Raw genomic sequence first — 56,445 nt, forward strand, 5'->3', positions numbered from 1 at the left:
AGCCGCTGACCGGCGCAGAGATAGCTGTGTGCCGTGATCCATGCGCCGTCTTCCTCGGCTTTCGACCGCAGTTCATCGAGCGTGAAGGTTCCGACATAGGAACCGCTGGCGTCGAATGCGGCCCAGAGTTTGAGCCAGCGGCCATCGGCCCGCGACAGCCTGTCAAAACGGCACAGCATTGTAGTGTCCTTTCCTGCGACGGGCGGCGGGGTCTTTGCCCCTTTCCGCCGATGGGCGGGCCTTCCCGCTTCTGTTTTCTGAAAGGCCCATGCCTTTCGGAAAGCAGAGCGGGAAGGGCGCAGCCCTGCCCGCGGCCCTGGGGCTGACTGTCATGGCTCGGGAAGGCGGGGTGGTGCGGCCCGCAGCCGCAGGCGAGGACACGGCCCGCCTGGACGACGCTGCGCGGCACGCGCGGCGCTCGGCCATTGACCGGCAGACGCAGGGATGCGTGGCGGACAAGACAAACAGGAAAAGTCGTCGGGGCAGGGGTGAGCCGGGCTGGCCCGGTCGAGCGCCGGGCCCGGCCACAGATCATCCTGGGCCGCGCGACAGCGCGGGCCGCGCCGGGATCTTCTTTAGGGGCTGACATCCGGGCAGGGGGTTGCCCACAGGCTGACGCTCGATCCGTGTCATCTCGCTGTCAGCCTGCCGTGGCCCTCGGCGCAGCGCCCTCGATGTGGGCTTTGCGAGGACCAGTATGCCTGGCGGCGTGTATTAGCTTCTAGGTGCGAAAACCTCGGACCTGAAAGCATGGGCTGCCGCTCTTTGCTCGATCAGCCACGCCCGTCGTGCTCGAAATCGCCAGATCAGGTATGAGGCGCTGGCGATGCCGCAGAACCAGACAGGTACACCAGTGGCAAGTGCCAGGACAGAGAGAACAAGCGCGACGAAACCGTGAAGGAAGACGGCGCGGATGCCGGCATAGACATTCACCCCCAGATCATTCAGGTCTTCATAGGGCAGCCGACGAGACTCAGCATAGATGCGAGCGAGTCGCCGCAGCTCCGATTGAAAATCGAAGCCAGGCCCTAAGACGGCTTCCCCTTCTTTTAGCCAAAGGAGACCCGCCTCTTCCCAGGCAGCGATCGCCAGCGCTATTTCAGTTTGTTTTGCCTCATCATCGGCCTTAGCCTTGGCCTGCTCCTTCTCTTATGCACGTTGCCGTTCTGAACGCTGCTTTTCGGCCGCCTCTTCCATGAGGGCAGCATCCAGTGCCTGGGCTTGCATCTTGGTCATGTTCCACATGGCTCATCTCCGGCGAACAATATGAGTATAACCCAAGCCGACATCCCTGGGTGAACAAACCATTTCAAGGATGTGATACGGCATCAGGTCGGTTTGTTGCTGCGCGTTCGGTAACGCCCAGCTCGTCGGACCGCTGCCAGAATGCCTGGTGCGCCTTTGAGACATCCCTCGCTCGTTCGAACACGGCTTGGCGCGTTTCGTCCATGCAGATGAAGTAATCCGTTATCTCCCTGAAATATCGGTTAAAATCGTCTGACACCATATCAGCATAGGCCCTAAACTCGTCATCACTTGATGGGACATAAGGTTCCACCGGCGGCAGGCAGACGCGGTTCGATCCGGCAGATTGTGCTTGGGCGGCGGTCGGGACGAGCGCAAGGGCCGCCATCAGCGCCAGAATTGCTCTGCTCATCTGAATCTTCTCCTCACCTCTATCTGGGTCTTCGGCGGCAGCGCGAAACAGGCATACCCATTCCCTTATTTTCACTATTTATTGAATATTTTCCACTGCTTGAGCCGGATCAGGCTGCCGTGAAGGTTCAATCCGCCTCGTTCGGCGATCCGCGTCATCGCACAGAGCATTGCACCGGGTTTTCGCACGGGCTGGACAGCGCGATATTGGTTGGCATCGATCACCAGGACCGTCAGCGCCGCGGCCAGGTTCCCCATCAACTTGGCTGCATCCTCCCAGGCTGAGGGTCTGATCCCGAGATCGGGCAGGATCAAGATCGCAGCCTTCACAAAATGACGGTCATCCAGCGCATGGCCGGGTGGGCAGGCCATATCGAGATAGAGCCGCATGTCGTCACTGGCCATGCGGTAGAGCTCGTCGGGGGTGAAGGTTTCTGTCAGTTCGGGCTTGCGACCATCGCCCGGACGACGATCATCTTGTTCTCTGCAATCGCCGGTGCCGTCAGGCATTGGCGCTGAAAAATCGTCGTCGGCCCGCTTGCGGGCCGCCCGCATATCCTTGGCGGAGGAACCGCTACAAGATTCAAGATTCTTTAGGTTTGTATTTAGTATCGCCGGAATCCTAGATTCCGGCACGCCGGAAGATTCTGCTCGACATGAGAGGATATCCCGCAGGGCATCGAGGGTGTCTGTGATCTCCCGAAGATGGGCTTCGAGGCTGTCGATCGTCCGGAAGGTGGCGTAGCGACGCGGCCAGCTGCCGAAGGCCCGCAGGGCCTCTGGAAGAGCCGGATGCTTCGGATCGATCTCGATCAGATGCTCAATGGCAAGGCGCACATCGCGCTTGGCGGCGGAGCATTCGAGCCGCAGGGCCTGAGAGCGTCTCTGTTCAGCCTGCCGCGCAGCGTCGATGATGATCAGATCCTGGACGTGGCGGATGAGCGGCGCGAAATTGATGCCGAGGCGACGGCCGCCGGCAAGCTCGACGCCTGAGCGGTGGCCATCGGCCGCCGTGTCGATCTCGATGAGACCACGCGCTTGCAGCTGTCGCTCGTGCCCCCGCAAGGCCCTGTCGGTGATGCCAAGCTCGGCCGCAAGATCCTGCTGTGCGCGCCAGCAGACCGGATCGCGGTCAGGATCGGTCCAGTCACTGACCGAGGTGGCGCGCATCATGCGCAAGAGCGCATCGCGTCGGGCCAGGCCAAGACCGAAGGCCCGCCTTGCGTGCCGCTCGATCAGCTCGACCAGGTGGTTGAATGTGATCCCGTCCGGCAGCACTGGCCGGGTGGGTTGTGGGGCGGCGTGTGCCGCATGGCTCATTGTCATGTCACTGCTCCTGTAATGGTCAGGCGCAGGAAATCCGGGCAAATTTTCTTCGTTCGCGCTGGCGCGTTTTTGCTTGATCTGCTTGTCGAGGGGGATTACAAATGAGCCTAACTGTTGTGGCTATTCAGGTTTGGCGACCTGTTTGCATGATCCCCCCCGCCGGGTTCCCCGCGCGGGGGTTTGCTTTTTTCGGGGTCTGACTGTCCTCACTCGATGAATTCTGATTGGTTCTTGTCGCGACAGGCTGCGTCTTCAGGTAGCAATGGCAAAAACCTGGATGACGGCGCGCTTCCCTCGCAATATCTAGTAGCGCACCAGCTCAAAGCCGTGCTGCCCGAAATAATCCGTCCACTCGACGCCAACCCCGCGGAACCGACCGGCAGCCTCGCATGGCCCGTCGGGATAGAGGTTCATGTTCAGCCATTCCGGCGCCGCTGTGATGTCCATCACGGCCCAGTCAAAATCGCCCTGAACGCCATAGCTGCCCAAGCGCTTGCGTGCTTTCGGCCTGTGGCAGACCTCACGTTCCCCATTGCTTGTCTCCCCGGCCCAAGCATACCAGTCAATGTCATAGACCTTGATGGATCGCACGAAATCATAGGTCGGACCGGAGATATCGACATTGGCCCGGCGTCCACCGGCAAGCTGGAGGGCCATGTCACGCATAACCGCAGCCTGCGGCGTATAGGTCTGAGCCGGCAGCACCGTTGCGCTGATGGACCAGATGCGCTCTCCAGGCGTTTCGGCGTGAAACGATGCGTTCATCGGGCACCGCCAGATCTGAAGTGGCGGTTCGATCGGCCAGGGTGTGATGCGGCGGATGAACTCCGCCCGCGCGGCCGTGCATTCCGCGGATGCCGGCCATCCGCCAGATAGGCATAGCAGGATAGCGCAGTCGATCGGGTGAGCGCTTACAGTGCTAGCTGGAGCGATCGCCAAGGAGAACGCCACCGGTATTATGGGTTTAGCAAAGCTCATATCCACCACCTTACAAGTTCAGTAACGTTCTTACAAGATCGTATAGCGCCATATCAGCGTGTGGTGCAAGAAAATGCGCCTCTTTCCTCGAAGTACCGCCCTAAAATTGTCTGGCGGGATGCTGTCGACCCTTCTGGATCGGACGGGCGCATCAGCCAAACGATACCTCTCCCACCTGAAGCCGTTTCATACAGGAGGCCGATACCATCCCTTTCGCGAACTTCACCAAGGAAGCGGTTGGCCAAACGGCTCATCGTGGGCATTTGCATGATTCTACTCCGTGAGAACTGATATGTGCAGCATGGCGCGCGCTCGCGCATTGATTGCGCAGCGCAAGAGAACACCACCATTGAGGGTGAGGTCACGATAGGATATGAAGAGAGACGAAACGCAACGAAAAACAAGCGTGTAAATGATTGATAATACACGGTAAATATTATCTCGCTCCACCCAACGATGGAAGTGACTTCAAGGAGTTGTTCAAGCGCGCAGCGGCAGCTGGCGCTGGACGGCCTGTTACGAAGGACGGGTTTCCCGCCGGTCCTTGGACGCCTGAACTGCTTGCAGAGGCGATTTCGGAGATAGACGCAAACCGGGTCGGGGTAGATCTCAGAACTGTGCAGCTTTGGTTCCAGGAGAATGAACGGGGAATTAGTCCTGCCAACATTCGCTGGCTGGCCAGAGTGATGGGATGCGACGATCCGGTGGCTACCAGTGAATGGCAGATAGAGCTCATGGCGGCGCAATCTCGGCTGACAGCGCAGAGACGACAGAAGCGCAGAAACGGAAGGGGCAACGAGTCAACCGGGGGCCACGACACAGTGAATACAGCGCCAGTCGATCACGAGGCAGAAACCTTCCCCACACCTGTTTTGGATAGTGGCGCCTCCGAACAACGGCGGTGGCTTAGCTTGGCGACCAGATCAGAAGAAATATTCAGCCGCGGCTCGCCACTTGACTTCCCCTCATCAGTGTTTGCAGGTGCCGTAGTTCTTGGGTTTTTGTCGTACCTATTGAACATTCACAACATATATTACGCTAGCGACAGCGAGGTCATTAAGCAAGTCGGATTTCTGTGGGCACCAAACTGGACGCTATTATTTATGATCTTTATGCCACTGTTCTTTGCATTCGTGAGTGACTTGCTTAACTATTGGAAAAATGATGCCAGGCCCCAGCTTATCGATACTCTCGGAAAAGATTTAAGTATTATTTCATGGCCTCGAAAAGTAAACGCTTCTTCCCATACTTACTGGATCGTTTTAATTGTGTGCATTGTTTTCGCCGGCGTTTTTCAATGGGTTGGCGTACGGCTAATTCCGCTGCTGAGCGGAGTGAAAGAATACGCACCAGACTGGGGATCGTTAGCCATCTACCGACCAGATGAAATTTCGGTCATGGGAGAAATAATATTTACAGGATTAGCCTACCTGTATATGTGCATTTGCTTCTATCTCTTCTTCGCTGGACTGATATTACTTTATACCCTGGCACACGACTTCTGGGAAATTGGCGAGGCCATCATGCGCATTTTAAATATTGAGAATATAAGAGTGGTGCATGAAGCTGGTCTACAGGTGATGCGCGGTATATTCCGATGCACAATGCTCGGCGTCCTTATCGCTATTTGCATGAAACTGCAAAGCGCTTATCTAACGTCTAGCGATAAGAACATAATTATTTGGTTGATTGAAGACATGTCTTCAACGGTATATGGGCGCGGTGAGACGCGGGGCGGGTCAGATTATAGCATGCCAACCCATTACAGCAGCCTCCTCGTTGCTCTGTCATCTGGTGTTGTATTTCTCTATGCATCAGTCCGTTTGGGGTCGGCCCGTTGGCTTTCGGTAGCCCTTGGCCCAATGATGGGGGGATTGGCATTCCTCGGTGCCGGCTACCTGTTAATCGGTGTGCTTCCCGGTTTCTCGATCGTTTTGGGCTTGGGTGCTCTCTTGGCGATATACGGGCTTTTTGATCCGAGCTTTGGACGAAGGCGATCGATCGACCTGGGGGGCAGTCAGGGTGTATCATAGTTGCCTGGATCGGTGGGATGAACAGCGCGCCCGACGTGGTGAACTAGGGAAAACGGTGACGTCTTTTGACCTCGATGCGCAGCTAGCGTTTCCAGGGGCGAAGAATGTTGAGACTATCACCGAGTTCTGTGAGTGCGCTGACCGGGCTGTGGCTGATCCCCACTTTTTTGATCCGAGCGAGTGCAATACGAACCATCAAAACGAGGGAGGATGGATCAGGTTTCCGTCTGGCCTCTCGACAGAGATTAACGAAAACAATGTTGTCTGGGCAAAATTGACTGCGAGCGGGTCTTTCGATCAGGCGCTCGTCGTCTTTCACCATTGGAATGCAAGCTCGCGGCACCGGCTGCTTGCCCGCTTTTTGTCGCGACGCGGCATCACAGTTGTCGAGATTGCTCTGCCATATCATTTCGAGCGCAGCCGTCCTGACGCTGCACACGCTGACTATATGCTCAGCCCCAACCTCGGTCGAACGATACAATCCGTCAGGCAGGCCGTGTGGGATGGACGAAAACTCATTCGCTGTCTGAAGAGCCAGGGCTATGCAGAGGTTTCTGTGCTCGGCATGAGCTTGGGATCTTGGGTAGCCGGCCTGGTTGCTGCTCACGACACGAATGTGGCGAAGGCCTCCCTGTTTCTGACGGCAGGAAGTCTGGCGGATATGGTCTGGACGGGACGGGCCACACGCTTGATACGCGCTAGCTTGGAGCCGGAAATTGGATTGCTCGATCTTAATAGGGCCTGGGGTCCACTTAACCTGGAGAATTACTCGTGCCGGCTCGCGAGGCGCGAACTCGATCTTCAGGTAGTGCTGGCCAAGCGCGACAAGGTGGTGCTCCCGGAGCTGTCGGAGAGGTTCATCGGACGGCTGAATGGTTCCGGGGTCACGCCGGACACCTTGAGATTGAACTGTGGTCATTACTCGCTGGCGCTTCCGCCCTATAGCCTGATTGCCGGCTCACGTTTGATGGGTTTCTTGAACGGCGTCGGATAGTCCCATGTGATACCTTGGACAGGCCGCCTGGTCGTTCGGGCAACATGGCCGACATATCCCACGTTGACGAGGCGGCCTGAGAGGATAGGCGAGTACTCTGATGTTGGGCAGGCAGGCAATTCGACGTGATTGATCCTCATCCACCGCCCAGCTCGCCTCATTGTCAAAATTACAGTGGCAAGCTGTTGGCCCGTTTGAGGAAACGGACTAATGATGTTCTGTCCATCAGTGTGAGGATGGTCAACATTGCAATGCTGTACCAAACTTTTCACGTTTGGATAAAATTGCAAGGTTGATGCCGATATTATAATGTCGTATGCCTGGGTCATCAACAACCGCAGGCTAAGCGACCGTCAATGGAGACGGACCGTGTCAACGCCTGCCTTTATGAAGTCACCCTACTTTGTTCTGGATCAGGCAGAAGAATTCATGGATTACCTGCGCGATGGCTGGCACTTCGATGTGCTGTGCCGCTCCGAGGCCTACCTGCGCAACTCCTACTGGTATGGGGAGTGGGTTGTGGTCCTCGTCTCGCCTGACGGAAAGCAAGAAATCCCGCTGCTCAAAGCGAGGCGCGGCGGGACTGCCGATGACATGCGCCTCTTCAAGACGGTCAACGGGATCTATAGCTTCTGCAAACAATATTGCGTGCGATCTCCGATCATCCCGTCTGTGGCAGGAGATCGAGAACGGCAGAAAGTCAAACTCTCGGATTGGTCAGAAGCGAAGGTCAAAAGCGACTAACCGCCAGCACCCTTTGTCCGCTGGCGGCATTTTTCACACGCTGGCGCGACTAAATCGCCACGGAAAATCTATGGGCTCGGCGGCAACGCTGACCTTCCTGCTCTTGGCCAGCTCGTTCAGCCTGGCCGACGTGATCCGCTTCGGCGCTGACGGCACCCAGATCAAACCCGGCCCTCATGCGGTCCAGCGCTTTGACGCCCAGGGCCGCCGCCGCGAGGCGCACAAGCCGGCGAATAGCCAGGAAGCGGTCGCCGGGCAAATGGCCCTGCGCGACGAGCTGGCCGCGCTTGGCGGCGAACAGGTCATCATGGGCAGCACGCCCGCCGATCGGTATGCGGGTGCGCGGCTGAGTGTCAGGCAGACCGCGCTCCGGTATCAAAACCATCCAGCGATCAAGGCTGCGGGACTGTCCCGCAGCCAATGGATTGCGACCTTCGAGGCGCTGGTCTGGCAGGAGTCGCGCTTCAATGCCCGCGCCCTCAGCCCGAAAGGCGCGATCGGGCTGGCGCAGCTGATGCCGGGCACGGCGAGGATCCTCGGCGTCGATCCCCACGATCCCATGCAGAACCTCGATGGCGGAGCGCGGTATCTGCTGACGCAGATGCAGCGCTTCGGCAGCCCGACCCTGGCGCTCGCCGCCTATAACGCCGGGCCGGGCGCGGTCCGGAAGCATGGTGGCGTTCCCCCCTATCGAGAAACCCGGAACTACGTCCTCCGCATCATGGCGGAGCGTGATCGCCTCATGGCGCAGGCGTCAACTCAGGAGAAAGACAGATGAAACGGTATCATGTTCAGGCTGCGGTTGCCGTTCTGGCGGTGGCTCTGGTCACCCTCCACGCAAGCGAGGTGCTGGCCCAGGCCAAAGGCTCGGTTGATTTTTCCAAGGTCGACAAGGTGGGGACGGGGTTCATCACCTGGCTCAAGGGCAATATCGCCATCGCCATCTTCACCGGCGCCTTCATCATCTGCGGCTTCATGGCCGCGATGAACCGGATCAGCTGGTGGTGGGTGGTGATGATCTTCGTCGGCGGTTTCTTCGTCTTTGGCGGTTCCACCCTGGTCACGCAGATGAAATCGGCGCTGAGCTGATGGAACCGAGCGTCGTCGTCATCGGATTGTCGCGGCAGGCCCGGCTGGCCGGGTTGCCGATGCCCTACATGCTCGGCGTCGGCGCTCTGACCGCCCTGCCCTTCTTCTGGACCCAGTTCATCCCCTGGGTGCTGACGGGGCCGCTCTGGTATGTCGCGGCGCGGATCGCGGTCGCGATGAACCCCAACGGCCACAAGGCCCTGGCGGTGGTCCTGCGCCGGACCCCGCCCTCGCTCTCCCGCAAGAACAGGAAAGAGGGCCGTCGCTATGTTTGATGCCAAGCAGGATCGCAAGCGCGCGGCGCGGGCCGAGGCCGTCAGGCCGAAGGTGCCGCAGCTCTACCCGCATATGCCCTATGTGCTGGAGATCGACGATGTCACGGTCCGCACCCGTGAAAACGCCCTGATGATGTCGCTGGAGATCAGCGGCAAGGATGGCTTCACCGCGGCTGACCGGGATCTCGAGGACCTGCGCCGGGGCTTTGCAGGGGTCCTCGACGGTCTCGACGAACGGTTCAGCTTCTACATCCACCGGATGATGAAGCCGGCCGCGCTCGGGCTGGTGCCGATCTATGGCGACAGCTTCGCCGCCGACCTGGATGCGCGCTGGACTGAGCATTTGGCCGAGGCCGCGCTGCGCGATTTCGTGGTGGTGCTGACGGTGGTGCGCAACCTGCAAGCGCCGCTCAAACTGCCCTTCTTCAGCCGCAAGGCGAAACAGATCTTCGACGGCGATACCAGTGAGCGCCATGCCGAACTGCGCGAGCTCGTGTCCATCCTGGAAACCAGCCTGCCGGTCGGCACCCGTCGCCTGAAAGTCAGCGATGGCTCGCTTCTGGGGTTTTACAGCTCGATCAATTCCGGCGTCCTGCGCCCGGAATATCGCGGCGACATCACTCTCATCGCCGAGGATGTCAGCACGGTCGGCCTGCGCTTCAAGGGGAACGTGATCGCGCTCGATGAGGGCCTGGACCGACCGCGTTTTGCGGCTGTCCTGGCGATCAGGAATTACCCGACCATGACCGAACCGGGCATGCTCGACGCGCTCGATACCGGCATGGATACGCTGATCACCCATTCCTACACCCCGATTGCGCGCCAGAAGATCTCCGATCTCGCCAAGCGGCGCATCGACCAGATGCGCGCGGCAGATGATGCTGCGGGTTCGATCCAGGGCCAGTTGCAGGACACCTATGACGATGTGGAAAGCGGGCGGCTCGGCTTTGGTGAACACCAGTTCACCATCACGGTCTTTGCCGACAGCCCGGAGGCGCTGGAGGCGCGGGTATCGCAGGTGCGCGGCGTCGCCGAACAGGCCAGGATCAGGCTGACGCGGCTGGCCTCGACCATGGAGGCCACGTTCTTTGCCAATCATCCGGGGAACCAGGATTACCAGGCCTGGGAAACCATCGTCAGTTCGATCACTTTCGCGGACCTGTGCAGTCTGCATATGACCGACAGCGGTACGCCTGCCGATCGGCTGCCGTGGAAAACCCCGATCACCGTCTTCCAGAGCGTGACGGGGGCAGCGCATCGCTTTTCCTTTCATGAGGCCGGCGATCCGAAAGCGGAGCCGACCATCGGTCACACGCTCATCCTCGGCCCCTCGAACAGCGGCAAGACCGCGACACTGGCCTTCCTTGCGGCTCAGGCGCGGCGCACCGGCGCGCGCATGGTGTTCTTCGACAAGGATCAGGGTCTGCGGATGGCGGTTGCCGCCCTGGGCGGTCGCTATGCCGAGATCAAGGCGGGCGAGCCCACCGGGCTCAATCCGCTCGCAACCGAGGCCGGGCCGCGCGGCGAAGCCTGGCTGATGGACTGGCTGGCCACGCTGGTAGAGCGCGGCCATGACATCCTGACCCCGCACCAGGCCGACAGCCTCAAACATGCTGTCCGGCAGAACGGACAGGCCGCCCCGGCGCTCAGAACCTTCGAGCATTTTGCCACGCTGATCGGCGATGCGCGCGATGATCGCGCCCTGGCAACCCGGATCGCGGAATGGGGACCGGAGGGCCGCTATAACTGGGTCTTCGGCCTGGCTGACAAGCCCGTGGTGGATTTCGACGGGCTCGATGTCCTCGGCATCGACCTGACGGAGATCCTGAACATGCCGACGGAGCGTTCGGCACTGCTGTCCTATATCTTCCGCCGTCTGGAGCTGCTGTTCGAGGCGCGCCAGCCGATGCTGCTGGTGATCGACGAGGCCTCGACGGTCTTTGACGACGCGTTCTTTGCGCGGTGGCTGCCGAAATGGCTGGTCACGGTCCGCAAGATGAACGTGGTCGTGGTCCTGCTGACGCAGTTCCCCTCGCAGATCCGGAACAGCAAATCACGCTCGATCCTCGAAGGGCTGCCGACACAGATCCTGTTTCCGAACCGCCGTGCCCAGCCATCCGATTACGAGGGGTTCGCGCTGACGGATAACGAGCTCGATTTCCTGCTGGCCGGCCGGAATGGTCCGCGCCAGGCGCTGCTGCGCGGCCATAACGGCCAGACCCTGCTTGATGTCGATCTCTCGGCACTCGGACCGCTTCTGACCGCACTCGGCGGCGGTGAAGCCGGACGGCAGGCCTTTGGCCCCGATTTTGAAACCAAACCGAATTTCTGGAGGACATGATGATGCGCAAGTCACTTTTTCTGTTGGCCCTTCTGCCGGCGCTTGCCGCCTGCGGCGAAACCCCGATCAAGAAGGCCAATTGCTGGAACAGCATGGCCTTTGTCCCGCGCGACTGCGCTTCGGCGCCGTGAGGCTGGCGATGAAGCCGCAGCCAGCCCGCCTTCTCGGAACCGCCCTCGCGCTTGGTATCTTGCCCGGCGCGCTCTGGTCGCAGGGTGTGCCGACCGTCGATGGCAAGAAGGTTGCCATTGAGGTGATGACCGTCGATGCCGAACGGCAAAAGACGGCGGCCGAGGCCGCAGAAAACGCCACACGGGCCGAGATCGCTCACTATCAGGACGAACAGCTTGCGGCGCTGGACGAGACGCTGAAGCTTCTGACCGGCACCAGCGCCTTTATACCGGGGCTGGAAGCCGGGGACGGATCGGGCGATCTCTCTGCCGCCGCGGCTGTCTATCCGATCGATGACGACAATCCTTATGTCGATCGGATCATGGGCGATGCCCCGGTGAGCATCGAGCAGATGATTGCCGAAACCGCGATCAGGTTTGGCGGGCATCCGGCACTTAGCCGTGCCGGCATCAATGCGGTCGAGTTCCGCTGCTGGTTCCAAGCGCTGGTGAAGCAGGAAAGCAATTTCTCCATCGGGGCGAAGAGCCCGAAGGCGGCGTTCGGGCTGACCCAGATCATTCCGGGCACGGCAGAATATCTGGGCATCTACCCGGCCTATTACGACGATCCACGCCTGCAACTGGATGGCGGCGCCAGGTATCTGTTGGAACAGCTGGGCAAGTTCGGCTCGATGGAGCTGGCGCTGGCGGCCTATAATGCGGGCCCGGGCGCGGTCCAGAAATACAATGGCATCCCGCCCTACCGCGAGACCCAGGACTATGTGCGCAAGATCAGCGGCTATTACAGCCGCTATGCCGCGCGCATGGGCGGTGCCGCCGATGCCGTGGGCACGCTCGATCCGAAGGACATGGCGATTGCCGAGGCCTCGAACCTGTCGGATGCCGGGCTGCATTATGCCAGCTGGAGCATGGACGGGATGCAGGCGGCCGCCGTGCGGTTGCGCCAGGTGGTGACACAGATCGAGGCGACGGGCTCGGCCAAGGAGGCCCTGGATCTGAACAGCTATGCGCGCGCCGAAGTGACGCGGATGGCGATCATCAAGGCCCGTCTCAAGGCGGTCAGGCAGAAGATCGACACCGCGCGCTACGCGCTGCTTCTGCAAGCCTATGCTGAAGACGAAGAGTTTTTGCGCGTTTCCCTGGAGGATTGAGGATGAAGACCTATCTCGCAGCTGCCGCCCTCGCACTGATGATCGCGCCCCAGGCCATGGCGCAGGGGGTTCCGACCATCGATGTGTCCAGCCTCGCCAAGCTGACCGATCAGCTGGCCGAGGCCAAGCTGCAGCTGAAAGAGCAGATCGCCGCGAACCTCAAGCTGGACGACCAGGTGTTGAAGATGCTGGAACAGATCCAGCTTCTGCAAAGCCAGCTTGCTGCGCTGAAGGACGGGTTGTCGCTGGCCGATCTCGGCTTTGATCCGGATAGCTTCCTGCAGGATATCCTGCCGCAATTTGCCGATCTCACCAAATCGCTCGATGCAGCCAAATCGGGCAATTGGGCGCAGGCGCTGGCCGGAGGGACGCTCGGCGGTGGTTCGGTCGCGGCGCATGTCGACCGGACCTTTGCCTCGGCCGGCATGGACCGGGACCAGGTCGAGGGGCTTGCGCAGAGCGAGACGGCCGCGACCGCGCGGATCGGCACCTCGGCAAATGTCAACGCCTTCCTGTCGGCGGCGGCCGAAAGCTCGTCGGCACAGGCCAAGGAAAGCCTGATCCGGATCGACGGGCTGGTGGGCAAGATCGAGGCTACGGAAAACCTCAAGCAGGCCATCGACCTCAATACGCGGGTCACGACCGAACTCGGCATTGCGCTGGCCAATCTCTGGGCGATGGAGGCGGTGCAGACCGTGGGCATGGGCGAGGCTGGTGTCATGGATGCCGCGACGGCAGCTGACGAAGAGAAGTTCCTGCAGATCAGGATGGAGGATTGAGGGATGGACAAGCTGGTTTATGGCGGGATTGGCGCCGTTCTGGGGGCCGTGGCCACAACCGCCGTCTTCCTGGCGCTGCCGGACAATCCTGCCCCGGCCGAGGTCGATGAGTTCGTGGCGATGCAGCCGCTCACCGAGGTCGAGCAAGCGGAGGAAGATCGGTTTCTCGATCTCAATCTCGGTGCGGAAGACACCCCGGCGGTCGAACCGCTGGAGAATGCGCAAAACGTCCCTTACGCGTCGTGCGAAAAACCGCCGGAACTGATCGCGTATCTCGGAAAACCGGGCAACGCGACCTTTGCCCGCCGTCGCGATCTGCATTCCTACCTCACGGCAACGAACGTGCTCGCGACCAAGGATTGCACCTGCACCGGAAAGGTGCTGCCGGTCTCGACCCTCATGGCTTTTGAGAAGCGGATGATGGAGACGGCCGGGGTCACGAAGCTGGAAGACCTTGTGACCCAAAACTATTACGACGAGGCCCACACCATGCGCTGGCAGATCGAAGATCTCTGCGGGGGACGGATCTGATGGGCCTCGTCACGGATATTCTCGACAGCATCGATGCCTCGATTGCCGAGGCCGGGGCGCGCTATTTCGAGACAACGGCCACGGCGCTCGGCCCGATCGTCACGATCATGATGACAATCTTCGTCATCACGCTCGGGATCAACATCGCCATTGGGGCCTCCGATCTCTCACTGCGCGATGCCAAGCAACTCTTCTGGCGGGTCATCCTCGTCTATACTTTCGGGCTGAGCTGGGCGAATTTCGGCGTGCTCTATCACGCCCTCTCGGACAGTTCGGGCAACCTCGCAATGGGCTTCTTTAACGCCTCAAGTGCCAGCAACCCCGATCCCAATGCCGCCATGGACCAATTCGCCAAGAAAATGGGGGATACGGTCGATGAGGTGTCGCGGTCACGCGGCTCGATTCAACGGGGGGTGATCGGCGGGATCGCCTATGTCTTTCTCGGCGCTCTGATGGCCGCCTATGTCCTGGTCGTCGGCTTTGCCAAGATCATGATTGCCTTCCTGCTCGGGGTCGCACCGCTGGCGATGATCGCCACGATCTTCGACAAGACCCGCAATCTCTTTGAAGCCTGGCTGGAATCGTTTGTTGGCTACCTGATGTACCCGATTGCGGCGGCGGCGGTCATCGCCAGCGTGGTGAAGGTCGGAGAAGAGCAGGCTCGGGGTGCCTTTTCCGGCGAGACCACGCTTGGATCCATCCTCGGGTTCTTCGTCGTGGTCTTCGTTGGCATCTTCGCCTTGAGAGCCATCCCTTCGGCTGCCAGCCATCTGACCGGTCAGTTCCATCTTGCCGCGATCTCTCCGCAACCCATCCGCGCGGTCACGCGCCAGATCACCGGCCCTGCAGCGCGCTGGACAGGTTCCAGGTTGTCGGCGATGGGATCCGGGATGATGAGCGGAGGCCTGTCACCCTATCTCGCCCGTCAACAGCGTGATCGGGCCTATGCCGAACGTGGCGGCAAGCTCGCCGAAAAAATCCGTCTTTCAAGGGTGTTGGGCACGACGCCAAAAGGCTGACCGCTTCACCTGACATAGTTCAACTCTGAGGTAAGGCCATGACAGACCGCGTGTCTGAACAGAGAACGATTCTCGAAAGCGAACTCTTTCTCGAAGGAAAACGCCGCGAACGCAGGGGTTTCATTGCCCTGGGTTTCGGCCTGATCATCGCAACCGGAAGCGTTGCGGCGCTGCTGACAATCCTGCCGCTGAAGGAGACGGAAGCCTTCGTGGTGATGGTCGACACCGATACCGGCATGGCCAGCCGGATTGTCGAGGTGGCGCCGGCGACCATGACCGAGGCTGAAGCCGTCCGGCAGGGGCTGATTTTCAACTACGTCATGGATCGCGAGACCTATGACGAGAATGACAACGAAAACCGCCTGCTGAAGGTGTTCCGCATGTCCAGCCTCCTGGAACAGGACAAGCTGCGCAGCCTCTGGAACCCGAGCAATCCCTACTATCCGCCGACGCTCTACGGGGCCTCGGGCAAGGTCGCCATCAAGGTGCTGAGCATCAGCGAGGTCGGTGAGAACACGGCAACCGTGCGCTTCACCAAGACCTTCTCCCAGGCTGGCGCGGATGATCGGATCGGCAAGTTCTATGCCACCGTCACCTACCAGTTCCAGCCCTCGACCGAAAGCGCGGTCGAGCTGGTCTGGGAAAACCCGCTCGGTTTCGTCGTCACCGATTACCGCATCACCGCAGAATCCCTGGAGGAACAGGAATGAAGAAGACGCTGATCGCAGCGGCTCTTGCCGCCATGACCCTTCCAGCCCTTGCCCATGCCGAGGCAAGCCCGCGATCTGGCTCCCGCGATGGCCGGATCACCTATGCCACCTGGCAGGACGGGCAGGTCTATACCGTGCCGACGCGGGTGCGCAACATCACCATGATCGAGCTTGGCGCGGGGGAAACCATCCGCTCGATCGCCGCCGGTGACACCGAAAGCTTCCAGGTCGAGAAGCTGGAGGGCAACAATGTCTTCACCATCAAGCCGGTCATCGACGGTGCGTCAACCAACGTGACGGTCGAAACCACCCGTCGCTTTTATTTCCTGAACGTGGTCGAGGGCGGGAAACCGTCCTGGTCGGTCAAGTTCACGGTGCCGGGCAGCGGACGCGTGGCATCCGCCGGGCCTGCCATCAGGCCCCTGGCCGAGGCGCCGCTGGTGCCGATGCGCTACCGGATTGTCAGCAAGACCCGTGGGGCGGGTTTCGCCCCGATCGGGATCTCCGACGATGGCGCGAAGACCTATTTCCAGATCCCGGCCGGTGCGGCCACCCCGACCGTCTTCCGCGTGGACGAGAAGGGCCTCGAATACGCGGTCAACAGCACCATGAAGGGCTCGGTGATCGTGGTCGCGGGCCGGTCCGCGCGGTGGGTCCTGCGCTACGGCGACAATCACGCCTGCATTGAAGGAAAATGAGGACATCATGACCGAGACGTCTGAACAGAAGGTGCAGGACCGTCTGACCGGCCTGCGCAAACCACCCCCGAAGCCCTCGCTCCTGAAATCCTATGGCCCCTATGCCGCCGCTTTGGCGGCGGGCCTCGGGATCGGGGGCTATGTCGCCCGGATCCCGGCGGCCGAGGAGGAAAAGCCGGCCGTCAGGACCTCCGATGCGGCGGAGTTCCAGCAGGATGTGGGCCTCGCAGCCTTCACGACGCGGGTGCCACGGGCGCAGCCCGCCGTGGACATGCCGCAGGCCGAGCCGGAACCGCCGGCGCCGGCCAGCGATCCGGAAGCCGAACGGCTCCGGGCAGAGCTCGCCAACCTTCAGGCGCAGATGGAAGCCCTGAGGAACGAGGCCGCCGGCACGCCGGCGGAACTGGCCGCCCTTCAGGCCGAAATGGACGGCCTTAAGGCCGAGGCCGCTGATCGGGAGACTGCCTATGCCGAACTGGAACGGGAAAACCTCCGGCTGCAAACGCAGCTCGAAACGAGCTCACTTCTCGGTCTGCCAACCGACACGGCGGGCGATGAAGAGGCGCGGCGGCTGGCCGAATTCGAGGCCCGTCGCGCGGCGGCCGAGGCGCTGCGCGCCGCCCAGAATGCGTCGCCCATGGTGGCCTATCGCGCCGGCGGCGGCGGAGACGGCGGTGCGGACGAAGGCCCGGGCCAGCGATATGAAGGTGATGAAGCGTTCGTTCGGGCGGGCGCGACCCGCGCGCCTGTGACCCAGGCCGAAATCATCGCCAATCCGTCAAGGACCGTTGTCCAGGGCACGCTGATCGAGGCCACGCTTCAGACCGCCATCCAGTCGAGCCTTGAGGGCAATGTCATTGCCACGGTCAGCTATGACGTCTTCTCGATGGACATGGCCAATATCGTCATCCCACGCGGATCGAAGCTCTTCGGCCGATACAGCTCGGACATTGATCGCGGTCAGCGGCGTGTGCTGGTGGCCTGGGACCGGGTTGTCACACCAGACGGGCAATCGGCGGAACTGGCCGCCTATGGTACGGACCGGATCGGGCGCTCGGGGCTGACGGGAAAAGTGCGCAACCACACCTTCGCGCGCTTTGCCGGCGCGGCGGCCGTCTCGGTGATCGGCGGCATTCCGGCCATCGTCACCGCAGCGCTGGAACGCGAAACGGACAGTGCCGGCAACCGGAATGATGCCCTGAGCGATGCAGCCTCGGATGTGGCCCAGAACACCGCCTCGGCGCTCGGGGATGTGATCCAGGGCTATCTCGATATCCCGACCACGATCAGCATCGATCAGGGCGCAGTCGTCATGGTGCAGGTCAATGCCGATGTGGAGATGCTATGACCGGCTATCTGCACAGCAAATTGGACAAGATCGGGGATCTGTTGCGCGATCCTGCCATGATCGAGGTGTCGTTCAACAGCGACGGACGCATCTGGACCGAACGGGCGGGCGAGGCCGTCATGACGGAAGCCAGGGTACCGGGCCTTGATCCGCTCTTCGCCCGCGATCTTGCCATGCAGATCGCGAATGATCAAAGCCTTGCCCTCTCGGATATGTCGCCGATGATCTCGGCCTCAGTCGCCTTCGAGGGGGTCAATCTTCGCTGCCAGGCCATCGTCCCGCCCGCCTCGGCCAGTGGGACGGTGATTTCCATGCGGGTGTTTCGCGCCCGCGCGTCGGGGTCCGAGCCGCATCGCTTCGGCCTGTTGCGCGATGTGGGCCACTCGCTTGAGGAAGAGCGGGCCGATATCCTCGGCCGTCTGAAAACGGGGCTCCGGTTAGGGTCGGAAGACGAACTCGATGCCTTCTGCCGCGAAGTGGTCAGCCAGCGCCTGAATGTGCTGATTTCCGGGATCACGTCGGGCGGCAAGACCGAATTGTCGCGCCGGCTCTTGTGGATGGTCGAACCGGATCAGCGGCTCGCGCTGATACAGGATGCCAACGAGCTTCTGCCCGACCTGCCGAATGTCGTGAACCTGATTGCCGACCGCAAGGAGACCTCGCCCCGCTCGGCCGACAAGCTGTTGGAGGCCACGCTTCGGCTGCGCCCGGACCGGATCATCGTGGGTGAGCTGCGCGGCATCGAGGCGATCACCTTCCTGGAGGCGATCAATACCGGGCATGAAGGCTCGTTCACCACGATCCATGCCCATTCGGCCCGCAAGGCGCTCGACCGGCTGGCCTTCATGGTCTCGAAAGGCGGGCTCGGCATGACCTATGCCGAGATCCACCGCTATGTCCGCAGCGCCATCGATGTGGTGATCCAGGTGGGCCGCTCGGGCGAGAGGCGCGGCGTCATGGAAATCTGGATGCCCGCGCTCGATGACCTCGGCGCGGCAGCATGACCCGCCTCGGAAAGACCACGGCCCCGAAACATTCACGATGCCAGCCTACCTCATCGGCTGGCCCGGCCACTGACCCATGGAGGACTGACAATGGCCGAAGAACGCCCGAACATGTTCCTGCGCGCGATGGATGCGGTTCAGAGCATCATTCGTCCCGATTATACCCGGAACCGCGAGGTTCAGTGTGCCGCCACGCTGGCCGAGGCAACCGCGCGCCGCGAAACCATCGACGCGGCACGTGCCGAGGCGATGGACAGCCTGTGCAGGCTGGGGGACCTGCCCCTCGCCGAGCGTGAACAGGAAATGCGGCTCGAAGGCGTAGCGCCGACCATGACCTCGGATTGGAGCAGTACCGACTGGACCGACAGGGCGAAGCTCGAAGCAAAGGTCGAGGCCGATGTGCTGGCCTGGGCCGAGGGCAACAAGCTTGATCTCAATGTCCACCAGGACCGGCTTGCCGCCTATGAGGGTGTGGCGACGGCCTATGCAGAGGCCCATCTGGCGGTCAACTTCGCGGATTGGGAAGAAGAATACTGGAAAACGCACCCCAGGATGACGGCCGTCGGCGCCTGGAAGACAGACGAACCCAATCGGGAATATCGCACGTCGGTCGCCGAGATCGACGGCGGGTTTCACCCCGCTTATGAAACCTCGCACATGGGCGGGGATGGACCCTATCATCACTCGGATATTGCCTTTCCGACCGTGAAGGCCGCGGAGGCAGTCGCCGAAAGCTTCTATCGTCACGCCGAATATGGCGATGGCGAGGCAGGGTTCCGGCGCGAGCTGGCGGACCTTGGACAATTGCCCGAGGGCTATGGCATCGACATCGACGCATCTGCGCCTCTCACGCCAATCGCGCTATCAGAACACCCGATCTTCGGGGACCTGGACGAGGCCGGGCCGGAGCGTGACCCCGAAATGGATCTTCTCCGCCGCCAGCAAGAGGCCGTGGCAGCGGGCCGCGAGGCAGAGGCGCGGGGCGAGCCCGTCATCCATATCCATGGCAGACCTTATGTCGATCCTGGCAACGATACCGAACCGTCACAGGGCGAGGATCGCGAGGCAACAAGTGCTGATGCCCGTGCATCACGGATCACCACGGCCTTCGCCGACATGGCCGATGCCGTTTCAGCGGGCGAGCGTCCGGAATTTCGCACCGATGAACAGGCAGCCGCGTTCCGTCAGGATCTCGAAGCCCGGTATGGCGAAGGCGTCATGCAGCGCCTGCGCGCCGGTGACAGTTCCGACCTCGCCCAGGATGTGACCGATCGCAACCGGCTTCAATTGGTGGGCGCGGCCGTCCGGATGGTGGCAGACAGCCATGCCGTGCTGCGCGATCAGGTCCAGGAACCCATCACGGCCCGGACCAATGCCATCGACCGCGATAGCGGTCCCGATCTCGATCTGTGAGGAGGACGCCATGACAGATGTATCCGCCGTGAGCCCAATGGGTTCGGTGCCGATGGTGACCCTGGCCGGAATGACGCACCATGACGCCCCGCCACATGCCTGTGCGACGGTGTTTCACCTTGCCTCGGAAGAGGGCGAACGGCTTGACCTGTCCCTGGCACAGCTTGCGACGGTTCTTGCCGTCCTGGAGGCGGAAGCTGCCATCCCGCACCTCCCGGAAAACTGGCGCTACCAGATGGAGAATTTCTATGGTGTTACGTTTTAAATTGCGGACAGAGGACCGGGTTTCCTACGACATCAGCAAAGATCAGGTCGAAGCGCGGATCGCAAGGAACCGGCCGTGGTTTGTCGCAGGAACGGAACGACGCGATGACCGGCACTACGCGGTCTGTCCATGGTGTGATAATCCGATCCAGCTGAAAGCGCTCTACCGGCGCGACACGATCAAGCGTCCGCATGGTTCTCATACCGGAAAACCACAGGCAGGCGTGGGGCGCTTCGATCTGTCGAGACAACTGAACTGCCCTTACCGGTTGACCCGCCAGCCGGGGGCCAAGGACGACCGCAGGCCGAGGAGTGAGGATGACAGGGCGCTGATCGCCTTCGTGCGCGACGAATTCGACCGGATCGTGCTGACTCTGCGCCGCGACCTGGGCGTTTCCTTCTCCAACGATGCGGCCCGCAGGATGCTGCAAAGCTGGTTTGAGAACTCGGGATTTCTCTATCGGCACATCAATTTCCGCAACCTGCCCTGGATGATCGTCTATCTCGCGGTGCCTCTGAACCTCTACCGTCAGAAGGGCTTTGCCGAGGAGATAAAGGCCAGCATTCAGCAGAAGGTGTCATCGGCGGAATTCGACCAGGCCGGTCGCCTGCAATCCACCGCCCCCTGGCTCGCCCTGACCCTCCAGCCACTGCATCACCGGATCCGCCGCGATCCCGATGACCGGATCGAGGAAAGCATGAAGCTCTGGATCAAGGACTATTCCCGCACCAACGATCCGTCTCGCGCGCCTTTGATCCATCAAGCGGTCGTGACCTTTGACCACGACCGCTTCGAACGGTTGGTGGCAACGCCGCCGGACCGTGCCCGGCGCGATGATGACCTTCTTGAAATCGCCAGGCAAATCCTGGGGGAGCCATGACACGAACCATTAAGCTCGAAGCCGATCTGACCGCAATGCTTGAACTTGAGAGCAAGCATGGCCCCGCCTGCGTTTCCGTCGCCACGCTGCTCCAATGCCTGCACATGGCTGCGGCCTACGGCGCCGTTCCGCCGATCCCGGAAGCGTGGTGGGACCGGGTCCTGCCTGCTGACTACCGCCCATCCGCTGCGCCGGAGGCAATCAAACCGGAAGGTGCATTGCCATGAACCGCACCCTGATCGCCGTTCCCTTTGGTCTCATCTGTGGCGCCGTGCTCGGCGCCATGATGGGCGGCATCTGGCTCGCCTGGCACCTGGGGCTGGACGTGAACAGTGCCAATCCCTTCATCCTCTTGACCGACTATCCCGGCTTCCAGGCGGCGCAGGGCAATCCCTGGCGCTTTGGCTATGGCATCATGCTTGCCGTCTCCCTGGCCTTCGGTCTCGCGGCGCTGGTCATCAGCTTCGGACACCAGCTGACCCAATATGGCCAGGCGCATTTCCAGGGCCGGGGCGAGATGCGCCGCAACGATCTTCTGAAGCCCGTGGGCAGTGGCCTTGTCTATGGCAAGATCTACCGCTTCGGTGCGATCGGCCGACGCTTGCTCTCCGGTCGTTTCATCTCTGCGGTCTATGACAAGTTCCCGCATTGTCTCGTGGTGGCGCCCACCCGCGCCGGTAAAGGCGTGGGCTATGTCAACCCAAACGTCCTCCTGTTCCCCGGCTCCGTCGTGATCCTCGATGTGAAAGGCGAGATTTTCGAGGCGACATCCCGTCATCGCGTTTCGATGGGCGACGAGGTGTTCCGCTTCGCCCCCTTCGATTTCGAGCATTCCAGCCACCGTTACAATCCGCTGGAACGGGTCGCAAAGATCATGCACCCTGCTGAACGCTATACAGAGCTTGCGAAGATCGCGGACTATTTCCTGACCGTATCGGAAAAGGGCAATGCCGGCGACTTCCTCTCGGAAGGCCGGCAGCTCTTTGTCGCGGCGGGCCTGCTGGCGATCGAACGGGGTCGCCCGACCATCGGTGAAATCAACCGAATCCTCTTCGGCCAGGGCGCATCACAGGCCGCTTATGCCGATCACGCGGTAGAGGTCAAACACCCCAATGCGGCAGAGACCTTCCGCAAATTCGCGGCCTATGACGGCAAGATCCTGTCCTCCCATGCCTCTGTTCTGGGCGGCGCCGGCATGGCGCTCTGGAACAACCCGGCGGTGGATTTCGCGACCGGCGGCAATGACTTTTCCTTTGCCGACCTGCGCCGGCGACCGATCTCCGTCTATCTCGTCGTCAATTCGGATTCGATCCAGACACTGGCCCCGCTGATCCGGCTGTTCTTCGGCGAGCTGATCGCCACCCTGCGGGCGACGATGCCCGATCCTGAACGCGAGCCCTGGCCCGTCAAGATGGTGCTCGACGAGTTCGACCAGCTGGGCCACATGAAAATCGTGGTGCAGGCGCTGAAACAGCTTGCCGGCCATGGCGCGCGGGTCTCGATCATCACGCAATCGATCCCCGGCCTCGAAAAGATCTACGGCAAGGAAGACCGGCTCTCGATCGAGGCGGCCTGCGGGATGAAGCTCTATCTCGCGGCCAACGACAAGATGACGGCCCAGGAGGTCTCAGAGTCGCTCGGCAAAACGACCAGGCTCTCGCTCAGCGACAGCTATGCGCCGGACAAGTCGGGGCTTCTGCGGCGCACGATCTCGCGGCGCAACGAAGAACGCCCGCTGCTCTCCCCTGACGAGATCACCAGGCTGGATCGCAATCAGGTCATCCTGATCCCCGAGCGTCAGCAACCCATTCTGGCGCAGCGCATCGTCTATTACGACGATCCGTACTTCCAGAAGATCATGGCGGCACAGTCAGGCCCCCTGCCCTATCCGTCCCAGGCCCATCGCGAAATCGGGGTGCTGAGCGAACAGGTCCGGACCCTGATGGGCCAGGTGACGGAACTCTCGAAAGTCCGCAAGGTCGACTATGAGCAGCGCAAAGGCGATGATGCGGACGGCTCCGACCCTGCCGCGCCGGCGCCAGCGCAACCAAAACCGAAAGGGCCTGGTCCGTCATCGGCGGCAGCAGGCACGCCCGACGCCGGTGACGCGGCGAGCGAACCGGGCCCCACAGAACAGCAGCAGGCAATCGCTGAAGCATCTGAGGAATTGGTGGACGGTGCCGCGGTGCAACAGTTGGACGTTGATCAGCGAACAAGCGACGAGGGCGCGTCCTCCGCCGCAATCAACTCCGTTCCTAAGAGCAACCAGGCTGCTGATATCAAAGGCAGTATTGTCGTCGAAGTTGAGGACGATGATTTCAGGGCAATCATCGCTGCGATTGGTCCATCACAGGAAGAGATCCAGGCGCAAGTAAGGGAGTTTGAAGCGGCCCTGAAATTGGCCTGACATCCGACCATTAATACGCAAAGGCGCGGGGATTTCCCCGCGCTTTCAATTTGCTTGCGTCAAACGCATCAGATGCTCCAGCCATCATCGCGCTCGTGTTTCTGCTCTTGGGTCGGGGCATCGCGTTCCTTCAGCCGCTCAAAACCCAGCTCGGCATCGCGCAGCGTGATCCCCAGGCTTTGATGGCTGCGGGCGGCCGACATGATCGACAGGGCAACATCCCTGCGCTTGTCGGCTTCAGGGAAATCCACGGCCAGCGCGCGATCATCGCCCTGCGCGATGCGGCGCACAACATCATCGCCATAGCGGTCCTTCAGGTCACTGGTAAAGCGTGCGGCCTGATCTTCATGACCGAATTGCAGATCCTGCCCCTGGGCAACGCCATCCGCCATGTTGGCAAGCGTGCGGATCAGACGGTCGTTGCTGTGGTGCTGCGTTCGCTCCAGGGCCCGATCCAGCACCTTTGCCGCGCTGGAATAGAAGCCGTCAACCAGCTCGGCGGCGAGGCTGCGGTCCTTCTCACGAGTCAGATCGAGCCGACGCGCATCGGCAACGGCCAGAAGATCGGACTTCATCCATTCGCGTTCCTGCCAGGCATTCCCTGCCCCGGTTTCCAGCCGCGTGGCGATGACTTCGGGCCGAATGCCGATCTTCGCGCCCTCGGCCTGAACGTCGCGCCGCATGTCGTCAGATGCAATCGGGCTGAGTGCAACGGTCTTGCCGTCGCGCTCGATCTGACCGACTTCCAGCCGGGTCTGGTAGACAGCAGCGCGCGCGCCACGTCGCATGAGCTCCGCGCCCTTTTCGTCACCAAGGGACTGCAGAATATTTCCACTGATCTCATAAAGTTGTCGGCGTAGATCTTCCCGATGATGGGGTCCTTTTGCAGCAATCTTCGTCTCTGCGTCGTCGAACCAGCCAGCAAAGGCCTGGCGCAGATCTGATCGGCTCTGGACACTGTCTTGTTGCATGGTGATCTCCATATCCTTTGGAAGAATGATCCCGCCGCGCTCAAGGATCGACGCAGCCTTGCTGAGATTGGCCGCGATCCCGGCCAAGGAAACCTGATCGGCAATGCCGGCGAGATTCCGGGCGATTGCTGCATTGATTGCAATGTCCGCCAGGGCATCCTGCAATGCCCTGCCCTCCCGCATCCGCTCGCGCACCGACCGATGCTCGCGCTTCGCGCCCTCGATCTCGGCGCGTGACGGGCCATAGCTGAGGATGCCGCGCTCAAGCCGCGAGCTCGCGTCCAGATGCACGCCATCCTCGGCCGCCAGCTCCACAACCCGCTCCTTCATCATCGCGAGATTGAACACGTGGCTCTTTGACATGAAGAACCACGTCCCGTTCTCGATGCCGCGATTGTTCACCACGATATGCACATGCGGATTGGCGCGATCGGTGTGCAGTGCCGCGACATAGGCCCATTCGTCCTCGGCATGAATGCCGGACTGGAACATTTCCACCGCCCAGGCTTCCGCGATCATCCGGGCCTTCTTCGGGGCCAGATCGGCCGGGAACGACAGCAGCAAATGCGTGGTCTGTCCGTTCCTGGGGCTGCCGGACCAACCGTCGCTCCACATCTCGGCGATCTCGCCCCGCTCTGCCTTCGTCAGAGATCGGCCATCCGGATCATGCTCGACCATGTTGCCAAAGAGCGCCGTCGATTTGCCGAAGAGGTAATCAAGCTGATTGCCGAGCTGCTTCGCCGAATGCGTTCCGCCCCGCGAAATCTTCTTCAGCACCACCGCATTCGAGCCCTGCGCCACGCGCCAGAGGTTGCGCGCCTTCGCCCCGAAACCGAAACGAGTGAAGGACTGCCTGGCCGTGTCTGTCAGCGACCGGGCAGCCCCTGCGAGGTTGCGGCGGAACTCGATCTCACCGATCAGGTCACGGGCGATCGAACTAGACATCGCCGGCCCCGCCGAACTTCTCGTAGAGCCGGATGCCCTTGCGGCGCTGTTCGTCAACCACCGCCTTCAGGTAGGTGCGGACCTCCGGCAGTGACCGACGCAGCTCGTTGATGGCCTGCCATTGATGCTGAACAAGGTCCAAACGACCCCGGTTCGCTGCCAGGGCGATCTGGTTCACGTTCACCCCGATCTTGTGAAGCTCGGTCTGGATCTCCGCCAACCGCGCTTCCTCCTGCCGGTCGAACTCCAGCATCCCGACAGCCATGCGCAACAGGGAACGCAGGGCGGCGGAATTGGTGCTGTAACCAGCGCGCTGCTTGAGCCTGTTCAAGGCCGCGATCTCCGCCGGAGAGAGGCGAACGGCGACGCCGGAGCCGGCCGCTGTAGCGGCACGCGAGCCATCCGACCGGCGGAACTTCATATGACTGACGGCTGATCGAGACACCCCGAACTCCCGGGCAAGGTCTGTCGCTCTCTCGCCTGCCATCAGGCGGCGAAAGAGCTCGTCGCGCTGTTGCGGCGTGAGGTGCTTACGTCTCGGCTTCTTCATCGTTTGTTGAGTAAACATATTGCATTTCCTGCCATGTACCTTTTGTGCCAGATACCGCCTCACCCGTCAACGCTTGCGCAGGGTGAGAGGCTGGAATTGCCAGCGCCAGCGCAGCACGGGCCGTGCGGGATCGCAGCGCCACAAAGAGACACTTTCAGTTTTGTGGGGATGGAATGGGGTCGCAAACCCCTCATATTTGGCCGCTCACGGAGACCTCTAGGATTTAGGAGGCCGCCCACCGGGTTCGCCTCTCAAGGGCTACTGAACGGCCTCCGTATGCGTTGTAGCCCGTTTTTTGTTGTTCGTAATATGGTTTCCGTAGACCGCTTATTGTGTTGCGGATCGTTTGCATCGGCCATTGCATGTTGCAGCACGGTCAGTGCATTTGGTTGTCCGGGTTCCGCAATCCGGTTATTGTGTTGCGTCTATTGTGTCGCGTTTTGGTAATTTCGGTTATTGTATGTTGTATTCCGGCTTATGAAGGTTGCTACACGGCTTCCGGTGCCCGTGTAATGGGCTTTGCATTACAGATGTTGGCGTGTGTATGATGCAAAGCGGGGCGTGGTTGTTGCGCCAGAAGATGTCAGAAGCAAAGGTGCCGACATGGTGGCAACCGAGAAGACTGCTCAGGACCAGATCGAGTTGAACGGCGTTCGGGTCGTCATGGTCATGAACCGCAAAGGCGGTTGTGGAAAATCGACGCTGGTTAAAGGACTCGCGAGCGCAGCCGCCGACTTAGGCGAAAATGTCACGATCATCGACACCGACAACAACAAGGGCTGTCTGGAGTGGATGTTGAACGCCAAGGATCAAGGCAACTGGAATAGCTCGATATCAGTCATCCACTCCCTGGACACCGAGGAAATCAAAGACATCATCGCGCAAATTCACGGCCAACCGGATCAGGAACATTTGATCCTCATCGACACGAAAGGCGGAGGTGATGTCGGTCTTGATGAACTTGCGGGCAAGGCGCATCTGGTTGTCGTCCCGACATTCCTATCCCGATCGGATGTTCTCGACACCATGCAAACAGTCGCGTGGCACGAACGCCTCCGAAAGCGTGTTGCGAACCCGGACGAAATTCCACCCGTTCGGGTATTGATTGGCCGGAACCCGACCACGCGGTCCGAAGCGGAAGAGGTCGCCTATCAAGAAATCATGAACACCATGAAGGTCATCCCACATCCGGTGAATAATCGGATGTCCTATGTCCGCATGGATCTGGACGGCCCACTCGGGCCTTTGCGGGACAGAGCAATCAATCCAGGGGCAGCGCTTCATATATCGAAATGCCTCGCCGAGATGGTCGGAACGCTCCGCGCCATCAACAAGATCACTCGCAGCAATGGAGATTACTGATGGCAGAGCCGAAGAAGGGTCTGAACATCCTCGCAAGAGATACGGCCTTCTCAAAATCGCTGCGAACACCCCCGACACGCCGTTCTCCCTTCAAGATCAGAGACGAAGATGGGAACACGTTGGAAAATGAGGCGACACTTGCAACGGATACCGCCCGTGGCGGGATAGCGGAAGATCAGGCCGCACCACAACAATCAGTTCCCGATGTGCAAAATGCCACACCCGCAACACAACAACCAGAACCCGCGCCTCGGTCAATGGCCAGAGATAAACCAGAGAAAAAACCGGAAAGCCCATCCACGGCCTCAAAGATCCGCAGCAAAGATGCAGCAATGGTCGTTTGTCGCATTTCTTTCCGCGTTGGTGATGACTTGATGACGCGCGCTGAAAAGCTTGCCAAAGTAGCGAAATGTCCACGGCAGAGAGTAGTGACCGTAGCATTCAACGAACTTCGTCCGAAACTGGTTAAATCCGCCGCTGGCATTCAGGAAAGCGACATTCCGGATGATAGGACCATCGACACGACGGGCCGTCTGGATACCACGCTGCGAATCCCGGAGAACACAGCCAAAACACTTGAGCAGCGACTTGACCCCGCTGGTTTCAATGGACTTAACCGCTTGCTGAGCCGATGGGCGCGAAGTGAGTTCGCCAGCTTTTTTGACGATTATCTGAGGACCAAGGGCTATTAATCGCGTCGGTGGCAGGCTGCCTGGCGCCGAGCGGCGCAGGGCAGTCAATCATAAAAAGTCAATATGGTGAAAGTGTGTTGACTGGGAATGCGGGCCTTCATCAGGAGGGCCGCGCCTGAGAGCTAAGGGGCTTTGCCCCTCGCGCCACCAAGGAAAATAGACAGGGCCGTGTCCTCGCCTGCGGCTGCGGGCCGCACCACCCCCGTCGATTTTCCTTGGCTCTGCTACCCCCAATCTCGGCGATGGCCAGGCTCCGAAAACGAATGTTTTCGGGGCTGCCTCCATTTGGGCGCCCCAATGGCGAAAGGGGTGCACCATGATAGATGTAGAGAGCCGGGAGTTTGAAGAATGGACGGATGCCGCGCGCCTGAACCGCGTGGCCGAGTTGGTCGAGGCGATCCGCGCTTGCCATCCGGAGGACCTGGAACAGGTGCTCTCGGTCTACCTGGAAGAGCTGCGCGCGGATGGGCCGCGGCCGGCCCTGATGGACCTGCAAAGCGATGCCGATTTCTGGGCCAGCCTCGCGAGCTTCGATCAGCTGCGCGCCTTTTATATCGCTTGCGGCGTTCGACTGGTCCAATATCCACTTGGCCGGAAAGGCCGGATGCGGCTGGCAACGCGGATGCTGACGGGAATGCCGGTCGAAGAACGCGCCTCAGCCCTGGCTGAGCTGGCGGCACAGTTGGAGGCGGCGGATGCAGGTTGATTACGATCCAGATACGAAGCTGATCACATTATCGGGCCAGCGCTGGTCCGAAACCTTCCCGCCCGAGCAACTGCGCGCCAAACTGATGTTTTATCGCAGCTTGCGGGATCGCGAGGGGGGCCGTTACGCGGAGTATCATCAACCGACCGTGAGCGGCCTCGAAACCTTGCGGGACCGGCTGAACCGTGACGATGGATAGGGGTGATAGGTGAGGCCGATATGCGGCAGTGACGCCGTGACGGACCGCGTCATTTTCAACTTCCAGTTGACTGCGGCACGCAGTTGGCCGAAGCTTGATTGAGCCTGTCTCCTTTTCCTCAACACGAATGGCTCAGGCAAGGTCGACATCCGGTGAAGGGGGGGCCTTATCCCGGATGCCGACCGCACAACGCAGTTCGGCACCGCCGCGTTCCACGACACGCCCGGGGTGGCCGCTGGCTGGTTTCAGACCGCGCTGAACCGCAGCGCGCTCCGCTGGCGTCATATCCTCCATGAGCCGTTGCACCAGCCGGATCTTGCCGCGCGTGCCAAGCCCGCCCTTGGAGAGACGGTCACCACAGGCGAAGAAATAGCCCCGCAACTCATCATAGCTTGCCAGCGCCGCCCACATTTCCGCCTCCTGGTCGACGCCGTAAAAACCAGGTGCCGGTTCACCGGCGCAGATGTCTTCCAGCACCGACGACAGGATGAACCGCAGGTCATCTTCCCGGCAATCGGCGATGGCGGCGAAGAGCCGCTCGATCGCCGCCGCGCGCCTGGGGCGCGCGGCGGGCTGAACGGGGTGATCAAACGTGGTCATCCCGGGCCTCTTCGTGGCGGACCTGGTGACGCGCCAGCGTCATCTGCCGGCCGCGCACGGAGTTCCAGGGCCGGCCCAGCCTGTGGGCGATCCCGGCGGTGGTTGCGCCGTCCAGATCCATTCTGGTGATGGTGGCGTCCTCGCTGGCCGAGAACCGGCGGACTTTATGGCCGCTGCGGGTGACGGTCATCGGGCCGGTCACGGCGGGAAGTTTGCCGCGCGTGTTCGGGCTGTCTGCGCCGAGGCGCAGGCAATGCCAGGACACCGCCCCGGGGGACATTCTCAGGCGGCGGGCAATGGCCTCGAAGGACATGCCGGTTTCACGCAAAGCGGCGGCCTCGTCCAGCAGGGCATCGGGATATTTGCAGGCTGGCATCAGCTGACCTCCTCGATGATCCTTTCGCCGGCGAAAGGATCCAGTTCATAGATCAGAACCGGAAAGCCGAACCGCTCGACCCGCTGGCGGGCGCGCTGGCGCGCCTCGGCCAAGGTGGCGCAGATGATCGGCAGGTCGTCGGGGTGATCGCGCAATTCATAGGTCATGGCGGGGCCTCACAACCGATGGTGGCGCGCGAGATCGCGGGCGTCCTGGTGATGATCGAGCATGGCGCGGAAATAGTCGTGCCGGTCGCCGCGACGATCCGGGTCATGCCGGGCCTGCGGATTGATCTTCAGGGCCGCCGCCCGGATCACCGCCAGCGGGCTGGCGGTGATCGGCACATTAAGGCGGCAATAGGCGGCAAAGCGGTGCATGGGCGGCCTCCTTACAGGGTGATGCCGGGTTTGAGGTTGCCGGTCGGGTCCAGCCAGCCACGGGCGTCGGCGCAGTCCAGGCAGATGCAGCTGCCGCTCGGATCGCCGGGTAGGATGACCGGGGCGAGATAGACGATCGGATTGACGCTGCCGCATTTGCGGCAGGTCAGGCGGGGCAGGAGGATGGGGCCGCTCATGCGGCCCGCTCGGTGATCAGCCCGGCAGGGGCGGTTTTCATCAGCCAGTCGGCGGCTTTCTGGGCCTCGGACGCGGCCTTGAAGATCAGCCGCTTCTCGTCCTTCAGGGCTTTGAGCCAGCTTTCAACATAGGCGGCGGATTGGCCAAAATCCGGCGTCAGCCCAAGGCTGGCGCAGATCATGGCGCTGCCGATTTCGGCAACCAGCTCCTCGAAGGCATAGGCTTTGCGGTCGTTGAAGCGGCCGAAACGGTCCAGCCGGTGATGCGCGCCGGTCGCGTGGCAGCTCTCATGGGCGAGGGTGGCATAATATCCGCCCGCATCGTGAAAGGTGCCGATCGGCGGCATGTGGATGACATCGCCCGCCAGATCGTAATAGGCGCGGGGCTCGTCGCTGCTGCGGCGCTCAAGCCTGGTCGCGTCAAAGAACGCCTCAAGCGCGGGATCGGCTTCGGTGCCAAGATCACGCGGGGCCTCGGCGGGCGTGCCTTGGTAGTCTTCAGGCAAGCCCTCGACCTGATCGGCGTTAAACACCCGATAGGCTTTCAGATAGGGGATGCGCTTGTCCTCGCCGGTCGCCTCGTCCTCTCGCTCAAGAGTGCCGTATTTGACAACCGTTGCAGATCTCTCGCCCTTGCGCACCTGTCCGCCGGCCTCCTGCGCCTGGCGATAGGTGAACCAGTAGGGGCTGCGATAGCCCTTGTCCTCGGCGGTCAGCCACAGCATCAGGACATTGATGCCGCGATAGGGCTCGCCGTTGCTGCGGCGGGGGAAGGGCGCACCGCCCTTGTCGCCGGTCCAGGGCTTGCGCCATGCCGGGGTGCCGGCCTCGATGCTGGCAATGATCTGGTCGGTGACATGCTGATAGAGATCAAACGTCGGCATGGTCATCCTCCACGCTGAACATGACGGTTTCGCCCTCGACGCGGTAATCGGCCTTGCGCAGCAGAACCTGTTCCAGCGCCGCGCGCGGCACGGTCGGGAAGGTCCCGGCGATGACCGCCAGCAGCTGCGGGCGATCCTCCTCGAAGTGATAGCCATTGATCGCCCATGCGATCAGGCCGGGGGTGTGGACGAGGGATGACGATCCCAAACGATAGTCAGCCATCTGTGGCCTCCTTTCTTGCGACGGTCCCGCCGTGGTCAGAGCCGGCGGTCGGGGTGCCCATCATCGGGGCGGGGTTTCAGAGAAGGACGCGGGAACCGCGCGCCTCTCCTGAAAGCCTGCCTCCCGGCGAGGGCAGGAGGGGGACCCGTGCAGGGGTCAGCCGCAGGGGCGAGGGGAGGGGGATCACCCGGCCTGCACGGAGCGCCGCGCGCGACGGAAGGCTGGGGACACCCCTCGCCCCGTGAAGCGGCTGCGCCCTTGCACGGGGGAACCGGCGGTTCCCGGATCGGACCGGCGCGCGACCCGCGCGACGTGGCCCAGGATCCGCAGGGGCGTTCGGAGCCGCAGGCGACGAATCCCCCTGCCTGGCGCAGCCCGCGCCCTTGCGCGGGCTTCCGCTGGCCTTTCCTGCGATGGCGGGCACCTCGCGGCACCCGCCCGCCTGTCTCACGCATCGCCGATCATCAGGCGGCTGATCCGGCTTTGATGGTCCCAGCTTTCCACCCCGAAAATCTCGGCGGCAATCTGCGCCAGGGGATGCGCGCGGGCGTCCTCCCGGCTCATGGTCTTCGGCTCCAGCCGGAACACCCGGCAGGGCAGGAAGCAATCGACACCGCGCCCTGCGCCGGCCTTGCCATGCGAGAAGAACCAGAACCTGCCGGGGCGGGTCTCGCCGGTCGGCTTGAAGCCCTCCCAGAGCCGGGGCTTGTTCAGACCGCCGGAATAGCTGGCGGTCCCGCCGCGCATGACGTTGAAGCTGCCGCCTTCGGTGGTCTGCATCCCGTATTCGGTGGCATGGCAGCAGCGCTCAAGGCTGCCATCCGGCATGATCACGAAATCCCCGACCACCGGGCGCGGACCGGGATGGGCGCGGGCGTCATGGATCGCGGCCAGTTCGATCCTGTTGCGGTCGTCCAGATGGCCATTATCCTCGGGGATCTCGATCAGCCCGGCATTGATGAGATGCCGGATGATGGCGATCTTGCAGCCCTGTTCGGTCGGGTGCGGCCATGTCTCGGCAGGGCCGTTGATCGCGGCCAGTTCATAGCGCCACGGGTCCGAACGGCCCGGATTGGCCACCCGCCAATAGCGGCAGATCACATCCGCGCCCCAGCCCTGCATGTCAAAGATGACATGGGTGCTGCCATCGGCCTGCGGGGCGATGGTGATGCGGGAATGCTTCATCAGGTCGTTGGTGCTGGTCACTTGCCGGCGCTCCTTCCTTGCGACGGGCGGCGGGGTCTTTGCCCCTTCCGCCGATGGGCGGGCCTTCCTGTTCTGTTTTCTGAAAGGCCCATGCCTTTCGGAAAGCAGAGCGGGGAGGGCGCAGCCCTGCCCGTGGCCCTGGGGCTGACTGTCATGGCTCGGGAGGGCGGGCTGGTGCGGCCCGCAGCCGCAGGCGAGGACACGGGCCCCGCTGGACCGACGACGCGCGGCCCGCGCGGCGCCCGGCCATTGACCGGCAGACGCAGGGATGCGTGGCGGATCCATCAAACAGCAAAAAGCGTCGGGTCGGGGGTGAGCCGGGCTGGCCCGGTCGATCCCCTGGCCCGGCCGCAGATCATCCTGGGTCGCGCGCCAGGGGCGCGGGCTGCCGCCGATCCTTCCGGGCCGCCAGGCCGTCGCGCAAGCGAGCGGAGGAAAACGGCGAAGGGGCGGCTTGCGCCGCCCCCCTGCCGGTTCACTCCGGGTCGTCGTCCCGTTTCGGGAAGGCGACCATATCGACGCCGGGGAACATGTTGTGGCGGACCTGGATCGAGGTGATCTCGCCGGCGGCGTTGCGGTTGATGAAGAGGACACCGCAGCTGTCCCAGAAGTTCTTGCCGTCCTTCTCGCCGGTTTTGACGCGGAGCTTCATGCTTTCGTTGGCCATTGGATGTTCCTTTCCTGCTTGGCGTTTCGATGAAACCCCTGCGGACAGGGCAGTCCAGGCGGCTGTCAAAGGCGAATTTGCCTCGCGAGGAATGGCCGCAGGCCAGGGGAAATTCGCCGTTGAAGGCCGTAGGCCGTCAGCTGCGCTGCCCTGTCATGGTTCATCGGGAAGAAACGCCCCTTGCAGGAAAGGACCAACTGGCCAGAGCAGCAAAGCGATCCGCGGACCGGCAGCGAGAGGGACGGCAAGAACCGGGACCGCGCGAGAGGTGACCGGATCAACCGCCATGCCGCTGGCAGGGCCCGCACCCACTGCCGTCTTCGATGTTCTCGGCGGGATGGTCGCCCCCGGAAAAAGGGGTCGGCCGGGACTGGCGCGGGGCGGCGCAAGCCTGCCCGATGATCCGGTTGTTTGCGCGATGGTTACAGGCCCGCCCGCGCAATGTGACCGTTACCCGGATGGGCCGAGACCGGCGGGGCAGGGCGGTCAGGACCGGCGCGCGAGGACCTGGCTCGGGACGAGACAGACCGCAGGCGCCGCAGCCGACCGCATCGCCCGGACTGGCTCGGGTCCGGCCCGAGGCCGGACGAGGGCACGGTCGCCGGCCTGCCGGCGATGCGCCCAAACAGATGAAAGGATCGTCCTGACTCTATCTCGCTGCAACGCCGCATGACCGCTTCGAGCCCTTATTGACCACGACTCGGCAGGTGGCGTTCGCAGATGCAGCGAGGCGCTCCTCGTCGCGACCCGGCCCAAGGACGAAGCCGCTCCCGCGGCAATGGCGCGTGTGGTGGAGGTTGCGCGCTGATCTAACCGTCGTGCATTTGGGAATGAACGATCCTGCCTGACGATTGGGGCCTTCTCAATCATCAGACAGGAGGCTTCCATAACAGAGGAGAGAGTAAGCCCGTTGCGGCAGCGGATGATCGAAGACATGCGCATCCGCGGGATGGGCGAAAAGGCACAGAAGTCGCACATCCGGGCGATCAGGGATTTCGCGGGTTTTCTCGGGCGGTCACCCGATACGGCGACGCCGGAGGATCTGCGCGCCTATCAGCTCCACATGACCGACACCGGGGTCACGCCATCGACGTTCAACGTGCGGATCGTGGCGCTTCGGTTCTTCTTCGGCATGACCTGCGGGCGGGAGGAGATGAAGCGCTACATGCAATTCCGCACCGAACCGCGGAAGTTGCCCGTGGTGTTCAGCGTCGAGGAAGTGTCCGACATCCTGATGGCGGCGCCGGGGCCGGGCCTGAAGTATCGCGCCGCGCTCAGCATTTCCTATGGCGCAGGGCTCCGGGCCGCCGAGGTCTGCAACCTCAAGATCGGCGACATCGACAGTGATCGAATGCTGATCCATGTCGAGCAGGGCAAGGGCCAGAAGGACCGCAAGGTGATGCTGTCGCCAGGCCTGCTGAACCTACTGCGCGACTGGTGGCGCGAGGCCCGGCCGGAGGGTTGGCTGTTTCCCGGCAAGCCCAAGATCAACCCGATCTCGCCGCGCCAACTGAACCGCGCCTTCACCTCGGCCAAGCATATGGCCGGGGTCAAGAAGCCCGCCACCTTGCACACGTTGCGCCACAGCTTCGCGACGCATCTGCTCGAAGCCAACACCGATGTGCGCGTGATCCAGGTGCTGCTCGGGCATGCCAAGCTGACGACCACCGCCCGATATACCCACGTGGCCACCAAGACGATCCGTGACACCGTCAGTCCCTACGAGATGCTGGCCAAGTTGCAGGATCAGACAGTGAAGCGAAGCCTGGAGTGATCGGGCGCCGGGGTGTCCCGGCCATTGCTGGAAATGGCTGACATCTTTCGTGCCCATGGCCCTGCGTGGCGGCAGGTCAATGCGGGGCATGTCAGCTTGATCCAGCTGAAGGTGATGTCGGCCATCGAAGCCTGCCGGACCGAGGCGCTCGGCGGGCATGTGGCGGGATGTGCCAAATGCGGCCACCAGCACATCGCCTACAATTCCTGCAAGAACCGGCATTGCCCCAAGTGCCAGGGGCCGGCGGCGCGGGACTGGATGGCAGCCCGTGCCGAGGACCTGCTCCCGGTCGAGTATTTCCACGTCGTCTTCACCCTTCCGGCCGAGATCGCGCAGGTCGCGTTCTGGAACAAGAAGGCGGTGTATGACCTGCTGTTCTGTGCTTCGGCCGAAACGGTCATGAACATCGCGGCCGACCCCAAGCGCATGGGCGCACGGGTTGGCATGACCAGCGTGCTGCACAGCTGGGGCTCGGCGCTGACGCATCATCCCCACATCCACATGATCGTCCCGGGCGGCGGACTGTCGCCCGACGGCGCCAGGTGGGTCGCCTGCCGTCCCGGTTTCTTCCTGCATGTGCGGGTTCTGTCGCGGCTGTTCCGACGCCTGTTTCTAGATGGGCTGATGCATCTGCACCGGGCCGGTCAATTGGCGTTCTTCGGCGATCTCGCCGAACTGGCCAGCGCGGACACCTTCACCGCCTGGCTCGCCCCGTTCCGCAAATCCGAATGGGTGGTCTATGCCAAACCGCCCTTCGGTGGACCCGAGGCCGTGCTGGCCTATCTGAGCCGATACACGCACAGGGTCGCGATCTCCAACACCCGCCTGGTCAGCGCGGATGCCGATACCGTGGCGTTCCGCTGGAAGGATTACAGGATCAAGCGCGGCGATCGGCAAAAGGTCATGCGGCTGGCCACGCCGGAGTTCATTCGCAGGTTCCTGATCCACGTCCTGCCCGATGGCTTCCACCGCATCAGGCATTACGGCCTGCTGGCCAGCTCGGCCCGCAAGGCCAACATCACCAAAATCCGCGCCTTGCTCTGCGTCCAGCAGTCTGAACAGGTCGCCGTTCCGGAGCCAGAGCTTGAGATCACCCCGCACACCCTGCGCGAGCCATGCCCCTGTTGCGGCGGTCCCATGCGGATCATCGAGATCTTCAGGCGGGGACAGAAACCGATATCGCGTGCGCCACCCAGGGAGCAGGCAGCATGACATATCGCCCGTCATCCGTCACGAAACAGCACCGGCTACACTCCGCAGACCCGGTCCGAACAGCGCGTGCTCGTCTACTTCCAACCCGGCACAAGGCGGCAGTATGTCCAGAGCGCACCGCCTTGTTGGGAGCATCAGCCGGATTTGAGACCGTATCCGGCACCAGTCTCGCCATCAGCCGCGCCCCGGATGCAGCCGCCGCCGCGACCGTTCGCGCATTTTCCCCATAGCCTGATCCAAGACCCCCGCGGCTTCCACCTTGGGAGGTTTTCCAACGCGGGTCGTGGTCGCGCCAATGAGCAGCGTTCCAACGCGACCCGCATCGGAAAACCTTCACCGGAGCGGACGTTCATGATGTGGCCTGTTGCTATGGGCCCGGTTCGCATATCCGGACCTTGCCCAAGAAGGCAATTGACCGCCGCTGGAATGCCCCTCCCAGAAAGACACTCAGTAATTCCCCAGAACCAAGCCAGTCGGCTGTCAGCCGTACAAGCCACTTGCGGGGTTGACTTTACACTCGATTCGCGATGCCGCACTATTCACCTCGGCTTCCAGAGGAGATCGAAAAATGCCTTTATGGAAAGGATGGTTCAGGAAGGACCGTGCGCCGAAAAAGAGCGAAACTATTATGAAGGAAGCCGTTTCGAGGAAGGGAAACCAACACTTCGACGACAAACCAATCGAGAAACCCGAAGATGACAAGTTTGGGTTCGATACTTTCTCCTCTGCAATCGCAACGTCCATTGCCGGAAACAAGCAACCGGAAGGTACTGTCGTCGCGATCCACGGCCCATGGGGTACGGGTAAGAGCAGCATAGTCAACCTGATCAAACATCACCTCGCGACCGAACCTGAGGCGAAAGACATCGAAGTTCTCAACTTCAATTGTTGGTGGTTCAAAGGCGAGGAAGCTCTTGCTCTTGAGTTCTTTCGCCAACTCTATGGTGTCATGGAGCAAACAGACGTCGAGAAGGCGAAAGACGCTGTTTCGAAGCTTGGCTCACGGATTCTTAGCGGCTCAAGTTCGTTTGTGGGAGCTGCAATTAATCTTGCCGCGCCGGGCATCGGTGGCGCTGCGTCCAGCGGTATGAACCTTTTGGCTGACCTTATCAAACAGGATAAGACTGTTGAGTCATTCCATGCGGAAGTGTCGGAAGCTCTAAATCAATGCGATAAGCGCTATCTGATTGTCATCGATGATATTGACCGCTTATCACCGGAAGAAGCACTGCTGGTCTTTCGCCTAGTCAAGTCGGTCGGACGCCTGCCAAAAGTCATGTATCTTCTCGCCTATGACCGCGACATTGCCGATAGCATCGTATCGCAAAGGTATCCTTCTGAAGGACCACAGTATCTGGAGAAGATCGTTCAAGCTGGATTTGACATACCACTCCCGCCACAATCGAGTCTAATGAATATCCTTCTGGAATTCCTAAACGATCTTTGGAAAGACGAGGAAACGCCCGAAACGAGACATTTCTGGAACTTTTTCCACGATGCGGTTTCCCCTCAGATCAAATCCCCTAGAGACTTGATCCGCGTCACGAACACCTTGCGGATATCCTGGCAGGCTGTAGCCGGGGAGGTCGATCCGGTGGACTTCCTGGTTTTGGAAACGCTTCGCGTGCAACAACCGAGAGTGTACGCTGCGCTGAAAGCAAACAAGCACAGACTAACAAACGGTGGATTGGATCACCAATACCGGCAGCATGACGCGGTGGCTGCAACGTATGAAGAATTGTTCGTTCCAGAGTTTTCTGGTGAAGAGCGGGAAGCCATGAAACAGGCACTCCGCCGGTTGTTCCCGGCACTCGACAGAGTCTGGGGCAACATGAGCTATGACTCATCCGTTTATCAGGACTGGGAGAGAGAACGGCGGGCCTGCTCACGAAAGCACTTTGATACATACTTCCGGTTTTCTTTGTCGGACGAGACCATTAGCGCCGCAGAAGTTCGCTCGGTTATCCAAAACAGCAGCGACGCGGATTTCGTTTCTACATCGCTTCTAGAAGCGAGCAGGACGCCAAAACCAAACGGACATGGAACACGCGCGAGTGTCTTGCTGGATGAGCTCAATGCCCACGCGAAAAGCATCCCCATCGAAAACGCGGTGCCATTCTTGGCTGGCTTGTTCTCGATACATGACCAAATTGACACTGAGAAAGATCAAGAACGTGGTGGCTTCGCTATCGCCAACAATAACTTAAGGACTCATTGGACCTTGCGGGCGTTGCTTTGGGGCCGAACTTCGCTCGCGGAAAGATCCGACATTATTGTGAAGGCTTCTGAAAAGGCCGGTGTTGGCTGGTTGGTCGATCTGTCCGAGTCCGCCTATCGCGATTATCATCCACGGGAAGGCAAACCACCCGAACCTGAAGACAGATGCCTTACAACTGAGGACGATGCCGACAAGTTGCGCGAGATGGCGCTGGAAAAGATCACCAAGGCGGCGGGTGACGGTACACTTCTACAATACGAGCATTTCCTAAGGGTGCTTTACCGCTGGGATGACTTGGCAGGAAAAGATGGTCACGAGCTTGCAAAGGCTTGGTGTATGGAGCGTTTGGGGGAAGATGACGCTGTGGAGGCATTCTCAAAGTCCTTCGTTTCCGAGAGTTGGGTAACCGGGATGGGCGGTTTTGGCGGCAGCCTTGGAGACACGGTAAGTGTAAGGCGGGACCGAGTTTCCGTTGAGTCGCTCGAGCGCTTCTTCGACACGACGGCGCTTCGAACGCGGGTCGAAGCGCTGCTAGCTGCATCCGAAGACGGGAGTGCGCGTCACGCGGCATTGAAGAGATTTATTGATGCCTGGGATGCCGGAGACGAAGACTGAACGCCTATGGGGAACCAGCGTCGTCAGTCGGTTTACTTGGGATGGATCCTTGCTGGCTTCAGAGGTGCCTCCGTCTGAGGGAATGTAATAAACGGAAAGCGTTACGAATGTCTGCTTTCAAGTTATCGGCTTGAGTTATTCGCAGGTGCAGCGAATGTCGGCAATGCGGACCTTCCTGCCGTTCGCTGCGCAGTTGCGGCGTAAACTGAGCACGTGCAGCGAACGGCAGGAAGGTCCGCGTTGCTGGCTTCAGTTGCCGGCGCCCGCGCGCTTGCTGTTCGCGCCGCCCTTGGGCGGCGCGAACCGGGATTGCGAAACATTAACCTTCTTTGCCATTGAGCCGGTATGCTGGTGCAAAGGTCCATGATATTCCGCTACTTATGGGGATGTGCCTTTCAGGCAGACTGATCTTGGGGTGAGGGTCATGGTTTTACCGATTGAAGGAAAGCTGATTGTCGAGACGGCAGCGGGGGACGACATTGAGCTGCCGCCCGGGCAGGGCCAGCGCGTTCTTTACGCGCTGACGACGCTAGCGCAGACGCCGGTCGCGCCGCATGTGACAATCCGAAGCCTGCGCACGCCGGAGGGGGAAGAACTGTGGCGGTCAGAGACCGGGGGGCAGCGATAGATGGGTTGGAGCAAACTGCACGCTGATCTCCCCGGCCCGCGTAAGCTTGGGCCCTATCCCGATCGCGACCTCGACTGCCAGCAAGAATTGGAAAAAGGCTTTCTGGCGCTCGTTGAGAAGGCGGAATTGGCGGGATGGGTGCGTCTCGAAATCTATGCCGCGCTGATCGAGCTGATCGACCATCAGGCGACAGCCGACCGGGCGCTTGAAAGCGACGATGACAATCTGGTGAAGGCCAAACGGTCACAGCGTTGAACCGCGAGGCTGGACTTGGGATCGGCTCAGAACCCGGTTTGAGGCGCATTCAATGGAACGGCAGAACCAAGTGGTGGGGGCAGGTTACGGTGGCCCCGGACGCTGCCACTTCCGGGGCCACCGCATCTTCACATCCATTCGTCGGATGCTATACAGACCCGCTCGGAAATCAAGACTTGGCGGCTTGTCGCGGACAAGAACAAATATGGAACATTCCGCCGATTGACGAGCCTTGCGTGTTCTCTGTATGTTCTCATGATGCCGGCGGTCCCATCCTCGAATAAACTTGCCAACCGGTCGATCAGCGACTGCGCGCGCGATGGCATGCTGATCACCATGCGATGCAACGGCTGTCGTCGCCAGGTCAACTATTGGGCCGCGGACTTGCTGCAGGTGATCGAGGATCCGTTCCACGAGGCGCATAGGCCGCCCTGGGGCTGCGCGCATTGCCGGACAGGCGAATACATGGTGATGCGCTGGCGGATACCGGCGGCCTCGGAACTGGCATCTGGCTTGACGGTCAGGCGGCCGGTGAAGAAGATCACCAAGTGGATCTGGCGCGACGAAAAGGTCTAAGGACATCTGTAACCTTTATAGCAACACAACGACACAAGAGGCGATGCGCCGCATCGTTGACGGGCTGACCGATCGGGCCGGCAACCTGAAACCGGGCCGGGTCTATCCCGACCAGATGGGCGCCATTGTGCGGCACGGCAGTGATGGGCTGGAGCTGGTACAAAGCCGGTGGGGTCTGCCCTCGCCGAAATTCGCGCTCAAGACGGAACGCGATCCGGGCGTGACGAATGTGCGCAACCTGTCTTCTCCGCATTGGCGCCGCTGGCTTGGCCGGGACAATCGCTGCCTCGTGCCGGTCACGGCCTTCGCGGAGCCGGCAGGGAAGGGCAGGGGCAACCAGTGGTTTGCCGCTGCCGATCCCGACAGGCCGATGTTCTTCGCCGGCATCGAGGTGCGGGACTGGACCTCGGTACGCAAGGTGAAGGACGGCCAGACGACTGACGATCTCTATGCCTTCCTGACCTGCGCGCCGAATGCCGAGGTGAAGCCGGTCCATCCGAAGGCCATGCCGGTGATCCTGACAGAACGGGCGGAATGGGATGCCTGGATGGGCGGGATCGCGGCAAGCGAGTTGCAGCGCCCGCTGGCCGATGGCGCGCTGATGCTGATCGACGAGGACGACGCATAAGGCCGTCGATCCGACCGGGACGCCGGGCCGCCAGGTGCGGCTCCGCGCGAAGCGCCGGGCCGGGTTGGCCTCGGCCAGGTCCGGGGCCGGCCCGGTCAACAGGCCCACCGCGACCACCACCATCGCCGTTTCCCATAAAAGTGCCCCCGCCGAAGCGGGGGCCAGGTGAACCTTCGTCGCAGAAGGAATGGGGATCAGGCGAGGGCCGGGGCGCGCGGATCGCGCGCCCCGCTGTCGATCATGCCATGCCTGCGGGCAGCCATGCGGCGATGCGGGCCTCCTGGGCCTCGGTGATGCCATGGGCCTTGCGCGTCTCGGGCTTGCCGAACAGGGCTTCCAGCTTCGCGGCCTTCTCTGCCTTTTTCATCTTGGCGAAACTGGTGGCAGTCGGGTGATCCTCGGTTAGGTCCAGCAGATCGCGCCAGAGTTCGTTGAGGTAGGGGCCTCCGACCCGGCCAAAGAAATTGGCGGCGGTCGGCGTCCAGACCTCGCGGATCGACGGGGCCGTCTCCTTGTCCACCAGTGCCATCAGCTCTTCCGACCCGCCGCGATAGAGGCTGGCCAGCATCCGCACCAGTTCTCCGCGCACATGATCAGGGCCCTTCTTGCGCCACGCCCGGAAGGACTTGGCAAGGTCATTGCCATACATGTCCGTCGGTGCCTCGGTGGTCAGCCGATCATCGAGGACATAGCCCTCGGCCTCGGTCGTGGGCCAGTTCGGCACCTCGCTGGTCGAGAGGCCGAACGGGGTCCGCCATTGCAGGGCATGGCTCAACTGGTAGGCCAGAAGGTCGATCAGCAGATCGGGATCGCGCAGCATGGCGTGCTGCCGCGCGCCCGCCGCCACTCGGTTCAGATCGTCGCGCAGCGCGTTGCTGATCGGGTCTTTCGGGGCGCTGTCCGCGCGGTCGGTGTTGCCACGCTGCGCGGCATGGCCGGTCAGAACCTCGGCGGCGATGGCGGCGTCCCGATCCTCGACCCGCACGAAGGCGGCCTGCACGGTCAGTTCGCCCTCGCGGTTCACGAAGATGAACAGACCGGCATGGGCCTTCTGATCCTCGGTGAACGCGCCTTGCGCGAGGGTTTCAAGCGCCTCCAGTTCGGCCTGCCCGGCCTCGTCCAGCACCTCGGCCTCGGCCAGTTCGGCCAGTTCATCATAGCGCTCGGCTTCTTCCTCGGTCAGTTCGCCCTCCACCCGGTAGAGGCGATCCAGCTTCGAGGTGACCTCGTAGGGGATAGACTGATCCTCGGTCGTCTCGACCCATTTCCAGCCCTGGCCGATCAACTCGGCATCCATCGCCAGCTTTTCGGCGAAGAGCTGATCCAGCAGTGCCACATCTGCAAGAAAAACCTCATCCGCGAAGAGATCGCGGGTGAGGGTGCCGCCTGCACCCTGATAGGCATCGAGGCCGACATAGATCGCGCGGCGGTCGGTCGATTGGATCGCCTCGGGTTGCAGGGCCTGCTTGATCCGCCATGCGGACACATCCTTGCCGCGCACCTCGGCCAGCACATCGAGCGCAAGGGCCTCGTCCTGCGCGACGGTGAAGCACCTGGCGATCTCAAGGGTGATCTCACCAGCTTTCAGCGCATCGAGGACCGGAGCGGGCAGGGCGGCCAGCGCCAGGCGGCGATAGACATGGGCCTCGCTCTGGCCGAAGACGCGGGCAATGGCGGGCACGTCGCTGCCGGTCCCGGCCATCCGGCCATAGGCGCGGATTTCATCGGCGGGGTGCAGGGCCTCGCGGGCGGTGTTCTCGATGCTGGCCCATGCGCGGGCCGTGGCCTCGTCGGGGGCGATCCGCACCGGGATTTCGGCCAGACCGGCCTCGGCCCGGTCTTCCGGCGAGAGATCGCTGATGGCGCGCAAGCGACGGCCACCGGCGACGATGCCGACGCGGTCTTCCGCGTCCAGATGCCCGGCGAGGTTCTGGATCAGACCGGCGGCGCGGATGCTCTGGGCCAGAAGGGTGATGCCGTCGGCGTCCACATCTTCGCGCGGGTTCATCGGCGACAGGTACAGCCGATCAAGCGGAAAATACTGGATCGGGGCCTGTTCAATGGCACTCTGTTTCATGGGGTCATTCCTTGTTTGCGACAGTGGTTTTGTGGTATGGGTGCCCCACCCCCATGAGGGTGGGGCCGGACGGGCCTAGATGGCCCCGTGCTGGGTCAGGAAGGCGCGGCCGATTTTTGCGGAATGTCCGCCCTTCCTGATAAGCGCCCACGCCTCTGCGATGCGCTGTTCAAGCCAGTCGTTCGTTTCTCTCACCTCCTTTCGGCTGTCTGGTGGTTGGGGGGACGTTGGCCGCCCCTCCCCATGAGCCCGCAGGGCAGCCTCGGCCTCGGCCCGACCGGAGCAATCGGGCCGATCCCGGTGTCAGTAGTCAGACGGGAACATGATGGTCAGGACGCGGCGCGTGACCTTCGGGTCGGCGGGGTCGGGCGAGCCGTATGCAAGCTCCGTGTCGTATAGGTCGATCTTCCAGTAGAGCCGGACCTCGCCCTCGCCTTCGGCCACGGTGACGATGCCGAAATCATGGGTGCGGCAGGGGTCGTTATCCCCGGTGAACCCGGAAAACTGCATGACCGCGACCATGATCGCCACTTGTGCCTCACAGGGCAGGGCGGCCACGCCGCGCGTCATGACGATCCGGCCCGGGATGGTGAAATCAGCGCCCCAGGTGCTGCGGAAACGGTCGTTCTGCGCGGCGATCTTCACCGCCTCGGCGGTCGGAAAGCCGTGATCGGGTGCCGGGGCCTCGCATTGCGGGCAATGGCTCGGGTTGGTCAGCGCGCTGATGGTCGCGCCGCAGGCGGTGCAGACAAAATCGACGGCAAATGTATCGGCTGCCAGCATGGCAACAGTCCTTTCATGCGACGGGCGGCGGGGTCTTTGCCCCTTTCCGCCGATGGGCGGACCTTCCTGTTCTGTTTTCTGAAAGGCCCATGCCTTTCGGAAAGCAGAGCGGGAAGGGCGCAGCCCTGCCCGCGGCCCTGGGGCTGACTGTCATGGCTCGGGAAGGCGGGGTGGTGCGGCCCGCAGCCGCAGGCGAGGACACGGCCCGCCTGGACGACGCTGCGCGGCACGCGCGGCGCTCGGCCATTGACCGGCAGACGCAGGGATGCGTGGCGGACAAGACAAACAGGAAAGTCATCGGGATGGGGGTGAGCCGGGCCTGCCCGGTCGAGCCCCCGGCCCGGCCAAAGATCATCCTGGGCCGCGCGCCTGCGTGGGCCGCTCCGGGATCTTCTTCAGCGGATGACATCCGGGCAGGGGTTCCCACAGGCTGACGCTCGATCCGTGTCGTCTCGCTGTCAGCCTGCCCTGGCCCTCGGCACCGCCTCGGGCTGGACAACCTGGTGGCGCAGCCTTCCCCGCGACAGGGATTGATACCCGAAGGGCCGAGACGCGCGCCCCGCGCGGCTCGGGCGCAGTGAAAGCCCGGCCCCGGCACAGCCGGGGGTCGCCAACAGGGCTAGTCGATCAGCCCAAACTCAGGCAGGCGGTGCCAACCGGGCCGTTACGACCCGTGCGAGTCCGGTGAAGACTCGCCATGTCGCGGTTCTGCCCATTATTCGTGATCTGATTGGCTGTCCTATGGAAATCCAACGAGGGACTTCGCCAGACGCTGTGTTGCTCCGGACGTTAGATCCTCCAAAGCAGAATCTAGGTCCAATCGAGGGGGCCATGCCTGCGCATTAAGCAACTGACGCTTCGGCCAGGATGATCGCTCCCGAAGAGGGGAACAGGTTGTCCGATGCACAATGTCGATGGCCTTGAGGCGAGCTTCCGAAGAATTCACCGGTACGGATCCCAACAGCATGTTAACGTAGTCATCGTGGCTGGAAGGAGCTGGCGTTCCTAATGCATACTCCTCTTCGGCAAATTTACTGCAGCAAATAAAGGGCACACCCATCAGCGCGAGCTCAATAGCGGATGTTCCCGACCACATGACAACCAGGTCTGCGTTCAACACCGCATCGTGGAAATCTGCAGCATAGGGAAGCACCTCGATGTTATCAGGCCGATCATCCGGTAACAGATCAACAAATTTTTCCGAGACATAAAAGCCGATCTTGGGGTTCAGTTCGGCTGGATGTTGCTTGACAACAACCTCTACCGTCCCTCCTGCCTTTCTCGCGATTTCAGCGGTGTCCCTCACCCAATGCGCTATGTCCTGATGCACAAACCCGCTGTCCTGTGGAATTGACAAATCTGGAAGAACGGTACCAAGCATCACGATCTTCCGAGGCCGGTTGGGATCACGCTGCCGGACAGTCGCATTATTCGCACGCGTGTCAACTTTATTTACATAAGCGGCAACAGCATCGTTGATCTTCAGATACTCAGCCTCAGTTTCGAACAGGGTTGTAACGCAGTCCTCTTTTCTTGGACGGAACCCCAAAGGAAGATTCGGTGTATCTGTCACATCAGTAACGCTGTGGTAAGATGCTATAGGGTTACTGCCCTCCGGGTCGATCTCCCACTTCCTATCAAACCCCTCAAAGCCGTTCGATGCATGTACTATTCGGACATTAGGAAGTTTGGTTTCAGCTATCAAATTCCGGAAAGCATACCCCACACCAAATTGCAGACCAATTACCACAAACCGATATTCTCTATCTGGCTCCAGGTTGTTAACAAACTCGCCAAACAACTCGTGAATACTCTGAAACATCGTCAAATGTCGCCGAAGCTGCTGTCGGACGGCTGCATCATCATAATTGAGCCTAAACCTGCGGAATATGATCCCCAGCGAATTGTGAATTCCATAGAAATAATTTACGCCACGGAATGATATATATTTATTATAGGGATCAATAATCCACTCGCTCGAAACGGAATGAGATGGGGCATTCTTTCTGAAATAATATGGAGGAATTAAAGCATCACGCAAAATTTCAGCAGCGGGCGATAGATTCGGCGAGCTAGGATAGAGCCCGTTGACACAGCTAACAATCTCTGCACCGAATGCGTGTCGGGCCTTTTCAAGTGGCACGACAGGTAGCTGAGACAAGAAGTGCAGATGGTTAGGAACTAAGATAAGCGTTGTCTTCTGGGGAACGGTCACTAGTGATACCTTGCTCCCGCTGGCCTCCCTAAAATCAGACAATTCCTTCAGGAACCTTGCCTCTTGGGTGGTTCGGATAAGCCCATATAGAATGCGAGCATCGACGCCCATCGGTGGCGTGATCGGGCGTCCAAGAAGGCGCTTGGCGATATTCTTTATTTCCCGTCTTGGGCTACTCTGGATGGCAGGTACTGTAGCTGCCCATGCTCCTAATGGACGAAGAGCGAAGTTCAAGGCATTCTCAAACTGGCCAAATGCCAGGTGAAACTTGGCTTGTAGATATCTCGCATTCACTGAGGCGGGATAGGGTTCCCAACATTCGATCCATCGGCGCGCACGTTCTGCGTCCCCGAACCGGGTCGCCATGGCTAGGTATTGATATGAGGAAGGTAACAGCTCACCAATCGAAAAGAAGGCATGCTCTGCTGCAAGCAGGATATGTTGATCTAAACTGGTCTCGTGTGCCCAGGTTAGATCATTGATAAGACGATTTAGGTTATTCTGGGTCGGAATTAATGCTGCTTTCCTATCGAGAGCTGAAAGGTATGAAACAGCAGCATCATGGTGGCCCGCAAAAACATTCAGCCGGAAAACGATATGGGCCGGCCAGGGGCCAGTAGTCAGGGCCCTAGTCGCTGCGGATCGTGCTATATCACGCAACTTCTGAATAGCAGATAGATCAACACTAACCCTAGGAGATGTAAAGCACTTGCGCAGAATGTTCTGGGTGAATGATTCGGCGTTCAGACCCTTCAGTCCCACGTCATCCAGCCTCTCGAGAAAGTCTATAAGGACCTCAGCCGCCTGCGGTTGATGCTCTGTGTTGAGTAAATTGGGGGCTAAGGCTTGCACCCACCCAGCCAGCGTTCGATAACTGGCTGCGTCGGTTGGACGTTGTGCCTGAAGATATTCCAGTGACTCCGAGGCACCCTCGTAAGATAGAGCGTTTGCCTCTCGAAACTCTTCAAAAAGAGAAATATCCAGAGACCCAGAGGCTTGCTGAACGGCAGCGGTAGGCACGGCAAGAGCCCGCGGGTTAAGAAGGTGCAGCAATGATTGAACTGCGGTCTGAGCTTGCCCCGACGACACCAACGCCTGAACTGACAATACCAGCAGTCTGGGATTCGTCAGCGCTTCCCCATTCAGAAGGGCATTCTTGATTTCGTCGCCCTGAGGTTCACTGAGGCGAAACGATGTCTCCTCTTGGGCGCTGATAGACCGCCGTACAGCATCTATCGTTGTGGGCGAAAGTTTCATATTTGCTTACCTTGCAAATGTTTTGCTGGGAAATTATGCTTCATCTCTATCGAAACGACATTCAACTCTGGGGATTCAGCATGCTGCTCACGGCTATTTTTATAGTTGTTGGATTCCTCGTCGCCTACTCTTCTCTATCTTTTTGGCAGTAGGCGATTACCTCAAGGTTCGAGGGGCTGGCGCCAGAGGTAGGCTTGACGCTCTCTATCCTCGTGACTGTCATATTTGCAAGTGTGGCAGCTGGCTCTAGTTGGATCCACGCGCTTGCCTCCATCATTATTCCTTGGGGAGTGGCTATCGCGATTCGTCCTCGAAGTGAGGGAGACTGGCTGGATCGTTACAAGCAGTGGGGTCGACCTGACCGGGAGTGAGGCGGGAACTGTGTGTTGCGCCGGGAACATTCTAGATGCGGCGTGGGCATGACTTTGAAAATTCTGCTTTCTGCGCTTCTCGGACATTTGTCTCTCGCGCAGCATCGGTCAAGTGGGCTCGAACCGGTCATCCTGCCGCGCTGGCCTCGGGGACCTGGCGGCTCAGGGTCCGGTAGACGGTCGGCCGCGAGATCGAGAACACCTCGGCAAGGTCGCTGACCGAATAGTCGCTCGTGTCATACATCCGTCGCAGCTCCTTTTGCTGGCGATCGGAGAGTTTGGGCTTCTTGCCGCGCAACTTTCCCCTGGAGCGGGCGAGCGCCATACCCTCGCGCGTGCGCATCCGGATCAGGTCCGCCTCGAACTCGGCGAAGGTGGCGAGGATGTTGAAGAACAGCTTGCCCATGGGGTCGGTCGGATCATGGAGCGAGGTGCCAAGCTGAAGCTTGATCCCACGCGCAGCCAGCTTGTCGGCAATGTCACGGGCGTCGGGGACAGAACGAGCGAGCCGGTCCAGCTTCGGCACGACCAGCGTATCTCCTCCCCGTAAGGCTGCAAGCGCCTGATCGAGACCAGGCCGGGCGCGGTTCGTGCCGGTAAAGCCGTGGTCGGTGTAGATGCGATCGGGGGCAACCCCGAAGCTGGCGAGGATGCCCTTCTGCGCAGCAAGGTCCTGTTTGTCGGTGGAACAGCGGGCGTAGCCGATCAGGATATGTGTCATGTCCTGATCCGTAACAGTAGGCACCCCTTCATTGCAAAAAATATCGGACCATTCATCTGAGATTTTGTCCTACCAGCATTTGCTGGCCTTCAGCGCGCCTGTACAGGGGCAAGCTGGCCGTCCTCTCAACGATCCCCTTGCGGACAGGCTAGAGAAGCACAGTGGAAGCGAAGCGCCAGTCCGCTGTTCTGCGGCCTCATCTGGAAGAGGGCATCTCTCTGGCCGCCGGCGCCCAACGGTGGCTGTCGTATTACCAAGGGGTCAAATCGACGCGAAGAGCCCACTTTGACCGATGCTGCGTAAAGGATGTATCGCTGCTTTCGAGGGCGGTAGAAAACCTGCTTGATCGCAGCCGCGATGCGGAGGGAAAGCAGCGCCGAGTTGTCGGAACGCGTGAACCAAAAGGCGATCTAATCGAACGATTCAGCGCTTCACCCCGTCTGCGGCTGCCTCTCAAATACTGCGCGGTGCCCAGAGAATAATACCCGCACCGACAAGGCAAATGACCGCTCCAACTACATCCCATTGATCCGGGCGATGCCCTTCTACGCCCCATAGCCACAGCAGGGACGATACGATGTAAACGCCACCGTAGACTGCATAGGCGCGGCCCGCCTGTTCGGCGGGGCTGAGCGCCATTAGCCAGGCGAAAGCGGCAAGGGACAGCATGCCCGGTGCCAACCAAAACACGCTCTTGTCCAGCCGGAACCAGGCCCAGAAAGCAAAGCATCCGGCAATTTCGGCCAGCGCAGCGGCGAAGTAGATAAGAACCGTCTTCATCGGGCCAGACATACGTTCCGAGGAGGATCGGGTCTATTGCGAAAAATCTTTCAAATTCAGAGAAGCGAGCCCAAATCCGATCCAACACTTGGATAGGCCGCCGTCATCGACTTAAGTTGCTTGGCCGCCAGGCCCAGCTTGATTGCCAGCCCGAAGAAATTGATCAGTTCGCCGTATTCCGGGCCGAACAGGTGCGCGCCGAGGATCTTGCCGTTCGACTTGTCCACGAGGACCTTCGCGGCAGCAGAGGTCTCGCCGATCCGGTAGTTCGAATACCAATCGCCAGTGTCGGTGAACCGAACATCGACATCATACCCGGCGTCCCTTGCCTCACTTTCCAACATGCCGACACGCGCCACTTCCGGGACTGTGAAGACGGCTGTAGGAATACCGGCATAATCCGGTGCGGTCTGAGTGTCTTTGAGCATGTTGGAGGCCGCGACCTTCCCTTCGATCACTGCGACTGGCGTCAGCGGCATGCCATCGGTGTCGGCGGAATCTCCGGCGGCAAAGACCGCGCTGTTTGTCGTGCTTTGCAGATGCGGGGCTACAACGATGCCCTTGTCGCTGTAATCAACACCAGCCGCCTCAAGATTCAGATCGGCCAGGGCTGCCACACGGCCCGCGCCATGCACGACCAGATCGGTTTCGATTGTTCGGGTTTCATCGCCCGACTTCACCTCGACAGTGAATGCTCTACTGGCTTCCGAGACCGACACGATTTCGGTTTCGCGCATCAGGTCCACGCCGATACCGCCGCTGCGGTCGATCAGCATTTCGACCAGATCGGGATCGAAGCCGCGTAAGGGCCGGGCGCCACGATCCACGATGATCGGGTTGGCTCCGGCCCGTGCGGCGATATGCGCAAACTCGAAGGACACGAAGCCGCCACCGATAAAAAGAACCCGATTGGGAAGGGCCTCCAGGTTGAGGAAATCCGTGCTGTCGATCACGAGATCGGCCCCTGTGAAGCTCAGCGGCCTGGGCATGGCACCGGCGGCCACGAGGAACCGTTCCGACTGATATGCCGTTCCATCGACCTCCAGCGTGTTGCTTCCCGTGAACCGCGCGGCTCCATGCAGGGTTTCGACGCCGTTGCCCGACAGGCCCTTTTCCATCTTGTCCGGCACGGGATCGGTGAAGCCACGCTTGTGTGCCATCAGATCGGCCCAGTTGATCGACAGATCACCGGGATCGATCCCCTTGCCCTGCATGAGCCGTGCCGCGTCCATGATTTCCGCACCGCGCCGCAGGATTTTCTTTGGATCGCAGCCGCGCAATGCGCAGGTGCCGCCGTAGGGCAGCGCATCGACAATGGCGACACGCCATCCTGCCGCGCCACATTTGTTGGCCGCGGCCACGCCCGCCATGCCCGCCCCGATGACGATCAGGTCGTAGTCTTCATTCATTCTCCGGTCCTTGTCCTGATCTTCATCCGGCGCAGCAGCTCAACTTTGCCACGTCCATATCGAAGGTTTGCGCCGCCAGCTTCAGCCCTTCCACGGTCGTCAGATAGGGGAAGATCGTCTCCCCGAGCGCCTTTGTGGTCATGCCAAACTTCAGCGCCATAACGAGGGTCTGGATCGTATCGGACCCCTCGGGCGCGATGATCTGGCCGCCAAGCAGCCGGTCGGACTTTCTGTCCGCCACCAGCTTGATCAATCCGCGCGTGTCGCGTGCGGCCAGTGCGCGCGGCACCTGATCGAGCGGTACGATGGACGTCTTGACGTCGAGGCCCGCGTCCCGCGCCTGGGCTTCACCGAGACCGACGCCCGCGACCTGCGGGTCGGAAAACACCACCCAGGGCATCGCGGCGTTGTCGTAGCGATGGTCTTCGCCGAGAACCGCATTTTTGGCCGCGAGCTTTGCACCATAGGCCGCCATATAGACGAACTGGTCGCGGTCGGTCACATCGCCTGCGGCATAGATGCCGCGCACCGATGTCTGCATGTCCTCGCCGACGACGATGGACCCACGCGCGTCGGTTTCCACGCCGATTGCGTCCAGGCCCATATCTTTGGTATTGGCCCGCCTGCCAGCGGTCGAAACGAGGTGATCCGCCGTCACTTCGACAGGCTTTCCGTTCTGGATCACGCGCAGTGTCACGCCCGCGTCGTCGCGGCGCACAGTGTCGTAGCTTAACCCGGTCAGAAGGGTGATGCCTTCGGCCTCGAACGCCGCCGCCAATGCCTCCGAGACCTCTGGTTCCGCGCCGGGCAACAGATGCGAACGGGCGACAAGCGTGACCTTCACGCCCATGCGGCTCATCATCTGGGCCAGCTCCGCGCCGATGTAGCCCGCGCCGATGAAGATCAGGCTTTTCGGCAGTACTTCGAGTTCCAGAAGACTGGTGCTGTTGAGCGCGCCGATTTCCTCGATGCCGTCGATGGTCGGCAGAACGGGACGCCCGCCCGTGGCGATGATGGTCCTCGGTGCTTTCAGGGTTCGCTCACCGACTGTCACGCCACCTTCGATCAGCCGCGCGGGACCGGCGTCGATGTAATCGACATCCTCATATTCCGGCAGAAGGTCCGCGTATTTCTTCTGGCGCAGGGTCGTGACCAGATCGTCCTTGGACTGAACGAGCGTCTGCCAATCATCCACTTGTGCCCGTCCCGACAGGCCGGGGAACCGCTTGGCAGCCCCCGCACAGTGCACGGCCTCTGCCGCACGGATCATCGCCTTGGAGGGCACGCATCCCACGTTGACGCAAGTTCCGCCGATGGTGCCATGTCCTACGAGGGCGACACGCTTTCCGGCATCCGCGCCGGTAATTGCGGCGGAGAACCCCGCCGATCCGGCCCCAAGAACGATCAGGTCATAGCCGCCCTGTTCATCGTCGTTTTTGTTCAGGTCTTTCATCTCAGCGCGCCTCGCCATGTTCGGGGTCTTTTGGTCTGGCGGCGAGCAGATATATGACCGCGCCGATGGCGATCAGCGGTGTCAACATGCCGAGGAGGCCGAAGACCATGCCGGTGGCGGTGCAACATCCCATCATCATAAGAGCGATCCTTTCTTTTGCGCACGGTTCAGGAGAACCGCGTAGAGTGCTGTGGCGGCGAAAACGCCGATTGTGATCCGTATTGCGAACCTGAATTCGAGAAGAATGATCAGGATCGACAGGGCCACCGCGAGGCCGGTGGCCCAAAGTTTCGGGGCCGGTCCCGGTTTGCCAGCGCGCAGCCAAAGGGCCTGTGCCACCACGGCGAGGCTGAAAAACAGCAGCGGGAACAGGGCGTAATCGAGCCAGCCCGTGAGGGCCGACAATCCGACGCCAGCGACGATGACGACCAGAAGCGGTGTAAAGCAGCAGAGCGCGGCGAAGAGCGCACCGCCAAGCCCCCATTTCAGCAGACGGTCGGAATTTTCAGGTGTGTCAGTCAAGGAGCCGTCTTTCTTTGTGATGGGTCGGGGCCGGAGGCGCGTTTCATTTGCGAACGACGCAGTGCGCGGACGATCAGGTAGGTCAGACCCGCCAAAACCAGCACGGCAATGCCACTCATTCCAGAGAGCCAAGCCCCAACGCCGCCGAACAACGCTGCAAGCACGGCAGTTCCGCCGCCGCAGCAGACGACCACGACCGGAGCTGCTATTCCGAAGGCCAGCAGGCCACCCATCAGATTGTCACGCATTGCAGGAGATTGTCACGCATTGCAGGCGGCTCAGGAGGCTGTGTCGGGCAGCACCTGCGCCGGATAGCCATTGGCCGTCACCGCGCCGATGATGCTTTCGATGGAAGTTTCGGCGTCATCGTAGGTCACGCTGTAAACACCCTGCCCGTATTCGGGGCCGTCCTCGAATGCGGCGATCTCGACCGACGGAACACCGCGCATCGAGCTGGCAACAATGAACGAACAGGACGGGCATGTCAGTTCGCTGACGGCGATCTCGACCTGGCGCTCTTCAGCGAGGGCCGGGGTCGAGAGTGCGACGATGGCCAGGGCGGATAACAGGAGATGCTTCATGGTCATGGTCCTCGTTCAGAATTTCAGGATGAAGGGGGTGATGTAGGGAAAGATCATGGCGACAGCGACAATCGCGGAAGCGGCCCAGAGGGTTGCGCGCATGATGCGGCGGTCGATGGGGCGGGCGCAGGTGCCATCGGCACAGGCCTCGGCATCTACAGGCTTGTAAGCCTTGTAGAAGCCGTATCCCAAAAACGCGGCGCTCAGCGCGAAGGTGTACCATTTGTAGGCATAGAGCGCCCCGAGCTGCGCGATGAACACGCCTGTCACGCCAAAGCTGACCAGCACCAATGGAAGGATGCAGCAAGAAGTCATCGCCAGCGCACCGAGGACGCCGAGGCCGGTCACGCCCCATCCCTTGGTGGTTTCGTCGCCAATTTTCTGCGACTGAGATTGCGGAAGTTCCGCCAAATGTTGTTCCATCGAATCTTCCTTGAACAGATGTTTCCACCGTTCTAGGGTCTGTAGTTGATACAGGCTCAAGGGATTTTTCGGCACAATGAGTAACACAAGCGTGAGATCAATTCGGCGGGGCGATTTGGCCCGCGCAACGGGCTGCAACCTGGAAACCATTCGCTATTACGAGAAAATCGGGATCATGCCGGACCCGCCGCGCAGTACGAAGGGCTACCGAAGCTACGACGATGCCCACGTCAAGCGGCTGAAATTCGTCATGCGGTCCCGCGATCTAGGCTTTTCTCTCGAAGAGGTTCGCGGGCTGCTTGGGCTGGTCGATGACCGATCCCGGACATGCGCCGAGGTGCAGATCATCGCCGAAGATCATCTGACTGACGTTCAGGCCAAGATTGCCGATCTGCAGCGCATCGAGCGCGTCCTGTCGGACACTGTTGCGCGATGCACCGGCGATGCTGCCCCAGAATGCGCGGTGATCGATGCGTTACTCGATGCTTAGTCCACCCTAAAGAAGAGGGGGCAACGGACCTTCGTGAACGGCGCAGCGAAAGCCCGAAAAGTCCGCAAACCCACCGAAGGAACGGCAATCTCTTGACACATACTCCCCCAATAGAGAAGCCGCCCCAAGGGGCGGCCGAGTGTCCTTCGTCGCGGAAGGAACAGGGGGAAGGTTCAAGAAAAAGGGCGATGCCCGTCACCCTTATTAATGGATAGGCACTGCCGGTTTCGGCGTCAACATCACGTCCAGAAGGCGCGGGCAGTGGCAGGTGTGCCGCCAGTCAGCAGCTCGCGACGGCGGGCTTGTCGGTCTGCTTCGGCGGCCTTGGCTCTCCGGGCTTCGTCCATCTGCCGCGCGAAGGGATGCCTGTTGGCGGCGTGAAACAGGAGCCCGGCGGGTGTGAACGCCTTGTCGAAACACTCCATCGTCAGGCTGTTGCCATGGATCACCCGACCGGCAATGCCTCGGCTGGCGATCTGGATATAGGCCATGTGGAAGGTCGAGCGCGACAGCTCGACCGCCTCGACCCAGACATGTCGGGCGGGATCGAAGCCCTGACCTTCCAGCGCATCAGCCATTGCCAGAACCATGCCGCCGGCACCGGCGGCGGGTTCCTGCACAGTGATGAAGCCTTGGGCCTCGATCTGGGCTGCCACGTCGCCAAGGGACATCTCCGCCATCAGGCGGCTGACCTCGTAGGGCGTGAAAAACTGACCGAGGCGCGCATCCAATGCGCCGATCGCGCCTGCCACCTCACCGATGAAATCCACCCCGCCGCCGGCGATGGCCAGCGTGGCGATGCCCAGGAGCTCGGGCATCCGGCGAACGTCGTCGGGCTTCGGAAAGAGCCCGACGCAGCGCATGTAATCGGCTTCCAGCCGGTCGCGCTGTTCAGGGCAGGGCGAGACGCGCTTGGCCAGCGCGCAATAGGCCATCTCGCAGAAGATGCGGAATGTCTCGCTGCGGGTTTTCGAGCGGTCGAAGCCATCGAGGGCGCGCAGGAAATCGGTCACGGCGGGATGGGCCATGAGGCAAGCCTTTCGGGAATGGGATCGAGGGGAGGGCCGCGCCGTCGGGCGCGGCGGGACAGGGTCAGATGCGCGTCCAGTCGCGCGTCTTGATATTGCTGATCCGGTAGTGGCCGCCGGTTTCGGTGCTGATGAAGACGGTGCGGTTCAGCCGCCCGTACCGGATCCTGGCCACCCGAAACGTTTGCAGCTCGGCACCATCGGTGAAGCGCAGGGGTTCGGCCAGACGGATCACATCGCCGGGCTTGAGCGGGCGCCTCTCCTTTGCGGCATGGGACCGGCAGCGCTGGCGCCAGTCGGTCGCATCGTCATTGACCGTCTCTGACAGCAGCGACAGCAGCTTTTCAGGGGCGTGGGCGGCGGCATCGGTGGGGCCGGCTGCCTCGGTCATCGACTTGTAGCCCCATCCCCCGCCCTGGGTTGTCGTCAGGAAGATCGCGGCAAAGACATAGCCGCCAGTGGCGTCGGTGACGTAGTCGCCATAGGGGCACAGACCGTCCTCGCGCCGTCCGGCCGGTTTGGGTTCCGACCGGACGGCGGCATACCAGACCGATCCCTTGCGGCTGAGCAGCACCGGATAGCTGCGGCGGTCGTCATCCTCCCCGCCACACAGGCGGGCGATCTCATCACGGATGCAGGACGGGGTGTGGTTATAGACAAGCCAGCCCATATCAGCCCCTCCGTGCGTCAAGGGCCGCCGCG

General features: G+C 61.3%; 61 protein-coding genes (1 of these 61 only partly in view). 32 read left to right on the plus strand and 29 right to left on the minus strand.

What is annotated here, in order from left to right:
* Positions 1-1,309: 1,309 nt before the first annotated feature.
* The 3 genes from Q1A36_RS16035 to Q1A36_RS16045 form a co-directional block, all read right to left on the minus strand.
* On the minus strand, positions 1,310-1,657 hold the full coding sequence (locus Q1A36_RS16035) for a hypothetical protein (RefSeq protein ID WP_299846297.1): 348 nt from the start codon (positions 1,655-1,657) through the stop codon (positions 1,310-1,312).
* Positions 1,658-1,731: 74 nt separating this feature from the next.
* A complete protein-coding gene (gene repC / locus Q1A36_RS16040) occupies positions 1,732-2,982 on the minus strand; it encodes a replication initiation protein RepC (protein ID WP_299846299.1) in 1,251 nt (416 codons plus the stop codon).
* Between the two features lie 303 nt (positions 2,983-3,285).
* Entirely contained in the window at positions 3,286-3,960 is a 675-nt protein-coding gene (locus Q1A36_RS16045; protein WP_299846301.1) for a hypothetical protein, read from the minus strand.
* Positions 3,961-4,436: 476 nt separating this feature from the next.
* On the opposite strand from Q1A36_RS16045, the gene Q1A36_RS16050 reads away from it, so the two are divergent.
* From Q1A36_RS16050 to Q1A36_RS16150, 21 genes are all read left to right on the plus strand, one after another.
* Entirely contained in the window at positions 4,437-5,993 is a 1,557-nt protein-coding gene (locus Q1A36_RS16050) for a hypothetical protein (protein WP_299846303.1), read from the plus strand.
* A 55-nt stretch (positions 5,994-6,048) separates the two neighbouring features.
* A complete protein-coding gene (locus tag Q1A36_RS16055) occupies positions 6,049-6,987 on the plus strand; it encodes a dienelactone hydrolase-related enzyme (protein ID WP_299846305.1) in 939 nt (312 codons plus the stop codon).
* A 369-nt stretch (positions 6,988-7,356) separates the two neighbouring features.
* Positions 7,357-7,731: a hypothetical protein gene (locus Q1A36_RS16060; RefSeq protein ID WP_299846306.1), complete on the plus strand. Its 375-nt coding sequence runs from the start codon at positions 7,357-7,359 to the stop codon at positions 7,729-7,731.
* Positions 7,732-7,801: 70 nt separating this feature from the next.
* Positions 7,802-8,509, plus strand: a complete 708-nt coding sequence (locus Q1A36_RS16065) for a lytic transglycosylase domain-containing protein (protein WP_299846308.1) — start codon at positions 7,802-7,804, stop codon at positions 8,507-8,509.
* Positions 8,506-8,820, plus strand: coding sequence for a TrbC/VirB2 family protein (locus Q1A36_RS16070; RefSeq protein WP_299846310.1), 315 nt, complete (start codon positions 8,506-8,508; stop codon positions 8,818-8,820). Before Q1A36_RS16065 ends, Q1A36_RS16070 begins: the two co-directional genes overlap by 4 nt.
* A complete protein-coding gene (locus Q1A36_RS16075; RefSeq protein WP_299846312.1) occupies positions 8,820-9,095 on the plus strand; it encodes a VirB3 family type IV secretion system protein in 276 nt (91 codons plus the stop codon). Before Q1A36_RS16070 ends, Q1A36_RS16075 begins: the two co-directional genes overlap by 1 nt.
* The gene (locus Q1A36_RS16080) at positions 9,088-11,436 is read left to right on the plus strand and encodes a type IV secretion system protein B4 (protein WP_299846315.1); all 2,349 of its coding nucleotides are present in this window, start codon (positions 9,088-9,090) and stop codon (positions 11,434-11,436) included. Before Q1A36_RS16075 ends, Q1A36_RS16080 begins: the two co-directional genes overlap by 8 nt.
* A gap of 2 nt (positions 11,437-11,438) precedes the next feature.
* Positions 11,439-11,567 carry a hypothetical protein gene (locus Q1A36_RS16085; protein ID WP_299846316.1) on the plus strand — a complete coding sequence of 43 codons (129 nt, stop codon included), beginning with the start codon at positions 11,439-11,441 and terminating at the stop codon, positions 11,565-11,567.
* 8 nt (positions 11,568-11,575) lie between these two features.
* Positions 11,576-12,718, plus strand: coding sequence for a lytic transglycosylase domain-containing protein (locus Q1A36_RS16090; protein ID WP_299846318.1), 1,143 nt, complete (start codon positions 11,576-11,578; stop codon positions 12,716-12,718).
* Positions 12,719-12,720: 2 nt separating this feature from the next.
* Positions 12,721-13,497 (plus strand): type IV secretion system protein, encoded by a 777-nt coding sequence (locus Q1A36_RS16095; protein WP_299846320.1) that lies wholly within the window; start codon positions 12,721-12,723, stop codon positions 13,495-13,497.
* A gap of 3 nt (positions 13,498-13,500) precedes the next feature.
* Complete coding sequence (locus Q1A36_RS16100; protein ID WP_299846322.1) at positions 13,501-14,028, plus strand: hypothetical protein; 528 nt, start codon at positions 13,501-13,503, stop codon at positions 14,026-14,028.
* The gene (locus Q1A36_RS16105) at positions 14,028-15,047 is read left to right on the plus strand and encodes a type IV secretion system protein (protein ID WP_299846324.1); all 1,020 of its coding nucleotides are present in this window, start codon (positions 14,028-14,030) and stop codon (positions 15,045-15,047) included. Before Q1A36_RS16100 ends, Q1A36_RS16105 begins: the two co-directional genes overlap by 1 nt.
* Positions 15,048-15,097: 50 nt before the next feature.
* A complete protein-coding gene (locus Q1A36_RS16110) occupies positions 15,098-15,757 on the plus strand; it encodes a virB8 family protein (protein WP_299846326.1) in 660 nt (219 codons plus the stop codon).
* Positions 15,754-16,455 carry a TrbG/VirB9 family P-type conjugative transfer protein gene (locus tag Q1A36_RS16115; RefSeq protein ID WP_299846328.1) on the plus strand — a complete coding sequence of 234 codons (702 nt, stop codon included), beginning with the start codon at positions 15,754-15,756 and terminating at the stop codon, positions 16,453-16,455. Before Q1A36_RS16110 ends, Q1A36_RS16115 begins: the two co-directional genes overlap by 4 nt.
* Before the next feature lie 7 nt (positions 16,456-16,462).
* Positions 16,463-17,803 carry a TrbI/VirB10 family protein gene (locus Q1A36_RS16120; protein WP_299846330.1) on the plus strand — a complete coding sequence of 447 codons (1,341 nt, stop codon included), beginning with the start codon at positions 16,463-16,465 and terminating at the stop codon, positions 17,801-17,803.
* Positions 17,800-18,807: an ATPase, T2SS/T4P/T4SS family gene (locus Q1A36_RS16125; protein WP_299846332.1), complete on the plus strand. Its 1,008-nt coding sequence runs from the start codon at positions 17,800-17,802 to the stop codon at positions 18,805-18,807. Before Q1A36_RS16120 ends, Q1A36_RS16125 begins: the two co-directional genes overlap by 4 nt.
* A gap of 90 nt (positions 18,808-18,897) precedes the next feature.
* The gene (locus Q1A36_RS16130) at positions 18,898-20,220 is read left to right on the plus strand and encodes a hypothetical protein (RefSeq protein WP_299846334.1); all 1,323 of its coding nucleotides are present in this window, start codon (positions 18,898-18,900) and stop codon (positions 20,218-20,220) included.
* Between the two features lie 10 nt (positions 20,221-20,230).
* On the plus strand, positions 20,231-20,485 hold the full coding sequence (locus Q1A36_RS16135) for a hypothetical protein (RefSeq protein ID WP_299846337.1): 255 nt from the start codon (positions 20,231-20,233) through the stop codon (positions 20,483-20,485).
* Complete coding sequence (locus tag Q1A36_RS16140; RefSeq protein WP_299846339.1) at positions 20,469-21,365, plus strand: hypothetical protein; 897 nt, start codon at positions 20,469-20,471, stop codon at positions 21,363-21,365. The genes Q1A36_RS16135 and Q1A36_RS16140 overlap by 17 nt, the downstream gene beginning before the upstream one ends.
* A complete protein-coding gene (locus Q1A36_RS16145) occupies positions 21,362-21,592 on the plus strand; it encodes a hypothetical protein (protein WP_299846341.1) in 231 nt (76 codons plus the stop codon). The genes Q1A36_RS16140 and Q1A36_RS16145 overlap by 4 nt, the downstream gene beginning before the upstream one ends.
* Positions 21,589-23,772: a type IV secretory system conjugative DNA transfer family protein gene (locus tag Q1A36_RS16150; RefSeq protein WP_299846343.1), complete on the plus strand. Its 2,184-nt coding sequence runs from the start codon at positions 21,589-21,591 to the stop codon at positions 23,770-23,772. Before Q1A36_RS16145 ends, Q1A36_RS16150 begins: the two co-directional genes overlap by 4 nt.
* Positions 23,773-23,840: 68 nt before the next feature.
* Here Q1A36_RS16150 and Q1A36_RS16155 read toward each other — a convergent pair whose 3' ends face one another.
* Together Q1A36_RS16155 and mobC are read right to left on the minus strand one after the other, a co-directional pair.
* On the minus strand, positions 23,841-25,745 hold the full coding sequence (locus tag Q1A36_RS16155) for a relaxase/mobilization nuclease domain-containing protein (protein WP_299846345.1): 1,905 nt from the start codon (positions 25,743-25,745) through the stop codon (positions 23,841-23,843).
* Positions 25,681-26,238: a plasmid mobilization relaxosome protein MobC gene (gene mobC, locus Q1A36_RS16160; protein ID WP_299846347.1), complete on the minus strand. Its 558-nt coding sequence runs from the start codon at positions 26,236-26,238 to the stop codon at positions 25,681-25,683. The genes Q1A36_RS16155 and mobC overlap by 65 nt, the downstream gene beginning before the upstream one ends.
* A 540-nt stretch (positions 26,239-26,778) precedes the next feature.
* Between mobC and Q1A36_RS16165 the strand changes: the two genes are divergently transcribed.
* From Q1A36_RS16165 to Q1A36_RS16180, 4 genes are all read left to right on the plus strand, one after another.
* The gene (locus tag Q1A36_RS16165) at positions 26,779-27,600 is read left to right on the plus strand and encodes an AAA family ATPase (protein ID WP_299846349.1); all 822 of its coding nucleotides are present in this window, start codon (positions 26,779-26,781) and stop codon (positions 27,598-27,600) included.
* Complete coding sequence (locus Q1A36_RS16170; RefSeq protein ID WP_299846351.1) at positions 27,600-28,292, plus strand: hypothetical protein; 693 nt, start codon at positions 27,600-27,602, stop codon at positions 28,290-28,292. The genes Q1A36_RS16165 and Q1A36_RS16170 overlap by 1 nt, the downstream gene beginning before the upstream one ends.
* A 316-nt stretch (positions 28,293-28,608) precedes the next feature.
* Positions 28,609-28,998, plus strand: coding sequence for a hypothetical protein (locus Q1A36_RS16175; RefSeq protein WP_299846353.1), 390 nt, complete (start codon positions 28,609-28,611; stop codon positions 28,996-28,998).
* Entirely contained in the window at positions 28,988-29,197 is a 210-nt protein-coding gene (locus Q1A36_RS16180; RefSeq protein WP_299846355.1) for a hypothetical protein, read from the plus strand. The genes Q1A36_RS16175 and Q1A36_RS16180 overlap by 11 nt, the downstream gene beginning before the upstream one ends.
* 132 nt (positions 29,198-29,329) lie before the next feature.
* Here the strand turns inward: Q1A36_RS16180 and Q1A36_RS16185 are convergent, their stop codons facing one another.
* The 9 genes from Q1A36_RS16185 to Q1A36_RS16225 form a co-directional block, all read right to left on the minus strand.
* Complete coding sequence (locus tag Q1A36_RS16185) at positions 29,330-29,797, minus strand: hypothetical protein (RefSeq protein WP_299846357.1); 468 nt, start codon at positions 29,795-29,797, stop codon at positions 29,330-29,332.
* Positions 29,784-30,173 (minus strand): hypothetical protein, encoded by a 390-nt coding sequence (locus Q1A36_RS16190; protein WP_299846359.1) that lies wholly within the window; start codon positions 30,171-30,173, stop codon positions 29,784-29,786. Before Q1A36_RS16190 ends, Q1A36_RS16185 begins: the two co-directional genes overlap by 14 nt.
* Positions 30,173-30,340 (minus strand): hypothetical protein, encoded by a 168-nt coding sequence (locus Q1A36_RS16195; RefSeq protein ID WP_299846361.1) that lies wholly within the window; start codon positions 30,338-30,340, stop codon positions 30,173-30,175. Before Q1A36_RS16195 ends, Q1A36_RS16190 begins: the two co-directional genes overlap by 1 nt.
* A 9-nt stretch (positions 30,341-30,349) precedes the next feature.
* Positions 30,350-30,550, minus strand: coding sequence for a hypothetical protein (locus Q1A36_RS16200; RefSeq protein ID WP_299846363.1), 201 nt, complete (start codon positions 30,548-30,550; stop codon positions 30,350-30,352).
* Positions 30,551-30,561: 11 nt separating this feature from the next.
* Positions 30,562-30,747: a hypothetical protein gene (locus Q1A36_RS16205; RefSeq protein ID WP_299846365.1), complete on the minus strand. Its 186-nt coding sequence runs from the start codon at positions 30,745-30,747 to the stop codon at positions 30,562-30,564.
* Positions 30,744-31,631: a zincin-like metallopeptidase domain-containing protein gene (locus tag Q1A36_RS16210; protein ID WP_366141600.1), complete on the minus strand. Its 888-nt coding sequence runs from the start codon at positions 31,629-31,631 to the stop codon at positions 30,744-30,746. Before Q1A36_RS16210 ends, Q1A36_RS16205 begins: the two co-directional genes overlap by 4 nt.
* Positions 31,618-31,854 carry a hypothetical protein gene (locus Q1A36_RS16215; protein ID WP_299846369.1) on the minus strand — a complete coding sequence of 79 codons (237 nt, stop codon included), beginning with the start codon at positions 31,852-31,854 and terminating at the stop codon, positions 31,618-31,620. The genes Q1A36_RS16210 and Q1A36_RS16215 overlap by 14 nt, the downstream gene beginning before the upstream one ends.
* Before the next feature lie 447 nt (positions 31,855-32,301).
* Positions 32,302-33,060: a hypothetical protein gene (locus Q1A36_RS16220; RefSeq protein ID WP_299846370.1), complete on the minus strand. Its 759-nt coding sequence runs from the start codon at positions 33,058-33,060 to the stop codon at positions 32,302-32,304.
* 475 nt (positions 33,061-33,535) lie between these two features.
* Positions 33,536-33,727, minus strand: a complete 192-nt coding sequence (locus tag Q1A36_RS16225) for a hypothetical protein (protein WP_299846372.1) — start codon at positions 33,725-33,727, stop codon at positions 33,536-33,538.
* Between the two features lie 886 nt (positions 33,728-34,613).
* Between Q1A36_RS16225 and Q1A36_RS16230 the strand changes: the two genes are divergently transcribed.
* From Q1A36_RS16230 to Q1A36_RS16255, 6 genes are all read left to right on the plus strand, one after another.
* Positions 34,614-35,501, plus strand: coding sequence for a site-specific integrase (locus Q1A36_RS16230; protein ID WP_299846484.1), 888 nt, complete (start codon positions 34,614-34,616; stop codon positions 35,499-35,501).
* A 12-nt stretch (positions 35,502-35,513) separates the two neighbouring features.
* Positions 35,514-36,713 (plus strand): IS91 family transposase, encoded by a 1,200-nt coding sequence (locus Q1A36_RS16235; protein WP_299846374.1) that lies wholly within the window; start codon positions 35,514-35,516, stop codon positions 36,711-36,713.
* A gap of 568 nt (positions 36,714-37,281) precedes the next feature.
* Entirely contained in the window at positions 37,282-39,546 is a 2,265-nt protein-coding gene (locus Q1A36_RS16240; RefSeq protein ID WP_299846376.1) for a P-loop NTPase fold protein, read from the plus strand.
* 628 nt (positions 39,547-40,174) lie between these two features.
* Entirely contained in the window at positions 40,175-40,429 is a 255-nt protein-coding gene (locus Q1A36_RS16245; RefSeq protein WP_299846378.1) for a hypothetical protein, read from the plus strand.
* Between the two features lie 324 nt (positions 40,430-40,753).
* Positions 40,754-41,005 carry a hypothetical protein gene (locus Q1A36_RS16250; RefSeq protein WP_299846380.1) on the plus strand — a complete coding sequence of 84 codons (252 nt, stop codon included), beginning with the start codon at positions 40,754-40,756 and terminating at the stop codon, positions 41,003-41,005.
* A 4-nt stretch (positions 41,006-41,009) separates the two neighbouring features.
* On the plus strand, positions 41,010-41,633 hold the full coding sequence (locus tag Q1A36_RS16255) for an SOS response-associated peptidase family protein (RefSeq protein ID WP_366141601.1): 624 nt from the start codon (positions 41,010-41,012) through the stop codon (positions 41,631-41,633).
* A gap of 238 nt (positions 41,634-41,871) precedes the next feature.
* Here the strand turns inward: Q1A36_RS16255 and Q1A36_RS16260 are convergent, their stop codons facing one another.
* The 12 genes from Q1A36_RS16260 to Q1A36_RS16315 all read right to left on the minus strand — a co-directional run bounded on the left by Q1A36_RS16260 (position 41,872) and on the right by Q1A36_RS16315 (position 54,285).
* Complete coding sequence (locus Q1A36_RS16260; RefSeq protein WP_299846383.1) at positions 41,872-43,710, minus strand: ParB/RepB/Spo0J family partition protein; 1,839 nt, start codon at positions 43,708-43,710, stop codon at positions 41,872-41,874.
* Positions 43,711-44,013: 303 nt separating this feature from the next.
* Positions 44,014-44,493 (minus strand): DUF3768 domain-containing protein, encoded by a 480-nt coding sequence (locus tag Q1A36_RS16265; RefSeq protein ID WP_299846385.1) that lies wholly within the window; start codon positions 44,491-44,493, stop codon positions 44,014-44,016.
* A 739-nt stretch (positions 44,494-45,232) separates the two neighbouring features.
* Positions 45,233-47,965, minus strand: a complete 2,733-nt coding sequence (locus tag Q1A36_RS16270) for a hypothetical protein (RefSeq protein ID WP_299846387.1) — start codon at positions 47,963-47,965, stop codon at positions 45,233-45,235.
* Positions 47,966-48,463: 498 nt separating this feature from the next.
* Positions 48,464-49,057 (minus strand): recombinase family protein, encoded by a 594-nt coding sequence (locus Q1A36_RS16275; RefSeq protein WP_299846389.1) that lies wholly within the window; start codon positions 49,055-49,057, stop codon positions 48,464-48,466.
* Positions 49,058-49,510: 453 nt separating this feature from the next.
* Complete coding sequence (locus tag Q1A36_RS16280; protein WP_299846392.1) at positions 49,511-49,837, minus strand: YnfA family protein; 327 nt, start codon at positions 49,835-49,837, stop codon at positions 49,511-49,513.
* 56 nt (positions 49,838-49,893) lie between these two features.
* Positions 49,894-51,246: an NAD(P)/FAD-dependent oxidoreductase gene (locus Q1A36_RS16285; protein ID WP_017467591.1), complete on the minus strand. Its 1,353-nt coding sequence runs from the start codon at positions 51,244-51,246 to the stop codon at positions 49,894-49,896.
* Positions 51,247-51,268: 22 nt separating this feature from the next.
* Complete coding sequence (gene merA, locus Q1A36_RS16290; RefSeq protein WP_057796628.1) at positions 51,269-52,699, minus strand: mercury(II) reductase; 1,431 nt, start codon at positions 52,697-52,699, stop codon at positions 51,269-51,271.
* 1 nt (position 52,700) lies between these two features.
* Positions 52,701-52,838 carry a hypothetical protein gene (locus Q1A36_RS16295; protein WP_007803572.1) on the minus strand — a complete coding sequence of 46 codons (138 nt, stop codon included), beginning with the start codon at positions 52,836-52,838 and terminating at the stop codon, positions 52,701-52,703.
* The gene (merF, locus tag Q1A36_RS16300; protein ID WP_007803570.1) at positions 52,835-53,221 is read right to left on the minus strand and encodes a mercury resistance system transport protein MerF; all 387 of its coding nucleotides are present in this window, start codon (positions 53,219-53,221) and stop codon (positions 52,835-52,837) included. Before merF ends, Q1A36_RS16295 begins: the two co-directional genes overlap by 4 nt.
* On the minus strand, positions 53,218-53,469 hold the full coding sequence (locus Q1A36_RS16305; RefSeq protein WP_072629817.1) for a hypothetical protein: 252 nt from the start codon (positions 53,467-53,469) through the stop codon (positions 53,218-53,220). The genes merF and Q1A36_RS16305 overlap by 4 nt, the downstream gene beginning before the upstream one ends.
* 30 nt (positions 53,470-53,499) lie before the next feature.
* Positions 53,500-53,802, minus strand: a complete 303-nt coding sequence (locus tag Q1A36_RS16310; RefSeq protein ID WP_040545980.1) for a hypothetical protein — start codon at positions 53,800-53,802, stop codon at positions 53,500-53,502.
* A gap of 15 nt (positions 53,803-53,817) precedes the next feature.
* Positions 53,818-54,285, minus strand: coding sequence for a mercuric transporter MerT family protein (locus Q1A36_RS16315; RefSeq protein WP_232816718.1), 468 nt, complete (start codon positions 54,283-54,285; stop codon positions 53,818-53,820).
* Positions 54,286-54,301: 16 nt separating this feature from the next.
* On the opposite strand from Q1A36_RS16315, the gene Q1A36_RS16320 reads away from it, so the two are divergent.
* On the plus strand, positions 54,302-54,715 hold the full coding sequence (locus Q1A36_RS16320; protein ID WP_153218054.1) for a helix-turn-helix domain-containing protein: 414 nt from the start codon (positions 54,302-54,304) through the stop codon (positions 54,713-54,715).
* 239 nt (positions 54,716-54,954) lie between these two features.
* On the opposite strand, the gene Q1A36_RS16325 is transcribed toward Q1A36_RS16320, so the two are convergent.
* From Q1A36_RS16325 to Q1A36_RS16335, 3 genes are all read right to left on the minus strand, one after another.
* Positions 54,955-55,743: an N-6 DNA methylase gene (locus Q1A36_RS16325; RefSeq protein WP_299846403.1), complete on the minus strand. Its 789-nt coding sequence runs from the start codon at positions 55,741-55,743 to the stop codon at positions 54,955-54,957.
* A gap of 64 nt (positions 55,744-55,807) precedes the next feature.
* Positions 55,808-56,413, minus strand: a complete 606-nt coding sequence (locus Q1A36_RS16330; protein WP_299846405.1) for a hypothetical protein — start codon at positions 56,411-56,413, stop codon at positions 55,808-55,810.
* Position 56,414: 1 nt separating this feature from the next.
* Positions 56,415-56,445: the 3' end of a hypothetical protein gene (locus Q1A36_RS16335; RefSeq protein ID WP_299846407.1), read on the minus strand. Its footprint extends 599 nt past the window's final position; only the last 31 of its 630 coding nucleotides appear in the window; its start codon lies off the right edge, out of view; it ends in the stop codon at positions 56,415-56,417.

The organism is uncultured Paracoccus sp. (assembly GCF_947487305.1).
GTDB lineage: Bacteria > Pseudomonadota > Alphaproteobacteria > Rhodobacterales > Rhodobacteraceae > Paracoccus.

Coding starts and splice junctions, on each gene's coding strand:
- Q1A36_RS16045 (WP_299846301.1), bottom strand. CDS start 3,960: ATGAGCTTTGCTAAACCCATAATACCGGTGGCGTTCTCCTTGGCGATC.
- Q1A36_RS16170 (WP_299846351.1), top strand. CDS start 27,600: ATGGCAGAGCCGAAGAAGGGTCTGAACATCCTCGCAAGAGATACGGCC.
- Q1A36_RS16325 (WP_299846403.1), bottom strand. CDS start 55,743: ATGGCCCATCCCGCCGTGACCGATTTCCTGCGCGCCCTCGATGGCTTC.
- Q1A36_RS16080 (WP_299846315.1), top strand. CDS start 9,088: ATGTTTGATGCCAAGCAGGATCGCAAGCGCGCGGCGCGGGCCGAGGCC.
- Q1A36_RS16260 (WP_299846383.1), bottom strand. CDS start 43,710: ATGAAACAGAGTGCCATTGAACAGGCCCCGATCCAGTATTTTCCGCTT.
- Q1A36_RS16100 (WP_299846322.1), top strand. CDS start 13,501: ATGGACAAGCTGGTTTATGGCGGGATTGGCGCCGTTCTGGGGGCCGTG.
- Q1A36_RS16120 (WP_299846330.1), top strand. CDS start 16,463: ATGACCGAGACGTCTGAACAGAAGGTGCAGGACCGTCTGACCGGCCTG.
- Q1A36_RS16275 (WP_299846389.1), bottom strand. CDS start 49,057: ATGACACATATCCTGATCGGCTACGCCCGCTGTTCCACCGACAAACAG.
- Q1A36_RS16195 (WP_299846361.1), bottom strand. CDS start 30,340: ATGACCTATGAATTGCGCGATCACCCCGACGACCTGCCGATCATCTGC.
- Q1A36_RS16175 (WP_299846353.1), top strand. CDS start 28,609: ATGATAGATGTAGAGAGCCGGGAGTTTGAAGAATGGACGGATGCCGCG.
- Q1A36_RS16125 (WP_299846332.1), top strand. CDS start 17,800: ATGACCGGCTATCTGCACAGCAAATTGGACAAGATCGGGGATCTGTTG.
- Q1A36_RS16190 (WP_299846359.1), bottom strand. CDS start 30,173: ATGCCAGCCTGCAAATATCCCGATGCCCTGCTGGACGAGGCCGCCGCT.
- Q1A36_RS16215 (WP_299846369.1), bottom strand. CDS start 31,854: ATGGCTGACTATCGTTTGGGATCGTCATCCCTCGTCCACACCCCCGGC.
- mobC (WP_299846347.1), bottom strand. CDS start 26,238: ATGAAGAAGCCGAGACGTAAGCACCTCACGCCGCAACAGCGCGACGAG.
- Q1A36_RS16090 (WP_299846318.1), top strand. CDS start 11,576: ATGAAGCCGCAGCCAGCCCGCCTTCTCGGAACCGCCCTCGCGCTTGGT.
- Q1A36_RS16200 (WP_299846363.1), bottom strand. CDS start 30,550: ATGCACCGCTTTGCCGCCTATTGCCGCCTTAATGTGCCGATCACCGCC.
- Q1A36_RS16095 (WP_299846320.1), top strand. CDS start 12,721: ATGAAGACCTATCTCGCAGCTGCCGCCCTCGCACTGATGATCGCGCCC.
- Q1A36_RS16280 (WP_299846392.1), bottom strand. CDS start 49,837: ATGAAGACGGTTCTTATCTACTTCGCCGCTGCGCTGGCCGAAATTGCC.
- Q1A36_RS16210 (WP_366141600.1), bottom strand. CDS start 31,631: ATGCCGACGTTTGATCTCTATCAGCATGTCACCGACCAGATCATTGCC.
- Q1A36_RS16310 (WP_040545980.1), bottom strand. CDS start 53,802: ATGAAGCATCTCCTGTTATCCGCCCTGGCCATCGTCGCACTCTCGACC.
- Q1A36_RS16295 (WP_007803572.1), bottom strand. CDS start 52,838: ATGATGATGGGATGTTGCACCGCCACCGGCATGGTCTTCGGCCTCCTC.
- Q1A36_RS16320 (WP_153218054.1), top strand. CDS start 54,302: ATGAGTAACACAAGCGTGAGATCAATTCGGCGGGGCGATTTGGCCCGC.
- Q1A36_RS16085 (WP_299846316.1), top strand. CDS start 11,439: ATGCGCAAGTCACTTTTTCTGTTGGCCCTTCTGCCGGCGCTTGCCGCC.
- Q1A36_RS16250 (WP_299846380.1), top strand. CDS start 40,754: ATGCTGATCACCATGCGATGCAACGGCTGTCGTCGCCAGGTCAACTAT.
- Q1A36_RS16130 (WP_299846334.1), top strand. CDS start 18,898: ATGGCCGAAGAACGCCCGAACATGTTCCTGCGCGCGATGGATGCGGTT.
- Q1A36_RS16135 (WP_299846337.1), top strand. CDS start 20,231: ATGACAGATGTATCCGCCGTGAGCCCAATGGGTTCGGTGCCGATGGTG.
- Q1A36_RS16070 (WP_299846310.1), top strand. CDS start 8,506: ATGAAACGGTATCATGTTCAGGCTGCGGTTGCCGTTCTGGCGGTGGCT.
- merA (WP_057796628.1), bottom strand. CDS start 52,699: ATGAAAGACCTGAACAAAAACGACGATGAACAGGGCGGCTATGACCTG.
- repC (WP_299846299.1), bottom strand. CDS start 2,982: ATGACAATGAGCCATGCGGCACACGCCGCCCCACAACCCACCCGGCCA.
- Q1A36_RS16185 (WP_299846357.1), bottom strand. CDS start 29,797: ATGACCACGTTTGATCACCCCGTTCAGCCCGCCGCGCGCCCCAGGCGC.
- Q1A36_RS16245 (WP_299846378.1), top strand. CDS start 40,175: ATGGGTTGGAGCAAACTGCACGCTGATCTCCCCGGCCCGCGTAAGCTT.
- Q1A36_RS16115 (WP_299846328.1), top strand. CDS start 15,754: ATGAAGAAGACGCTGATCGCAGCGGCTCTTGCCGCCATGACCCTTCCA.
- Q1A36_RS16240 (WP_299846376.1), top strand. CDS start 37,282: ATGCCTTTATGGAAAGGATGGTTCAGGAAGGACCGTGCGCCGAAAAAG.
- Q1A36_RS16180 (WP_299846355.1), top strand. CDS start 28,988: ATGCAGGTTGATTACGATCCAGATACGAAGCTGATCACATTATCGGGC.
- Q1A36_RS16330 (WP_299846405.1), bottom strand. CDS start 56,413: ATGGGCTGGCTTGTCTATAACCACACCCCGTCCTGCATCCGTGATGAG.
- Q1A36_RS16285 (WP_017467591.1), bottom strand. CDS start 51,246: ATGAATGAAGACTACGACCTGATCGTCATCGGGGCGGGCATGGCGGGC.
- Q1A36_RS16140 (WP_299846339.1), top strand. CDS start 20,469: ATGGTGTTACGTTTTAAATTGCGGACAGAGGACCGGGTTTCCTACGAC.
- Q1A36_RS16150 (WP_299846343.1), top strand. CDS start 21,589: ATGAACCGCACCCTGATCGCCGTTCCCTTTGGTCTCATCTGTGGCGCC.
- Q1A36_RS16105 (WP_299846324.1), top strand. CDS start 14,028: ATGGGCCTCGTCACGGATATTCTCGACAGCATCGATGCCTCGATTGCC.
- Q1A36_RS16270 (WP_299846387.1), bottom strand. CDS start 47,965: ATGAAACTTTCGCCCACAACGATAGATGCTGTACGGCGGTCTATCAGC.
- Q1A36_RS16035 (WP_299846297.1), bottom strand. CDS start 1,657: ATGAGCAGAGCAATTCTGGCGCTGATGGCGGCCCTTGCGCTCGTCCCG.
- Q1A36_RS16145 (WP_299846341.1), top strand. CDS start 21,362: ATGACACGAACCATTAAGCTCGAAGCCGATCTGACCGCAATGCTTGAA.
- Q1A36_RS16075 (WP_299846312.1), top strand. CDS start 8,820: ATGGAACCGAGCGTCGTCGTCATCGGATTGTCGCGGCAGGCCCGGCTG.
- Q1A36_RS16205 (WP_299846365.1), bottom strand. CDS start 30,747: ATGAGCGGCCCCATCCTCCTGCCCCGCCTGACCTGCCGCAAATGCGGC.
- Q1A36_RS16225 (WP_299846372.1), bottom strand. CDS start 33,727: ATGGCCAACGAAAGCATGAAGCTCCGCGTCAAAACCGGCGAGAAGGAC.
- Q1A36_RS16065 (WP_299846308.1), top strand. CDS start 7,802: ATGGGCTCGGCGGCAACGCTGACCTTCCTGCTCTTGGCCAGCTCGTTC.
- Q1A36_RS16265 (WP_299846385.1), bottom strand. CDS start 44,493: ATGCTGGCAGCCGATACATTTGCCGTCGATTTTGTCTGCACCGCCTGC.
- Q1A36_RS16305 (WP_072629817.1), bottom strand. CDS start 53,469: ATGCGTGACAATCTGATGGGTGGCCTGCTGGCCTTCGGAATAGCAGCT.